At 57.6% G+C, this 54,630-nt stretch carries 67 protein-coding genes (1 of these 67 only partly in view); 46 read left to right on the top strand and 21 right to left on the bottom strand.

What is annotated here, in order from left to right:
* From THPRO_RS10505 to THPRO_RS10495, 3 genes are all read left to right on the top strand, one after another.
* On the top strand, positions 1–186 hold the 3' end of the coding sequence (locus tag THPRO_RS10505) for a PilZ domain-containing protein (protein WP_161489968.1). 384 nt of this gene lie to the left of the window's left edge; the window shows 186 of its 570 coding nt (coding positions 385–570); the start codon falls outside the window, past its left edge; its stop codon occupies positions 184–186.
* A 312-nt stretch (positions 187–498) separates the two neighbouring features.
* Positions 499–777, top strand: coding sequence for a type II toxin-antitoxin system TacA family antitoxin (locus THPRO_RS10500; RefSeq protein ID WP_038093616.1), 279 nt, complete (start codon positions 499–501; stop codon positions 775–777).
* Positions 774–1,277 (top strand): GNAT family N-acetyltransferase, encoded by a 504-nt coding sequence (locus tag THPRO_RS10495; RefSeq protein ID WP_038093619.1) that lies wholly within the window; start codon positions 774–776, stop codon positions 1,275–1,277. The genes THPRO_RS10500 and THPRO_RS10495 overlap by 4 nt, the downstream gene beginning before the upstream one ends.
* 418 nt (positions 1,278–1,695) lie before the next feature.
* Here THPRO_RS10495 and THPRO_RS17285 read toward each other — a convergent pair whose 3' ends face one another.
* Complete coding sequence (locus THPRO_RS17285) at positions 1,696–2,187, bottom strand: hypothetical protein (protein ID WP_236717297.1); 492 nt, start codon at positions 2,185–2,187, stop codon at positions 1,696–1,698.
* On the opposite strand from THPRO_RS17285, the gene THPRO_RS17510 reads away from it, so the two are divergent.
* Entirely contained in the window at positions 2,086–2,340 is a 255-nt protein-coding gene (locus THPRO_RS17510) for an endonuclease domain-containing protein (protein ID WP_407922450.1), read from the top strand. The two genes, THPRO_RS17285 and THPRO_RS17510, sit on opposite strands and share 102 nt — an antisense overlap.
* Before the next feature lie 191 nt (positions 2,341–2,531).
* Here THPRO_RS17510 and THPRO_RS10485 read toward each other — a convergent pair whose 3' ends face one another.
* The gene (locus THPRO_RS10485; RefSeq protein ID WP_201786975.1) at positions 2,532–2,927 is read right to left on the bottom strand and encodes a hypothetical protein; all 396 of its coding nucleotides are present in this window, start codon (positions 2,925–2,927) and stop codon (positions 2,532–2,534) included.
* A gap of 205 nt (positions 2,928–3,132) precedes the next feature.
* On the opposite strand from THPRO_RS10485, the gene THPRO_RS16745 reads away from it, so the two are divergent.
* The 4 genes from THPRO_RS16745 to THPRO_RS10470 all read left to right on the top strand — a co-directional run bounded on the left by THPRO_RS16745 (position 3,133) and on the right by THPRO_RS10470 (position 5,861).
* Positions 3,133–3,348, top strand: coding sequence for a hypothetical protein (locus tag THPRO_RS16745; protein WP_038093624.1), 216 nt, complete (start codon positions 3,133–3,135; stop codon positions 3,346–3,348).
* A gap of 8 nt (positions 3,349–3,356) precedes the next feature.
* Complete coding sequence (locus THPRO_RS10480; protein WP_145930823.1) at positions 3,357–3,641, top strand: hypothetical protein; 285 nt, start codon at positions 3,357–3,359, stop codon at positions 3,639–3,641.
* A 206-nt stretch (positions 3,642–3,847) separates the two neighbouring features.
* On the top strand, positions 3,848–4,612 hold the full coding sequence (locus tag THPRO_RS10475) for a DUF1281 family ferredoxin-like fold protein (RefSeq protein ID WP_052064702.1): 765 nt from the start codon (positions 3,848–3,850) through the stop codon (positions 4,610–4,612).
* Between the two features lie 235 nt (positions 4,613–4,847).
* Positions 4,848–5,861: a hypothetical protein gene (locus THPRO_RS10470; RefSeq protein ID WP_065089615.1), complete on the top strand. Its 1,014-nt coding sequence runs from the start codon at positions 4,848–4,850 to the stop codon at positions 5,859–5,861.
* A gap of 406 nt (positions 5,862–6,267) precedes the next feature.
* Here the strand turns inward: THPRO_RS10470 and dinB are convergent, their stop codons facing one another.
* Complete coding sequence (gene dinB, locus THPRO_RS10465) at positions 6,268–7,467, bottom strand: DNA polymerase IV (RefSeq protein WP_038093633.1); 1,200 nt, start codon at positions 7,465–7,467, stop codon at positions 6,268–6,270.
* 494 nt (positions 7,468–7,961) lie between these two features.
* Here dinB and THPRO_RS16740 point away from each other — a divergent pair, with 494 nt between their 5' ends.
* Positions 7,962–8,513, top strand: coding sequence for a hypothetical protein (locus tag THPRO_RS16740; protein WP_145930822.1), 552 nt, complete (start codon positions 7,962–7,964; stop codon positions 8,511–8,513).
* A 102-nt stretch (positions 8,514–8,615) separates the two neighbouring features.
* Entirely contained in the window at positions 8,616–8,798 is a 183-nt protein-coding gene (locus THPRO_RS10460; RefSeq protein ID WP_038093637.1) for a hypothetical protein, read from the top strand.
* A gap of 98 nt (positions 8,799–8,896) precedes the next feature.
* Here the strand turns inward: THPRO_RS10460 and THPRO_RS10455 are convergent, their stop codons facing one another.
* The 7 genes from THPRO_RS10455 to THPRO_RS16735 all read right to left on the bottom strand — a co-directional run bounded on the left by THPRO_RS10455 (position 8,897) and on the right by THPRO_RS16735 (position 16,619).
* Positions 8,897–10,120: a site-specific DNA-methyltransferase gene (locus THPRO_RS10455; RefSeq protein WP_065089614.1), complete on the bottom strand. Its 1,224-nt coding sequence runs from the start codon at positions 10,118–10,120 to the stop codon at positions 8,897–8,899.
* Positions 10,117–11,841, bottom strand: coding sequence for a single-stranded-DNA-specific exonuclease RecJ (recJ, locus tag THPRO_RS10450; protein WP_065089613.1), 1,725 nt, complete (start codon positions 11,839–11,841; stop codon positions 10,117–10,119). Before recJ ends, THPRO_RS10455 begins: the two co-directional genes overlap by 4 nt.
* On the bottom strand, positions 11,841–13,226 hold the full coding sequence (gene iscB, locus THPRO_RS10445) for an RNA-guided endonuclease IscB (protein WP_038093640.1): 1,386 nt from the start codon (positions 13,224–13,226) through the stop codon (positions 11,841–11,843). The genes recJ and iscB overlap by 1 nt, the downstream gene beginning before the upstream one ends.
* 1,048 nt (positions 13,227–14,274) lie before the next feature.
* A complete protein-coding gene (locus THPRO_RS10440; RefSeq protein ID WP_145930821.1) occupies positions 14,275–14,913 on the bottom strand; it encodes a uracil-DNA glycosylase in 639 nt (212 codons plus the stop codon).
* The gene (locus tag THPRO_RS10435) at positions 14,910–15,740 is read right to left on the bottom strand and encodes an ATP-grasp domain-containing protein (protein ID WP_038093643.1); all 831 of its coding nucleotides are present in this window, start codon (positions 15,738–15,740) and stop codon (positions 14,910–14,912) included. The genes THPRO_RS10440 and THPRO_RS10435 overlap by 4 nt, the downstream gene beginning before the upstream one ends.
* 282 nt (positions 15,741–16,022) lie before the next feature.
* The gene (locus THPRO_RS10430) at positions 16,023–16,271 is read right to left on the bottom strand and encodes a hypothetical protein (protein ID WP_038093646.1); all 249 of its coding nucleotides are present in this window, start codon (positions 16,269–16,271) and stop codon (positions 16,023–16,025) included.
* A gap of 39 nt (positions 16,272–16,310) precedes the next feature.
* Positions 16,311–16,619 (bottom strand): hypothetical protein, encoded by a 309-nt coding sequence (locus THPRO_RS16735; RefSeq protein WP_145930820.1) that lies wholly within the window; start codon positions 16,617–16,619, stop codon positions 16,311–16,313.
* Between the two features lie 662 nt (positions 16,620–17,281).
* On the opposite strand from THPRO_RS16735, the gene mobH reads away from it, so the two are divergent.
* The 5 genes from mobH to THPRO_RS10405 all read left to right on the top strand — a co-directional run bounded on the left by mobH (position 17,282) and on the right by THPRO_RS10405 (position 23,038).
* On the top strand, positions 17,282–19,054 hold the full coding sequence (mobH, locus tag THPRO_RS10425) for a MobH family relaxase (RefSeq protein ID WP_038093649.1): 1,773 nt from the start codon (positions 17,282–17,284) through the stop codon (positions 19,052–19,054).
* The gene (gene traD / locus THPRO_RS10420; RefSeq protein WP_052064705.1) at positions 19,051–20,880 is read left to right on the top strand and encodes a conjugative transfer system coupling protein TraD; all 1,830 of its coding nucleotides are present in this window, start codon (positions 19,051–19,053) and stop codon (positions 20,878–20,880) included. The genes mobH and traD overlap by 4 nt, the downstream gene beginning before the upstream one ends.
* Positions 20,880–21,473, top strand: coding sequence for a DUF4400 domain-containing protein (locus tag THPRO_RS10415; protein WP_065089612.1), 594 nt, complete (start codon positions 20,880–20,882; stop codon positions 21,471–21,473). Before traD ends, THPRO_RS10415 begins: the two co-directional genes overlap by 1 nt.
* A 30-nt stretch (positions 21,474–21,503) precedes the next feature.
* Complete coding sequence (locus THPRO_RS10410; RefSeq protein ID WP_038093660.1) at positions 21,504–21,836, top strand: DUF3579 domain-containing protein; 333 nt, start codon at positions 21,504–21,506, stop codon at positions 21,834–21,836.
* 119 nt (positions 21,837–21,955) lie between these two features.
* Positions 21,956–23,038, top strand: coding sequence for an IS5 family transposase (locus tag THPRO_RS10405; protein ID WP_038094256.1), 1,083 nt, complete (start codon positions 21,956–21,958; stop codon positions 23,036–23,038).
* Between the two features lie 310 nt (positions 23,039–23,348).
* On the opposite strand, the gene THPRO_RS10400 is transcribed toward THPRO_RS10405, so the two are convergent.
* From THPRO_RS10400 to THPRO_RS10370, 7 genes are all read right to left on the bottom strand, one after another.
* Positions 23,349–23,645, bottom strand: a complete 297-nt coding sequence (locus THPRO_RS10400; protein WP_065089611.1) for a hypothetical protein — start codon at positions 23,643–23,645, stop codon at positions 23,349–23,351.
* A 109-nt stretch (positions 23,646–23,754) separates the two neighbouring features.
* Positions 23,755–24,495, bottom strand: coding sequence for a hypothetical protein (locus THPRO_RS10395; RefSeq protein ID WP_038094123.1), 741 nt, complete (start codon positions 24,493–24,495; stop codon positions 23,755–23,757).
* Between the two features lie 938 nt (positions 24,496–25,433).
* Positions 25,434–26,291 carry a hypothetical protein gene (locus THPRO_RS10390; protein WP_038094122.1) on the bottom strand — a complete coding sequence of 286 codons (858 nt, stop codon included), beginning with the start codon at positions 26,289–26,291 and terminating at the stop codon, positions 25,434–25,436.
* A 16-nt stretch (positions 26,292–26,307) separates the two neighbouring features.
* Positions 26,308–27,018, bottom strand: a complete 711-nt coding sequence (locus tag THPRO_RS10385; RefSeq protein ID WP_145930819.1) for a hypothetical protein — start codon at positions 27,016–27,018, stop codon at positions 26,308–26,310.
* Positions 26,994–29,270: a DEAD/DEAH box helicase gene (locus THPRO_RS10380; protein ID WP_038094120.1), complete on the bottom strand. Its 2,277-nt coding sequence runs from the start codon at positions 29,268–29,270 to the stop codon at positions 26,994–26,996. The genes THPRO_RS10385 and THPRO_RS10380 overlap by 25 nt, the downstream gene beginning before the upstream one ends.
* A gap of 56 nt (positions 29,271–29,326) precedes the next feature.
* Entirely contained in the window at positions 29,327–30,292 is a 966-nt protein-coding gene (locus THPRO_RS10375) for a hypothetical protein (protein ID WP_065089609.1), read from the bottom strand.
* 356 nt (positions 30,293–30,648) lie between these two features.
* Positions 30,649–31,137: a type I-E CRISPR-associated protein Cas6/Cse3/CasE gene (locus THPRO_RS10370; protein ID WP_161489967.1), complete on the bottom strand. Its 489-nt coding sequence runs from the start codon at positions 31,135–31,137 to the stop codon at positions 30,649–30,651.
* Between the two features lie 179 nt (positions 31,138–31,316).
* Here THPRO_RS10370 and THPRO_RS10365 point away from each other — a divergent pair, with 179 nt between their 5' ends.
* From THPRO_RS10365 to THPRO_RS10350, 4 genes are all read left to right on the top strand, one after another.
* On the top strand, positions 31,317–31,838 hold the full coding sequence (locus THPRO_RS10365; protein ID WP_145930818.1) for a lytic transglycosylase domain-containing protein: 522 nt from the start codon (positions 31,317–31,319) through the stop codon (positions 31,836–31,838).
* A gap of 226 nt (positions 31,839–32,064) precedes the next feature.
* Entirely contained in the window at positions 32,065–33,165 is a 1,101-nt protein-coding gene (gene dnaN, locus THPRO_RS10360; RefSeq protein ID WP_052064739.1) for a DNA polymerase III subunit beta, read from the top strand.
* 12 nt (positions 33,166–33,177) lie between these two features.
* Positions 33,178–33,444 carry a hypothetical protein gene (locus THPRO_RS10355; protein WP_038094118.1) on the top strand — a complete coding sequence of 89 codons (267 nt, stop codon included), beginning with the start codon at positions 33,178–33,180 and terminating at the stop codon, positions 33,442–33,444.
* Positions 33,445–33,723: 279 nt separating this feature from the next.
* Entirely contained in the window at positions 33,724–33,987 is a 264-nt protein-coding gene (locus THPRO_RS10350; RefSeq protein WP_065089608.1) for a hypothetical protein, read from the top strand.
* A 146-nt stretch (positions 33,988–34,133) separates the two neighbouring features.
* Here the strand turns inward: THPRO_RS10350 and THPRO_RS10345 are convergent, their stop codons facing one another.
* Positions 34,134–34,325, bottom strand: a complete 192-nt coding sequence (locus tag THPRO_RS10345) for a hypothetical protein (protein ID WP_038094117.1) — start codon at positions 34,323–34,325, stop codon at positions 34,134–34,136.
* A 156-nt stretch (positions 34,326–34,481) separates the two neighbouring features.
* On the opposite strand from THPRO_RS10345, the gene THPRO_RS17010 reads away from it, so the two are divergent.
* From THPRO_RS17010 to THPRO_RS16730, 3 genes are all read left to right on the top strand, one after another.
* Positions 34,482–34,640: a hypothetical protein gene (locus THPRO_RS17010; RefSeq protein ID WP_161489966.1), complete on the top strand. Its 159-nt coding sequence runs from the start codon at positions 34,482–34,484 to the stop codon at positions 34,638–34,640.
* A 1-nt stretch (position 34,641) separates the two neighbouring features.
* Positions 34,642–34,875, top strand: a complete 234-nt coding sequence (locus tag THPRO_RS10340) for a hypothetical protein (RefSeq protein WP_038094116.1) — start codon at positions 34,642–34,644, stop codon at positions 34,873–34,875.
* Between the two features lie 322 nt (positions 34,876–35,197).
* Positions 35,198–35,383, top strand: coding sequence for a hypothetical protein (locus THPRO_RS16730; protein ID WP_145930817.1), 186 nt, complete (start codon positions 35,198–35,200; stop codon positions 35,381–35,383).
* A 22-nt stretch (positions 35,384–35,405) separates the two neighbouring features.
* Here THPRO_RS16730 and THPRO_RS10335 read toward each other — a convergent pair whose 3' ends face one another.
* Positions 35,406–35,669 carry a hypothetical protein gene (locus THPRO_RS10335; protein WP_038094115.1) on the bottom strand — a complete coding sequence of 88 codons (264 nt, stop codon included), beginning with the start codon at positions 35,667–35,669 and terminating at the stop codon, positions 35,406–35,408.
* 184 nt (positions 35,670–35,853) lie between these two features.
* On the opposite strand from THPRO_RS10335, the gene THPRO_RS10330 reads away from it, so the two are divergent.
* The 7 genes from THPRO_RS10330 to THPRO_RS10300 all read left to right on the top strand — a co-directional run bounded on the left by THPRO_RS10330 (position 35,854) and on the right by THPRO_RS10300 (position 41,902).
* Complete coding sequence (locus tag THPRO_RS10330; protein WP_065089607.1) at positions 35,854–36,957, top strand: ribonucleotide-diphosphate reductase subunit beta; 1,104 nt, start codon at positions 35,854–35,856, stop codon at positions 36,955–36,957.
* A gap of 120 nt (positions 36,958–37,077) precedes the next feature.
* Positions 37,078–37,374, top strand: a complete 297-nt coding sequence (locus tag THPRO_RS10325) for a hypothetical protein (protein ID WP_038093986.1) — start codon at positions 37,078–37,080, stop codon at positions 37,372–37,374.
* A complete protein-coding gene (locus THPRO_RS16725) occupies positions 37,316–37,834 on the top strand; it encodes a hypothetical protein (protein ID WP_145930816.1) in 519 nt (172 codons plus the stop codon). The genes THPRO_RS10325 and THPRO_RS16725 overlap by 59 nt, the downstream gene beginning before the upstream one ends.
* Before the next feature lie 90 nt (positions 37,835–37,924).
* Positions 37,925–38,671 carry a hypothetical protein gene (locus THPRO_RS10315; protein WP_065089606.1) on the top strand — a complete coding sequence of 249 codons (747 nt, stop codon included), beginning with the start codon at positions 37,925–37,927 and terminating at the stop codon, positions 38,669–38,671.
* Positions 38,672–38,826: 155 nt separating this feature from the next.
* Positions 38,827–39,876 (top strand): YqaJ viral recombinase family nuclease, encoded by a 1,050-nt coding sequence (locus tag THPRO_RS10310; RefSeq protein WP_065089605.1) that lies wholly within the window; start codon positions 38,827–38,829, stop codon positions 39,874–39,876.
* Positions 39,877–40,080: 204 nt separating this feature from the next.
* Positions 40,081–41,040: an AAA family ATPase gene (locus THPRO_RS10305; protein WP_038093995.1), complete on the top strand. Its 960-nt coding sequence runs from the start codon at positions 40,081–40,083 to the stop codon at positions 41,038–41,040.
* A 4-nt stretch (positions 41,041–41,044) separates the two neighbouring features.
* Positions 41,045–41,902, top strand: coding sequence for a WGR domain-containing protein (locus THPRO_RS10300; RefSeq protein ID WP_038093998.1), 858 nt, complete (start codon positions 41,045–41,047; stop codon positions 41,900–41,902).
* A 254-nt stretch (positions 41,903–42,156) separates the two neighbouring features.
* Here the strand turns inward: THPRO_RS10300 and THPRO_RS10295 are convergent, their stop codons facing one another.
* Positions 42,157–42,375, bottom strand: a complete 219-nt coding sequence (locus THPRO_RS10295; RefSeq protein ID WP_070078625.1) for a hypothetical protein — start codon at positions 42,373–42,375, stop codon at positions 42,157–42,159.
* A 215-nt stretch (positions 42,376–42,590) separates the two neighbouring features.
* On the opposite strand from THPRO_RS10295, the gene THPRO_RS10290 reads away from it, so the two are divergent.
* The 17 genes from THPRO_RS10290 (at position 42,591) to THPRO_RS10220 (ending at position 54,358) form a co-directional block, all read left to right on the top strand.
* A complete protein-coding gene (locus THPRO_RS10290; protein ID WP_145930815.1) occupies positions 42,591–43,190 on the top strand; it encodes a deoxynucleotide monophosphate kinase family protein in 600 nt (199 codons plus the stop codon).
* Positions 43,190–43,399, top strand: coding sequence for a hypothetical protein (locus THPRO_RS16720; RefSeq protein ID WP_145930814.1), 210 nt, complete (start codon positions 43,190–43,192; stop codon positions 43,397–43,399). The genes THPRO_RS10290 and THPRO_RS16720 overlap by 1 nt, the downstream gene beginning before the upstream one ends.
* Before the next feature lie 62 nt (positions 43,400–43,461).
* Positions 43,462–44,421, top strand: coding sequence for a DUF3150 domain-containing protein (locus tag THPRO_RS10285; protein WP_038094009.1), 960 nt, complete (start codon positions 43,462–43,464; stop codon positions 44,419–44,421).
* A gap of 39 nt (positions 44,422–44,460) precedes the next feature.
* Positions 44,461–44,664, top strand: coding sequence for a hypothetical protein (locus THPRO_RS16715; RefSeq protein ID WP_145930813.1), 204 nt, complete (start codon positions 44,461–44,463; stop codon positions 44,662–44,664).
* A 359-nt stretch (positions 44,665–45,023) separates the two neighbouring features.
* Positions 45,024–46,754, top strand: a complete 1,731-nt coding sequence (locus tag THPRO_RS10280; RefSeq protein ID WP_082954591.1) for a cobaltochelatase CobT-related protein — start codon at positions 45,024–45,026, stop codon at positions 46,752–46,754.
* 129 nt (positions 46,755–46,883) lie between these two features.
* Positions 46,884–47,417, top strand: coding sequence for a DUF6878 family protein (locus THPRO_RS10275; RefSeq protein WP_038094016.1), 534 nt, complete (start codon positions 46,884–46,886; stop codon positions 47,415–47,417).
* On the top strand, positions 47,407–48,150 hold the full coding sequence (locus THPRO_RS16710) for an apurinic/apyrimidinic endonuclease family protein (RefSeq protein ID WP_145930812.1): 744 nt from the start codon (positions 47,407–47,409) through the stop codon (positions 48,148–48,150). The genes THPRO_RS10275 and THPRO_RS16710 overlap by 11 nt, the downstream gene beginning before the upstream one ends.
* 383 nt (positions 48,151–48,533) lie before the next feature.
* Entirely contained in the window at positions 48,534–48,923 is a 390-nt protein-coding gene (locus tag THPRO_RS10260; protein ID WP_038094022.1) for a phosphate-starvation-inducible PsiE family protein, read from the top strand.
* A 68-nt stretch (positions 48,924–48,991) separates the two neighbouring features.
* Positions 48,992–50,725 carry a DUF4942 domain-containing protein gene (locus THPRO_RS10255; RefSeq protein ID WP_038094024.1) on the top strand — a complete coding sequence of 578 codons (1,734 nt, stop codon included), beginning with the start codon at positions 48,992–48,994 and terminating at the stop codon, positions 50,723–50,725.
* A 182-nt stretch (positions 50,726–50,907) separates the two neighbouring features.
* Positions 50,908–51,402, top strand: coding sequence for a hypothetical protein (locus THPRO_RS10250; protein WP_145930811.1), 495 nt, complete (start codon positions 50,908–50,910; stop codon positions 51,400–51,402).
* A gap of 273 nt (positions 51,403–51,675) precedes the next feature.
* Entirely contained in the window at positions 51,676–51,885 is a 210-nt protein-coding gene (locus tag THPRO_RS16705) for a hypothetical protein (RefSeq protein WP_145930810.1), read from the top strand.
* Positions 51,886–52,214: 329 nt separating this feature from the next.
* Entirely contained in the window at positions 52,215–52,625 is a 411-nt protein-coding gene (locus tag THPRO_RS10245; RefSeq protein WP_145930809.1) for a hypothetical protein, read from the top strand.
* Positions 52,618–53,205, top strand: coding sequence for a DUF5983 family protein (locus THPRO_RS10240; protein ID WP_145930808.1), 588 nt, complete (start codon positions 52,618–52,620; stop codon positions 53,203–53,205). The genes THPRO_RS10245 and THPRO_RS10240 overlap by 8 nt, the downstream gene beginning before the upstream one ends.
* Positions 53,206–53,354: 149 nt before the next feature.
* The gene (locus THPRO_RS10235) at positions 53,355–53,759 is read left to right on the top strand and encodes a hypothetical protein (protein WP_065089601.1); all 405 of its coding nucleotides are present in this window, start codon (positions 53,355–53,357) and stop codon (positions 53,757–53,759) included.
* Positions 53,756–53,941, top strand: a complete 186-nt coding sequence (locus THPRO_RS10230; protein WP_038094033.1) for a hypothetical protein — start codon at positions 53,756–53,758, stop codon at positions 53,939–53,941. The genes THPRO_RS10235 and THPRO_RS10230 overlap by 4 nt, the downstream gene beginning before the upstream one ends.
* 10 nt (positions 53,942–53,951) lie before the next feature.
* Positions 53,952–54,158: a hypothetical protein gene (locus THPRO_RS10225; protein ID WP_038094035.1), complete on the top strand. Its 207-nt coding sequence runs from the start codon at positions 53,952–53,954 to the stop codon at positions 54,156–54,158.
* On the top strand, positions 54,155–54,358 hold the full coding sequence (locus tag THPRO_RS10220; protein ID WP_038094038.1) for a hypothetical protein: 204 nt from the start codon (positions 54,155–54,157) through the stop codon (positions 54,356–54,358). Before THPRO_RS10225 ends, THPRO_RS10220 begins: the two co-directional genes overlap by 4 nt.
* Positions 54,359–54,405: 47 nt before the next feature.
* On the opposite strand, the gene THPRO_RS10215 is transcribed toward THPRO_RS10220, so the two are convergent.
* On the bottom strand, positions 54,406–54,630 hold a 225-nt coding region (locus THPRO_RS10215), incomplete at its 5' end, for an ATP-binding domain-containing protein (protein ID WP_161489965.1).

Here is a 54,630-nt window from a genome sequence, read left to right as displayed (position 1 = left end):
AAGTTGTTTGTGGCGGGTCTGCATCCTGGATATGGAGTGAATGTTTCGATGCGGCTTCCGCCGCCGTTCGAGTCTTATCACGAGATGGATGGCGAAGTGGTGAGGCGCTATTCAGATCGGAAGCACGGAGTGGCATGGAGCGAGCGTCAGGACGAGTTGATGGGCAAGCTATCGGAGTTTCTTTAGCGGCGACGGACAGTCTCTGGATGTGCCAATCAAGATAGACCTGTCTCTGCAATCATTCCACGTCCTGAACGGTAGGCTTGTCGCGCACCGGGTAAGCTTCATGCGAGGACGAATCAAGCAATTGGATTGCAGCATCTGAGAACGGAGGAAGCGCTGCGGTTGCGTTTTGTCGGTAGTTATTGAGCACTACCGACACATTGCAACGCGGAAGTCCCTGCTTGGATGGTGGCAAGACAAGAAACGGCTTGTCAGGACAATGTCCGGACGATTATTATAAGAGCATCCAACCCCAGTCCGGAGAGGCGCAGACTGATGAGCACCCCGAATCTTTCCAAGACCGAACGCATTGACGTTCGTGCCAGCGCGCCGGTCAAGCAACTGCTGCAGGAAGCCGCGCGTGCCTGCCACAAGAACGTCAGCGAGTTCCTGCTAGACGCGGGCGTGACGGCGGCCGCGCAGACTCTGGCGGATCGTCGCCAGTTCGTGCCGAGTGATGCGCAGTGGCAGGCCTTCCAGGAAGCGCTGGACCGCCCGGTGCAAAGCAAGCCGCGTCTGAAGAAGTTGCTGCGTGAACCTGGGGTGCTGGGTTGAGCAATGACTACTTACCCGTTCGCAAGCTCGCTGCAACGGATCGGGTCGATGCGTTCGACTGCGGCCAGGCCGCGCTGAACCAGTTCCTGCAGCGCTATGCGCTCGTCAACCAGAATGCCAACAGCGCGCAGACCTATGTCTGCTGCCAGGGTGACGTGGTAGTCGGCTTCTACAGCCTGGCTGTTGGTAGCGTCGATCCGATCGCTGCGCCGTCGAGAGTGATGAAGGGGTTGGCGCGCCACCCTGTGCCGGTCATGATCCTGGCCCGCCTCGCCGTGGATAAGGAGCATCAGCGTAAAGGTCTGGGCCAGGCTTTGCTCAAGGATGCGCTTCTGCGTACTGCACAGGCTGCCGACATCGCCAGCATTCGGTGCCTGTTAGTCCATGCCAAGGACGAAACAGCGCGGCAGTGGTACGAATCGTGGGAATTCGAACCCAGCCCGACTGATCCTTACCATCTGTTCCTGATGCTCAAGGATATGAAGGGCATGTTGAACTGAGGCGGAGGTTCGCCTCAGAGCCCGACTCTTTCCCGCTGCTCATCTCACAGCGCCGGTGGTTCGACCGCCAGATCGGACGGCGTGATGTGCTTCGGTATTGCTACTTCCCGATGTAGGGTCAGGTTGGCCATGCGGCTCGCATGAGCGACTCCCGCAACCTTACGGTATGGCGCGAATTTCGTGCTTCGACACGGCAAAACTTCTATGCTCCGCACCGTGTACGGTTCTCGCATTGTGAATTGCGAATATTCATCCATGTTGAGGTTATTTGAGCGAAAAAGTGGGTTCATAGGCGTTCAAACTGTCTTCTAAGAGAGGTATTTGGAGCAGGAAGATGCGTAGAAGGCCTATGCGGCGTCAGGTTTGGCCGAAGGGATTACGAGCGATAGCGCGTCGTGAGAAGGGGCTGTACCAGTCGCTAGAGATCATTCGTTACTCGGCGCCGTGGATGCTGGAATGGATTCTGGATAACTGGTCGAGCGAAAGCGGGATGAAGCTGTTGAAGCGGATTGCGAAGTCTGGTGTAAACGAAGTGTTGCTGGATTTTGAGGCGGGTCGTTATCAGAAGCTGTTCGGAGATGGGATTGACAAGTGTCGGACCCTGAGCGGCGGCGTTGAGGATCTCTAAGCGTTGTCGGCCAGGCTGAAGAGTTTGAATCAATTGGGCGGCGGCGCGTGGCGAGTTTGCGGAGGTCGCGGAGCGAATGAGCGACAGGTGCGCGGTAGTAAGGTTCGGAAGCTTGGCCGATCTTCGCCGCCTGAACTGATTTTGTGGAAGCGGCTGAAGGACAAGCTGGGCGACCGAGTTGTGCAGCAATATCGAGGCGCTGTGCCGGGCAGACGGTTTGTGCTGGATGTAGCCATACCGGACGAGAAGATAGCGATCGAGATTGATGGCTGGCAGCATCATGGGAAATATCTATCGGATTTCAAGCGGGATAGAGATAAGGATCGAGCATTGACGCTATGCGGATGGCGGATATTGAGGTTTGCTGCGGGAGAGGTGAGAGGGGACGTGGACGGCTGTGTTCGCGTTATTGAGAGGCTGCGCCGCGGTTGTTGATAGAGGCGCCGATTCGATCTATAGTGATTTTGGCTATCCGTCTGGCCAGATAGGCGGACATTGAGATTAAAGAGGCGATAGCGCCTTCATGTTACCCGTTCTGGGTCGTTATCTGGCCGTTCAGCTTGGAAGTGCTGGCTAACTGCGCCAATCATCCGCACACCCGAATTTTCGTTTGGCTGTTCGCGCGATCAATTCTTGCGAGGCGAGGGTGCGCATGCGTTGTCTTGGGTCTGCGCCTCGTCGGCGATCTCGCAGTGAATCACGAAGCCCGTCAGGCAAGGTAGTCCGCGCGGGATGTCGTACTGTTTGCTGATTTGGCGGCCAATCGTCCAGCCCATCCAGCGTTGGGTGGTGGCGTTGATCGCGTCGGCTAGGTTTTTGCCCTCGTAAAGCTCGTTCTGGACATCATCGGCGAAGTGGCGTCCGTGGCGGCTATCGAGAAAGGCCCTAACCGATTCGAGTGGTTGTGCGGTCGCATCTGAAATAGCCGTCAGTGCGATGGGCCACGCTGTAGCGGCATGCTCTTTCAGGGTACCCCAAAAGCCCCAGGATTCGTTTTTTGTGGCAATTGAGATGTCGCTCATCATTCCTCGGTGGCGAGTAGGCGAGAATCTTCCGGGTAGGTTTCGGAACCCGCCTTTGCGGGCTATTCGCGGCTGATAGCTGTTTAGCATCTCACGTTATCGACAAGTGGCAAAGCATTTGTCCATGACGCCATCGGCCGGCGGCGAGGCCGAATTTACTTGAACAAATGCGAGGCACGGAGTGATTCGTGTCGGAGGTCTTTCTATGCTCAAGGAGCATCAAATCAAACACGAGAATGGTCGCTATTGGATTTATGACGGAAAAGAGTATTTCAACGTGATGCGTTGTGGGGCGACCTGCAGCGAATCGATTGCCACATTCGAGCATGATGACGATGGATTTTCATGCGCTAAGGCATACGTCGATTACCTGGCGAATCGAGATGCTTCACGGTCTCGTCGTCAAGCGACTGTTTTTTAGGAGGCAAAATGAACAGTCAATTTGAAATTGAGGAATCAGATATTGTTCGTCTGACTAACGACAACGGGAATGCGTCTGGTTGGGTCAATGTTGGCGCTCACGCCATACATATTCAACTGGAGTCAGGGGATCTGCGCGTTGAGACCTACGCGCGGACAGCGGAGCGTCAGTGTCTGTCGGAATTTACTGTTCCAGCAAAAGCTGTCGGTGAGGCGGGTGGAGTTGACCCCGATGTTTTTGAAGACGACGAGCTTAAAGCCTTGGACGATATTCTGTTATCGGGCCTCATTTGAGGCCAGGTAATGGGTAGTTGAAGATCTGTTGCCGGGCCTCTTTTGAGGCCCGGTAAGTTGACTGGATGATGGATTCGTCTGAGCCGTATTCATGCTATGGCGCTTCGGTGTCATGCCATGAATACGCGCTCCGCTGGCGTCTCAGCGGAACATTACCGGCAGTGTCATCTGCTCGGTCATCAATCCTTTCAGACGAGGAAAACATCATGCCGAATCATGTGATCAATCGTGTCGTGGTTGTGGACGGCGACCCGGAAGCGCTTCGCCAGTTCTTGAGCCAAAACGACGAAGGAGAAAGTTATTTCGATTTCGAGAAGCTTGTTCCGATGCCGGAATCATTGAACATCCAATCCGGCTCGGTTGGGCGTATAGGCCACCAGCTTTACTATAGCGACAACCCGTCAGTGCTCGATTATTGGATAATTGAGAAAATCCGCGCTTATCGGGAAGCGCACCCTGAGTGCGCGAAACTGAGCGATCTCGAGGTCGCCCGAGTGGCGTATAAGGGCAGCGAAGAAGAGCGCCTAGGTCATTTGTACGAGGAAAACCGCAAACGTTATGGTGCCACCACCTGGTACGAGTGGGCGTGTAATAACTGGGGTACGAAGTGGAATGCTTATGACTATGACGAAGTTGATGGTCTTCGTGAGTTCGTTTTCGACACAGCCTGGTCGCCGGCCGAGCCGATTTACCGGAAGCTGGCCGAAATATTGCCGGAACATCGGATACTCATTGGTTGTTTTGATGAGGGTTCGTGTTTTGCGTGCCTGTATGTGCTCCAGGACGGCGAGCTTGAGGTGACGTATATCGATACCGGTGATAACGCCTTTTATGCGGCCTGCTATGGGGTTACCGAAAAATTCACCTGGGATGACGAGGCGGATGAAGAGGTGGAAATTGAACTGCCAGAAACATCATTGGTTGAATACGCTGTTGAGCATGATCTGTTTGATAGCGAGGTTCCCTCGTAAGCGGGTGTTTTAGTCGGGTTCGACAATCACTGAGTTTGCTCAGGACATTCAGTGTTATACCAGGGGCGCTTAGTCGCCCCTGGTTCTTATCAGAAAACCTGAAAATCTTGGCTCGGATTCCCGCGCTATCACGCGGCGTCATTTTCCGTGCGTTCGTGGCGCGCACCGAAAATGACATTTAAGCGGATGCCAGCCGCGTCTCTGGCAACACATCATTCATAGAGGAGTGTTCTTGATGGGAGCCACGATTACCTGCGCCCGCAAGGTGGGCGCCATTTTGGCCGATGATGGTCAAGTCTATTACGCGTTGTTCGAGCAGACCTACGAGAGAAACTGTTACCCGAACACACCAAGCTGGGAGTGCGTTGGGTTCGGCACAGGAAGAACCGCGGTCGAGCAAATTTTCAGAATAGGGTCTGCAGTTTGCGGAGGCATGCTGAGAGGCCGGAGTCGTCAATTAACCCCATTGGGGTACATCGGCAGTTGGATGAGCGAATTGAAGCGTCCGTACATGTTAAAGGACATTTCAATCAATCTGAGGGTTGTCGACGAGGAATTTGTTTCGTACGGAGAAATCAGCGAGAAATGCATGCCGTCGTTAAAAGACCGCCTACGGTCGAAAGGCCATGATCTTGTTGCCGACTATCTGGATACGGGTGAATACCGGATTGACAGGTTGTCGGCAGAGGCGGATGTACTGGCGTTGATTGTGAATGGCGGTATGGCCTGGCGCTATATCAGCCCGCATGATCTGACGGAGGAACCTGCGTTCGGATTTGGCTGGAATCCGCCGAAGACGAAGCAAGCGCCGGCTTACAGTCTGCCGGGTGTTTATCGCATAGAGGGCGCAGAGAATATCGTCGTCCAGGGTGCTGATGGTTTGCTGGATATTGGCGACTGGCAGTATTCGCTGGAAGCGGGATTTGTGTCCGGTTATGGTGTTCTTGAATCATCCTGCCCTGGGCATTGGCGAAATGCGATGACTGATCTGAAGACGCATTTCGAGCACATGCCGTATTTGCCGGGTTCCGCGGTCATTAGGATTGATCGCGAGAAGATCACAAGAGGATTTTCGCATTGTGCCGATGAGCTTATCGGCTATTTGGGTTCGAAGTCAGGTACGTTGGACCGGATACCCATCAGCGAAAGACACAACCTAGGATATGTAAGAGGTGGCGTGGTGATTGAGGTCCAAGATCGACCGGATCGATGTGCTTGCCACGGTCAGGTTCAAGCCTCACTTATATAGCGAGGCTATGATGGCAAAAAGGCTATCGATGACGTTGGTGCACAAAGGCTTGCGAGATATAGGCGTTACCACGAGGGCATTCTCTTCTTGCGTTGTCTGTGATGCTAATCGGTCTTACGATCTTGCTTGTTGGCTGCGTGGTTGGCGATAAAGCCACGGGAGACGGCTATGAGTAGTTTCGGATATGCCTTGTGGATCATCATGATTTTCGGCTTTGTTGCCGTTTTTGGTGTTCCGAGATACAACGCACGGGTGAGTCGGCATAACAAGCGCACCCGTGGAAATGAGTGATTTGCTGCGCATCAAGCCAGGCGAAAACCGCTCCATTTGAATACAGCTACCAAGGCCGGAGAGATGATCTCTCCGGCCTTTTTTTTGGATCTTGAAGAGTGGTGCTGGTGCTGCGCTAGGTCTTGCGTCGGAGGCCGAGCGTTATGGCGTTCTGTCCGAACTTGTTACTGATCCCATCGAGGGTTTGAAAGAGCCGCGTCCGCCGGTCGCGCTGTGGCGTCTGCGCGTGCTCTGATGGGTGAGATGGCGTGTCGAATAAGTCGCCTTGCGATGGCGCATCCTGCTGCCAATCGCTGAGGCCGAGTCCAAGCAGTCGTACGGGATGCTCGGCCAGTCCGCTTTCCCGGTAAAGCGCCCATGCCTGCCGATAGAGAACGGTGTCGTCGTCGGTGGGCGCCGGCAGCTTTCGTTGTCGGGTGAATGTCTTGAAGTTTTCCAAGCGGATTTTGAGCGTGATGGTCCTGCCCTGCAGCCCTTCTCGGCGCGCCGTGCGGCCGACTTCCTGCGCAGCCCACAGCAGGGTTTCGCGCAGGCGCGCCTGGTCGACGATATCCTGCTCGAAGGTGGTTTCCTTGGAGATTGACTGACGAACCGAATGGAGTTGCACCTCATCGGAACCTCGGCCGTGCGCCTGGTTGAGGATGACCTGCGCAAGGCGAAGTCCAAGGCGTCTTTCAAGCAAAGCGGGATCGGTTTGTCGGACATCCACAATACGTTCAAGTCCCATCTGCCTGAGCGCCGGAGCAGTCCTGGGACCGATGCCGCGCAGCGCAGAGATGGGCATGGGATCGAGAAATGCCTGTACTTCGTGCGGGTGGACCACCATGAGCCCATCGGGCTTGCGGTATTCCGAAGCGAGTTTGGCGATGAAGCGATTGGGGCCGATGCCTGCCGATGCGGTGAGACCCACGGTGTTCTTGATGATGTGCTTGGCCTGCCGTCCGATGGTTTCCGGTGGGCCGATGAGGCGTTCTAGGCCAGACACGTCGAGATAGGCTTCGTCGACGGAGGCCTGCTCCACCGATGGCGAGATGTTCTCGAGCGCGGCCATGATCTGCCTGGATACCGCTGCATAATGCGCCATGCGCGGGCGGACGTAGACGGCATCATCGGGCAAGCGTTGTGCGGCCTGGGAGATAGGCATGGCGGACCGGACGCCGTACCGACGAGCTTCGTAGGAGCAGGTTGCGACGACGCCGCGTTGACCGGGCGCTGCACCGACCACGAGTGGGCGTCCTTGCCACTCGGGGTGGTCGCGCTGTTCTATCGAGGCGAAGAACGCGTCGAGATCGATATGCATGATCCATCGTTGCATAGCCTGATCCGCTGGTAAGCGTGTCGTTAAGCATATCGTCTCACAGCACACCAGTTCGAGCTTTCGATTCGGATGCTCTTTGGTCAGCATGAATCGCCAGGGAGCCATTCTTGGTTTAGAGCGGGATGAGTCCAGCCTGTAGGTGTTCCTTGGCGGCGGTTTGATTTGCTGGTATTGCTTTAGCCAGAGGTAAGGTATCGGCGCTGAACCGTAATACGCCGATTTTTGCTCGTCGAGGTCAGCGATGAGCGTTAATATTTGCGTCAGCGGCAAGAGCAGCGCGCGACCAGAGCTTGCGCAGTGCAGTAAGGCCCTACGGGGCAGGGATACCTTCGTAGGCGGCGAAGCGAACCCTTGTGCGACGCGAGGGGCAGAACCCTTTAGGGGGTGTGTATGAGATGAGGTCTTAACTAGCCTGGAATGTTATTGCCCATCGACGTGTTAGAATTTCGAGCTTGGATAGTGATTTAATAACCAAAACGAATCAGATGAGAATGGCGACACAACCCGGATTCCTCATAAAAACCATCGACCAAGCAATCTACGATGCTACGCATTCGGTCTGGACTACACAGTTGCAAGAGAATGAAGCAGAAGTTCCATCTAGCGCCTATCGCCGTATCCTTGAGTGGGCAAAGAGGCATGTAAATGGACAGCAAGACAAGAACACTTATTGTTATGTCCTTTCCCAAGAGGATAAACCGTATGTCGCTTGTGCATTGTTAGAAATATCACATGCGCGACCTCAATCGGATGGCCCATGGCTGAAGGTTCTGCAGATCCACGTCCAGCCCAAATGGGAAGTTTCCACCTTGGATGAAGAGACTATGCCGCTAGAAGAGCTGGCGCGTCTTGCAGCATCCGCGTTGGTAGAGGCTTTTGGATTGACATTCGAAGAACTACCATCATGCCAACTAAAGGTATGGTGCTCAACGCCGCTAACCAAAGAGTTCATGCAAGGAATTGTCTTATCCCTACCAGCGACCATGGGCATAAAAGTTGCTACTCACGGCAACTGGTTAGTCCTTGAAAAGAAAGCTGCTTAGTAAGAAAAGCTTTGCTTTACAATTTTGGGGTATGGTAAATTCCTGAGTGTTATTGCTCGCAGTTGCATGTGAACTGCCAGTTAGTTCAGGGAGGAGAGTTTCATGAGTCAGATTCAATCGAACGACTTTCAAGATTTCCTTGATATGAAGGCTGACCTCATTCAAGCGTTTGAATGCGCCATTTACTCTGCTCTTGAGCAGATGGGCAATGATATCAAGGGGGTGTCTTGGTTTAGTGTGGCCGCTGATGAATACACTGCTCAGCGAGAGCCACTCGCTGCCTAGCCTATATATACCGGGTTTCTATAAAAAGGCCCGCTTGAAGCGGGCCTTTTTATTTCCGGCGGCATCTAATCCGGATGTTTCATAACTCCCATTCCAGCCTAATTTTTGCTCACAGACTGGAAAACAGGGTTCTTTTCAGCATCATGGAATCGAAGTGAACCGCCGGCTAGGTATTCCCAAATCACGTCAGAGGCGATCCAGTGACGCCCCAGCAATTCGGCCATGACGGGCACCGTCAGCGACCCGGCCATGAAGTCCGCAACCAGGTCGCCCTCGACCGTCAGGAACTTGATGAAAAACTCGGCCAGTTTAGCGGGAAACGGCGCACCGTGAACCGGCAGGCCAGCCGCCTTTGCAGCCGCCTTATAGGCGCTTTGCGAGGCGCATCCATGCGGTAGCTCGAGAACGTTGCACGGAATACGTCCAGAGGTGACATTGGCCCATGATCGCCCCGCCCGCTGTCGATAGGCTCCGTCTGAATATTCTCGATCGTGACGCGCGCCGCCGCGCTCAAGGAAACGGATGTGCCGCTCGGTATGCGGCTCCAGTACGCGGCGGTTGTCCGCGCGCACACGGGTAGGATCGTTGGTAAACCAGTACACAGGTTCCCATCCGACATTGAGTTGCACCCGCTCGATTGAAGCCCATTGAACCGGCCCTGGCGGCTTGGTGCGATTGACCCAGGGGATCTCGTCCATCTTATGCAGGCCGAGTCGATCATGCAGCGCGATGACCATGCGCTCTCGATAGAGGGAGCGAGACGGCAAGCCTCGCTCGAACACGTCATTACCGACGTTGAGGACAATGGAACCGCCTGGGGCCAGGGTAGAAACAATCGGCTCAAGCGCCGCGCAGATGAAATCGACGTATTCGGCTTCGCTGGGATTGCCATAGGCGCGAGCCTTGGCAAGTGGATAGGGCGGACTCGTCAGTACCAGATGCACTGGCTCGTTCAGACGGCTGGCGGCCGTGGCGGCATCGGCCCACAAAGCCAGCCCCAAATCGGTTGAGAAGGCGAGCATGATAAAGCCGGGTTTGATGCGGCGCAGTTTGAGTTTGCGGTGGCCTTCGGAGCTCAAGGTCCATACGCCGCGCCCGGTATTTTCCACCAGTCCCATGTGTTTGAGCGTTTGCTGGACCCAGCGAATTTTTCGCTTGGTGATGTTGTGTCGTTGTCCTCCGATTATTTCTCGTCTGGATAATTCGGTATCGGGTAGCCCGGCGCGATCGGCGACTTCGAGATAGAGCTGCGGGGTCGTCAGACATTCGCGTTCGGCAAACGCCTCGGTGACCGCATCGAAGAGAGATGTTTGTCCTTTCATGGTGCGACGGGCAAATCATAGGCTTCGACCATCAGCTGCAGACTGACATCGCCGCGGAAGCGGTTGGCCGAGAGCCGATAAACAAAACGGGCGGACTGGCCGCGAGGATCATCGTCAAGCCCGATATCGGCGTGGTTGAAGGCCACGGACGGGAATATCTTGCCGCTGCGCGGGTCCAGCAGGTCGAGCCGGAGATGGTTGCCCTCTTTGCCGATGATGCGGGCGCCGGTTACCGTGAACTCGCCGTCGAACAGGGGTTCTGGGAATCCTTGTCCCCAGGGTCCGGCCGCTTCGATGTCGATCGCCGACGCCAGGGACAGATCATCGGGAGCGAGTTCGCCGTCGGTGAGGATAACGGGTTCGAATGCATGGGGATCTGCGCGTTCGGCGATGGCCGTCTCCCACAGCGGGCGGAATGTATCAAGACGTTCGGCGTCGATGGACAGCCCGGCGGCCATGGCGTGTCCGCCGAATTTAGGCAGAAGCCCCGGGGATCGCGATTCGATATCGGCCAGCACGTCGCGGATGTGGATGCCTGGGATGGACCTGGCAGAGCCCTTGAGCATGCCATCGGCGCCGGGTGCGAAGGCGACGGCGGGGCGATGGAAGCGCTCCTTGAGTTTGCCGGCGACCAAGCCGACGACGCCCTCGTGCCAGTCGTTCTGGAACACGCAAAGTCCAGGCGGGGGTGTTTCGTTATTCAGTGAATCGAGCAGGTTTTCGCACTCGGCCAGAGCTTCGGCGCGCATGGTTTGCTCGATTTCGCGTCGGCGCTGATTGGTGATATCCAGGAGCCCGGCCAAACATCGGGCCTGTTCCGTGTCGGTGGCGAGCAGGCATTCGATGCCCAGGGTCATGTCGTCGAGGCGACCCGCGGCGTTCAGTCTGGGCGCTACGCCGAAGGCAAGGTCGGTTTCCGATAGGTGCGTTATGTCGCGACCGGCCACGTCGACCAGGGCGCGCAGCCCCGTGGCGGTCATGCCGTGCCGAATGCGGCGCAGGCCTGCACGGACCAATGTTCGATTGAGGGAATCGAGTTTGACGACATCGGCGACGGTGCCGAGCGCCACGAGGTCAAGCAGGCTGGATAGAGACGGCTTGTCTCGGCCGGCAAAAGCGCCGCGGCTGTCGAGTTCGGCGCGGGCGGCGGCCATGACGTAGAACGCGACGCCGACGCCGGCGAGCGACCTGCTTGGGAAATCCTGTCCGGGGATGGCCGGGTTTACGATGGCGTCGGCGTTCGGCAATCGTTCCCCGGGCAAGTGATGGTCCGTGATGACCACCTGCAGGCCGAGATAGCGGGCGGTGTCGACGCCTTCGAAGGCGCTGATACCGTTATCGACGGTGATGAGCAGGCGAGCCTCGTCGCGTGCGGCGTCCTGTACCAGTGCGGGCGAGAGGCCGTATCCCTGCGTGATCCGGTTGGGAACGGCGAAGGAGACGCGCTTGGCACCGAGCAGGGCGAGCGCCCGGTAGACGAGCGCGGTGCTGGTGGCTCCGTCCACGTCGTAATCGCCGATGATGCGGATGTGGCGTCCGGTTTCGATGGCATCCGCGATCAGCGTGGCGGCATCATGAATACCGTGCAGGGTGTCGAACGGAGGGATGTCGGAAAGTCCGGAAGCCTCAATGCCTGATACGCCGCGGGCGCAAAACAGGCGTTCGATGAGCGGAAGATTTTCCGATGCCGTGTTCGGTCGGCGTTTGATGATCGTGTTCATCAGTTTCCCGCGCTGGATACCCCCGCCTTCAGGCGGGGGGAGGAAAGCGCGGCCTCCGTGGGTTTGGGTTGAACAAAGTATCCATACCCATCCGCACGCTGGAGCAATGTGCAGAAGCGGTGATGGATGCCTTGCACGACCCCCATTGGGGTCTGGATGTTGAAACTGCCGCTGGCCCGGATGGCGATGCGGCCCAGGTAGGTTCCGGCCTTCTTCCCCTTGGTCACCACGGCCCGGATCAGGTCGCCCGTCTGAAACCCGAAGGCGCTTTTGTTCCGGGTCAGGTAGCCACGGGGAAAGCCGTGCCTCGTCAGCCGGGTGCGCCGGTAGCTGCCGCGCCCGGCGCAGCGGATGCCGAGAACGGGCACCCGCCAATGCCGGACCTGGTCCACCTGTCCAACGCACAAGGCATCGAGGGCATGGGTCTTGGGGAGGCCCAGCCGGGTCCGGTTCCACTTGGTCCGTCCGCCGGTACCGGCTTCCACCGGCAGGCCGGTGTCCACCAGCGCCCGGTACAACGCCCATCGGGTGGCGTTGACCGCCGCGGCGTCTTTCAGCGGGGCCTTGGCCTGCGCCAGGATCCTCGCCAGCCGTTCCGGCTGATCGGCAAGAAACGCCCGCACGTCGCGGTTGCCCTTGGCCTGATTGCAGGCCCGGCACGCCAGGGCAAGGTTGCTCACCCGGTCGGACCCGCCCCGGCTCTTCGGCACGATGTGCTCGATCTCAAGCGGCACGTTTTCGGCTCCGCAGTAGGCGCACTTACGGCCCCATTTCTCCAGCAGGTACTCCCGCACCTCGCAGCCGGCGAGCGCCCCCTGCTGGTATTCCACACCCGAGATCTCCGGGTTCTGCAGGCGCTGGGTGTCGAAGCGCACCGTCTCGATGCCGATGGCGGACGCAGGTGCCCAGCGGCACAGGCGCCGCACCCAGGCCATGGTCGTATCCACCCGGTGCTGCAGCGACGGGGCGAGCCAGCCTGGCGGCCGCCGGCGGTTGTCGAAACGCGGGGCGCGGTAGCGCAGGTTGGCTCCGCGACGGCGCCGGCGGAAATTGCGCCGCTGATCCAACTGTTCGCGGATTCGATGCCCGCGATGGACCAGCTCGAACAGGTTGAGCGCGATCCGCTCCCGGTACACTTCACCTGTTCCGGTGTCCACCGTGTTCTTCTCCCGCACCAGCGCCATGCCGGTGGCCCGGCTGCCGGGGTCCAAGGCCACGCGCAGCGGCTGCACCGCGGAGTGCTGGACGGTGCGGTCCTTGAGACGGATCACGAAGGGCACCTGACGGTGGACCACGGCCCGGCCCCGCTCCAGCAGGAGCCGCGCCCGCTTCTCCGAGCACGGCATCAAGGGCCGCTTGTGTTTGTCGATCACAAAGACTGCCATGTTTTTCTCCAAAAAACGCCCTTACGGGCCTTGTAACGCGCCCCTTTCGGGGCGTCTCCCTTCGGGAATGTCGGCAACCGGCTTGCCGGATCGACCGGCGGGAACCGTCCGTTTCGTGGCTACCCGTGCCTTGTCTGCAACGGTTCCTTCCAGGGTCCGAGACTCAGGAAGCATCTCGGAGTGGGTCTTCTGACCTGTCGCCAACGTAGCGGGCTGATTACCGCTTTCCCTGGTCAACCCCGGGCTTATAGGTCTCCCTACAAGCCCCTCCCTTCAGGGAGGGGTGGTTGACGGGGCGATGTTCGCATGGTGCCTCGAACACGCAAGCGAGCGATTTTGATGTTGGTTAAAGGCTCTCAGCTATCTAGACAGGATGAGGTTGCTTAGCGGCTGATTGATTTTGAGCCAATAGGCACCTATTGGCCTGCGGAAGTCTGTTCCATGGACTATACGAGAAACGCGGGCTGGGTTGCCCACTTGAGCGAGTGCGCCAGATCAGGCGAACCAGATCCGATGTGTCGTTTAGGCCGTTTTGCGCTTGGGCTGTTGTGGGTTCCCAGTCCAACCTGCTCGCGATACGCGCGCGGATTTCTGGCCTCGGGTCGGCTAGGGCGTTGCAAATAATATCGGGAGACAAGGCGACCTCGGGACGCGAAAGCAGTGCTTCCCTGACGTACCACTCGGGGTCTTCTAGCGCGCGCACGATCTGTAATAGGCTCATCTGGTAATCCATGCGCCAGGCAAAACCGCACCGAACGCAACCTTCGGGGTCGGTCAACCCGCGCTCAATTTGTGTGAGTGTGGGGCGGTAGGTCGTAATTCGTGAGAAGCCGGATCTAACGAGTGTGTACTGATCGGTCAACCCGCGCTCGACCTGGGCGGGGCTGGGGATGAAGGCTTGATTCCAAACATAATCGGCGCGTCGACACGCATCGGTTGCGGAAAGAAACGGCTCAGCCTCAAGACTGGAAGCAAAGCCAGAGGCAAATGCCTGCCTGCTGTGCCTGTTATCGCTGAGCATGGCGACACGTTCTGCTTAAGATCAAAATCACGAAGCCACCAAAGCGGCCAAGCCATCGGCAAATTCGGTCGCGCCACCGTAGGAAGGGTGCCTGACTGCGCCGGCCAGCGGCAGGCCGATGCGCTGGATCGCCTCGGCGGCCACTTGTCCTACCGCCACGATGCGCGCGTTCGGGTAAAGCGAGGCAAAGCGGGACAGAATGTCCGCCCCGGCCGCGACTTCGGCGGAGGTCGGCTTTCGGTTGGATGCTTCGATGTTGGGCTTATGGGGATGCCAGGGAAAGGCGTTCCACAGCACAGTGCTTTCTGCGAGATTGAGCTTGTAAAGCGTCTTCCACACCGTTGTCGCCGAAGGCTCGGACCAAGGGCGTGGGCGGCCGGATAATCTCGACGTGGTGGCGATGCGCGGGATCTGACCCTCGCACAGCAGCCGCTCGCTGGTGAATGGAATACCAGACCAGGCGCATCCTTGATACCCGGGGGCTTCGCCGCAGAGGATGAGCTTGGCGTCGCAGTCCATGTGCTGAAGCAGGCGTTCGCGACGGGCGAGGGGGCCGCCGTGGTCATCAAAATGGTGGTTCACCTCGCTCCAAGGGTTAAATACATGGTCGGCGTGACGCTCTCCTAGCATTGAGATGAAGGCTTTGATCTTCGAGATTTCGCTCATGCGGCACCGTTGATTTTGGGCATATCGCGTGAATGGGAATCGGCGGCTTGATTGCCATCCTGGCGAATGAGTTCCATCCACCGGGCATTAAGCCATGCGGCATACTTGCGCGGGGTAATCGCGTCGCGGTAGTACCCTGTTGCCCAGCCGTCGTTCACCTCGACCAGGGCGAGAGAACCGTTCAGAACGGTTCCATAGGAGCAGCCATTGTCACACAGGGTTTCCAGTCGCTCATTGACCACAACGGCGACATCCAGCGCATACGCTGCCGGCGCGTCGGTCCAGGTGCGGATCATGGTGCGAAGCTGCGCGAGCAACGGCTCACAGAGGTCCCAATCAGGACCTTCTCCATACTGGGCGAACCCGGCCAGATCGCCATCGAGAATGTAAGCCCGATATTCGGACAACCAGGTTTGCTTGGGCGAGGACCAGCACGGCGTCTCGGCAGGTAGATTCAGACCGCAAGTTTCGAACCCCGGGTAATCCGTGATCGCGTCGAAGGCCTTGACCCTGACGGGCTTCACGAAAGATCCTGGAGCCGCGTCGCCCAAGGTGGTTCGCTCTAGCGAGCGCATCAAAAATGAGCGGAGCGCATCGGGATAACTGCCGATAAGGGGGGCGCTGACACCAATCTGCCGCATCCTGGCGCGCGCGAACTCGACCGACCCGACCGGTACGGCCTCCCTGGGAATGTGATCGCCCAGACCGATCTCTGTCTCTAACAGGCTCGCGCGGTGGCAAACATGGTCATCGAGCGCCGAGGCCATCAATATGGCATTGCTCTCGGGAGAGTTTGCGTATTCGCGCTGCAGTAGGAAGTGGCTCATCGCTTGATTCTCGTTTGCGACTCAAGAATTGCCGAATCACGTTTCGCATCAGCATATCTCTTCGCCCAGATATTCCAAGACTCGACTGCGGAATCTCGAGTGCGTCGCGTATGACTACACCGCACTCGCATGATCTGCGCAGCCATTTTTCGGCACGCAGCACAAGTGCGTCATGCAAGGTCGGTTGACGGACCGGCGCAATCTTTTTTTCTTTTTCAGAACCAAGTGTTACGACTGCTATCAGCGAAATCACCGTCTTTTGTGATCCGCCGGGTGTGTCATTCACCGTGACTCATTCCTGTTGCATCGGGGATCTTCTTCTTCCCAAATCGCCCCGATCAACGTTATATTCAAAGCAGCTATCATCTCCGCGGTTAGATGGCAGCCGGTGCCCCTGTCGCTCGCCCTCTTCATGCGATTGAGGGCATCCTGGGCTGCATCACCACCGGCACGCTCATCATCCTCGCGCTTATGCTGCTTCTCAGCGGCTTCCTGGGTGCTGCCGACCGAGTCGAATTCAGTGAAATTCATGGTCGTTCTCCCATGTCAGTCCAAGGCGAGTACGTCGGACTACAAAATCCGCCATGCGCGTGTTTCCAAACTCGGAGCCGTGAGTTTATTTTTCCCAACGCCGATCGGCTCAAGCTGGAGCAACCTGCTATGCGTTAACAGCAACCCGCCGTGATTAACGCTAAGCTTCCACCCTGTCGGATAGGTGCAACTCCTTTTCACCGATATACGGCCATCGGCTGTCGTCGTGGTCGTCACGTCACTCACATAGCGGTGTTGAGCTTGGAATACGCCGCCAAAGAGACCACCCGCGGCAATACCAACCACACCAGCGATTAAAGCTGTACCGATCATCAATTTATTTGCCATCATGTTCACCTATGGTATTTGCGGTTGTTGATCCTCTTGTTGAACCCAAGAGGGGCGTTTTTCAATTTCAGTTCTTTAGCCCACCGATATTTTTGGGGACCTCACGGACAGACCGGAAGCCACCGAGGCTTAGCACGGAATTTGGCAATTCCACCGACAAGAAACTGATGTTTACTTGTGGATAAAAGTCTTCCTCAAGAAGAGATACAGCTTCTTGAACACTGCTCGCTTCGACTTCTCGACTGCAGTATTGGTATTTATGATTCATTTGTTTCACCGTCAATCGATCAGATCACCGTATCTGGCAACCATCCATCTTGGAATAAAACCCGCCCTGGTGCGCTTCCATGGAGAGGCGTGGCGGGTCTGCTAGAAGCTGCATGTCCCTTCCCAGGAGGAGATCCCGCGAGCCTTTGAAGCTTCAGGTACAAGGAATGACATGCTGCCGGTGTTAGGGCACCTCCGGCTGGCCCAGCAGATTGACCCCTGCTGCGGGTCCGTAATGAGCGATGAGCAAACGATATCCGATTACCGGAGAACGCAAGTCCGGGTCCGCTGAAACCAGCATGCGCCACCTGAAGGGCAAGGAAATCATCGAATAACGGTGCTCAGGGAGAACATTCGGAAATTTATCGGCGTCGAATGGCGTTCATGCTGTTGGCATGTCGAATATCACTCCCGAAACGGACATCACGGAGCCGCCGCGCTGGCCGCCGGTGGAGCAGGGCATTCCCGCGGTGTCGGAGCACGAATTGCTGGCGACGCAGCGTGAGATGCTGATCGCGCTGGAGCAGGGGGTGGGCGAATCGCCGGACGTATGGGTTCGTCACTACCAGCCGGTCATTCGTCGCTATGCCCGCTGGATACATCTGTTGCCGGCCTCGCGCGAACATCATCATTACGGCGCAGGCGGATTGCTGCGGCACGGCCTCGAGGCGGCCCTGGCGGCGGCCGGGCTTTACGACCGCCGGGTGGTTGGGCTGGAAGTGCCTTCCGCTGACCGCAAGCGTTACCAGCAGGGCATGCGATGGGCGGCGGTTATCGGGGCGATGCTGCACGATTGCGCGAAGCCCTTGACGGACGTTGATGTGGTGGGCGACCGCTCGGGCGATCTTTGGAATCCGGTCAAGGGCAGCCTGATTGCGTGGCTCGAGGCCGGGAAGGAACAGCGGTACCGCTTGCGCTGGCGGTCTGGGCGAGAGGATCGTCACAAGCTGGGCGCCACTGTCATGTTGCCCAGGCTGACGGGCGCGGATGAACTGGCCTGGCTGTGCGAAACCTGCGGGCAGGACGTGCTGCTGCAGCTGGTGGATGCCGTGACAAACGGCGTATCAGCCGGATTATTGTCGGAAACGATCCTTGAAGCCGATCGCGTCTCGGTGGCGCAGGACCTTGCCCGCCGAGGGCAGATGAACGAAGACCACCGGATACCGGGCGTCGCGGCCGAGTCGCACATCCTGGATGCCGCGCGGAGTCTGCTGCGTACCGGAGAATGGAAACCCGGCGGCAAGGTGTGCCTGCGTACCCATGACGATCATGTGCTTCTGGCCTGGCCCAAGGCCTTTCGCGATATCGGCAACTGGCTGTCGAATCACCGGATACCGGGCGTCATGCGTCAGCCGGACGCCATTCTCAATGTGCTTCTGGACACGGGTGCGGCCAAGGCAGGACCTGACGAGGCGCCTACCTGGCGGTATCGGTTGCCGGAAGGATTGACCATCGCGGGCGTCCGGCTCAAGCCGGGCGCGCTGGAAGTGGAAGGTGAACGCGTTGCCGGCGAATGGCTGGACGACGAGAAGCCCGCAGGCGCGGCGGTCGAGTCTACCGAGCAGACGGCTGACGAAGCCCGCGAACCTACCGCCCCGAATACGCCGGCGCCTCACCCGATAGCACAGGTGCCGGAGGCCAAAAGCTTTCGCGAACGCGTACTGGAATGTCCGGCGGCGGAAGCCGTATTCGGAGACCTTGCCAGCGGCGCGAAGGCTTCAACGCTCCTGGTGTTTGCCGAGAACGCTGTCTATCTGCGCTATCCGGAAGCTTTTACCGGTTACGGAATGACGCCGCTGCAGGTCGCCAAGGATCTGGTCGAAGGAGGCCTTGCCGAATCCGAAGGCAAGAAAATCGCACACGACATCGAGGGCGGCAAGGGCGTGCGTCTGTCCGGCTTCGGTCCCGTGTACGCGCGTAGTGCAGCCCGTGACTGGCTGGAAGAATGGATAGGCCATCAAACGGAGGATGTTCGGGACATCAAGGAGCAACGCTACGTTCCGGTTGCCTTGTTCGAGTCCTGGGGGCGTTTGTTCGAAGGCGAGGGCGCCATCGTCGACTGGCTGGAATCCGAAGGCTTGATCGTGACGGGCGTGCTGGATAACGGCAAGCAGAAGGACAAGCGCTACGCGCGTCTTCAATCATCCGCGAAAGTGAAAAAAACATGAACAACGACACGCTGAGTTACGAACCGCCGTTCCGGGCACCCTATGAATACAAGGCGGCCGTCGGCTGGGTGGCCTCCGGGTTGGGCACGTTGGGCATGACGGTGGCAACCGGCCTACCTGCCACGCTGGGGCTGAGCATTGCCTGCGGGTCGTTCGGCATGGCCGGATACCGATACTGGAAGGGACGCCCTTTCGAAATCGCGAGAAACCGCCTCAAGCAGGTCGACTCGCTATGGTTCATGCCAAGATCGCGGGCCAACCAATGGTACGCCTGGGCGAGGGCGCAGCACTCGACGTGGCTGGGCGAAGGGTTCGAGATCACGCCGACGACGGCCGAAAAGATCCGCTTCGTGGCCGCCAGGGGCCTGGGCGAAACGCTGAATCTCAAACAACGCGATGGGCGCGAAAGCGCCGGGTGGGTACAGCAGATCGAAGCGCCGAAGCCGATCCTGCTGAACGACCGCATGATGGACGGGCATGTGCTCATCGTGGGCTCGACGGGCAAGGGCAAGACCCGGCTGTTCGACCATTTTCTGACGCAGGCGATCCTGCGCGGAGAACCCGTCATCGCGCTCGACCCGAAGGGCGACCATGACCTCGAAGACCTCATGCGCGATACCTATGCGAGATTGGGAGTACCCGAGAAGTTCGCGGCATTCCGGGCATCCCGCCCGGAAACTTCGGTGCGTCTTGACCCGCTGGCGAACTGGAGCCGCACGACGGAGGTGGCCTCGCGCGTTGCCGCGCTGGTCGAGGCGGACGGCACATTCAAGGCCTTCGTCTGGCGAGTGCTGAACAACCTGGTGCAGGGCGAGCTGCTGGCGGGCCGCAAACCCAACCTGATGTCCCTGCGCCGACTGGTGGAAATGGGTTCTGCGGGCCTGGTGCTCGAGGTGCTCAAGTCCTGGTGCGCCCAATACGCTCAGCCCGAGGAATACATGGGCTACGTGAACAATGCGAAGACCAAGACCGGCATGGAGGTGCAGGGATACATCGAATTTTACGAGCGCGTGTTGAGCAAACGCCAGGGCAAGGGCAGCGGGCATTCCCCGGAAATCGACGGCTTGATCCAGGACTTCAATCACGACAAGGAGCATTTCAGCAAGATGGTGGTGTCGCTGACGCCGATCCTCACCATGCTGACCACGCCGCCGCTGGATGATTTGCTGTCGCCCGTAGTGACGCCGGGCGATACCCGCGAGATCACCACAATCGACAAGATCGTGAAGCAGGGACGCGGACTCTATGTGTCGTTGTCCTCGATGTCGGACCCCATTATCGGCGCAGCGATCGGCTCGATTCTGTTGGCCGACACGACGGCGCTTGCCGGTGAGCGTTACGACAGCGGGGACATCGGTCCGACGGTCAACCTTCTGGCGGACGAAGTGGCCGAGATCAGCAACGAGCAGCTGACGCAGCTGCTCAACAAGGGACGCGGCGCGAAATTCAGGACGCTGATCGCGACGCAGACTTTGGCGGACCTGGTGGTTCGTCTGGGCGGGGAACCGGAAGCCCTGCAGCAGATCGGCAACCTCAACAACGTCATCATTCTGGGCTTGCAGGACCCGAAGACGGCCGAGATGCTGGCCAAGGCGCTGCCGCGATATCAGGCGCGTTCGGTCAAGCGCAGCTTCTCGCAGTCGATACAGCCGACGCCCGGGGATGCCTGGGGCGGCGGCTACAGCGAAGGGCTGGAGCAGCAGGAGGTGGAGCTTGTGACGCCGGACCTGTTGATGCGCCTGCCGCCGCTGCACTACATCGCGCGTTTTGCGGATGGGCGGATCGTCAAGGCCCGTTTTCCCATCGTGGGTGAGGACAGGCGCTGATGGCCGGCGGCGGGAACAAGGGCGGCGGCTTCGACCGCAAACGCAAGCTGGTGGGCATCTGGGTGGTGTCCTGGATCGCCATCGTGCTGTTCTCACCGCTGCCGTGGCTGGAAGCATTGCAGCACGCGCAGGAAAGCGCCACCGGCAGCGAGCTGGGTCTCGGCACGGTGGCATTTTTCGATCATATGGCGTTGCACGCCACCCGTGCGATCTATGCGTCCACGGGGCTGGCGAACGTCTACCAGCAGGCGACCGGGTTTTTCCGTGAGCGTCTTGAGTCCGGCTACATGGGTCTTTATCTCTTCATGTGGCGGCTGTTTTTTTTCATGGGCGTGGCGATCTTGTTTTCGCCGGTGCTGGCCGGAGCGCTGTTCGACGGCATGATCGCGCGTCGGATATTGCAGTGGCGGTACGAATACACCTCGACGGCCCGGCATACGATGGCGCGCAGCACGGTGCTGTGGGCAATCGACCTTGCCCTGCTGTTGGTGGCGCTGCCGATCCCGTTGCCGCCCGCGGTCGTCATAAGCGGTTATCTGCTGGTGGCGGTCAGTCTCAGGTGGTGGGCGGCGTCGATGCAGAAGCGGATTTGAATCGGTAATTTGAATGCTTGGGAGCAGGCGATGAAGAAAATCGAATTGACAGGAAAGAAGATTATTTCAGGGTATCGCGACGGGCAGAAATTCCGTCCATCGGCCTGGTCGGAAATGCTGAGCGACATGGCCGCCGAATACGACGAACTGCACCATCTGATTTATGCGGACTACCTGCAACCCGCCTATCTCGAAGGCTACGGCCACTGCGTCGAGGTGGATTTCGACGCGATGCGCGCCGACCGCGATTACGTTTACAAGCAAGTGATTGAGTTTATCGTCAGCAATCACCTGGAGGTCTATACCTTGGACGGCGAGCGCGTGTATTACGAGATGGAAGGAACGGCAAACGCTGCAGCTTGATGCTAACCGCGTGTTTTAATCTGCAGCAATCCTGAATCTCCCCACTGTTAACAGGCTGTTGAAAAAGTCCTGTAAACCCGGAAGATTGGTTTTGTATTGTTGAGTGAGGGTTGTGGCCGATGCGCGGTGCCGACATACATCAGGATGGGCTGTTCAGCACGGTCAGCCCGGAGCAACGGGTGCCGAAGGACCATCCTCTGCGCCCGATCCGGCGGATGGTCGATCAAGCGCTCAAAGAACTCGACGCTGACTTCGATGCGCTGTATGCCCATATGGGCCGTGACTCGATCCCGCCGGAGAAGCTGCTGCGCGCGCAACTGTTGATGGCGTTCTACACCATCCGCAGCGAACGCCTGTTGGTCGAACAGATCGACTACAACCTGCTGTTTCGCTGGTTTGTGGGCTTTTCCATGGACGATCCGGTCTGGCACCACTCCACGTTTACCAAGAACCGTGACCGCCTGCTTGCAGGCGATGTGGCCCGCACCTTCTTCGCCCGGGTGCTGGATCAGGCCCGTGCGGCCGATCTGCTGTCTAGCGAACACTTCAGCGTCGATGGCACGTTGATCGAAGCGCTGGCCTCGCACAAGAGCTACCGGCCCCGGGACGAGGACGCGCCGCCGAGCGGTGGCGGGCGCAATCCCACGGTGGACTTTCGCGGGCAGAAGCGGTGTCGGGAAACGCACGTCTCCAGGACCGACCCGGATGCCTTGCTGTATCGCAAGAGCGAAGGCACGACCGCCAAGCTCAGCTACCTCGGACACCTGCTGATGGAAAACCGCCACGGCCTGATCGTCGAGTCGCAGACGAGCCAGGCCACCGGCACGGCCGAGCGCGAGGCCGGTGTCGAGCTTGTCGACGCGCTCGGCGGGAGCCACCGGATCACGCTGGGCGCGGACAAGAACTATGACACGCAAGGCTTTGTGGCGGCGATGCGTGGACGAAACGTCACGCCGCATGTGGCTCAGAACACGGCCGGGCGCCGCTCGGCCATCGACGGGCGCACCATCGGCCATCCCGGTTACCGAACCAGCCTGACGATCCGCAAGCGGATCGAAGAATGCTTCGGTTGGCTCAAGACCATTGCGGGTCTGCGCAAAAGTCGGTTTGTCGGACGCGAGAAACTGGATTTCCAGTTTGTGCTCAGCGCGGCGGCCTACAACCTGGTGCGGATGCGCAATCTGGGACTGGCAGCATGTTGAAGGCACACATCAAGGGATCGGTGCGCCCAGAGATCGGGATTTGGGCTGTTTTCGGGAAAAATCAGGCCCCAGATCCGAAGGGGCACGTCGCCAATGGACCCTGATCAACATGATAACCGCTAAATCGGGGGAATTTTCAACAGCCTGTTAAAAAAGGTGACAGACGCGGCAATAAATCCCAATGGAACATTTATGTAAGGCAACCACGAACAAATCCGCTTGGTTTTGCGGGTTTCATTTTCTAGCCGGGTTAAGTCCCATTGCTGAATCTCTTCTAGCGTGATTTTATGGTATAGGCCTAGCATAAAGGTCAATCTCCTAGATCGTATTTCGACGGCTTCGTAGTCGTATCGACGATAGTTTCGCCACGAATAACCACCCGCAATCCAGCCAGCTTGCCGAAAACGGATGAGACTTCCTGAATGAGTTCTGCGACATCCGGCGCTTCTTGCTGAATGCGGTTCCAGGCCGCCTTGCGGCTGGTGCGTTGTTCGGGTAACCGGGGCAGGCGGCCGGGCAATCGCTCCAGGGACGCCCTGGCGGAAGTTTTGTCGCCGGTTAAGGCCTTGGCCGCATCCAGATGTTTTCGCGCGTGTTCGGAAAGCATGGCCGGGCCTTCGGCTAAATGGCCCTATGACGCTCAAGCCAAAGCGCGGCGGTATGCCGCACGTCGGCAGAAAAATCGCGCTCCAGGACCCATTCGAGCCGCATCCTGTTTACCCTCGAACGCGCTTGCGCAACACGGCATTGTCGGCGTCGGCCAGGGCTTCGGCCTCGCTCTTGCGTTCGGGCGAACGCGGCAGCAAGCCGCCTTTTTCGGCCCTATCGGAGCGGACGACGTTTTCGCCGGCAGGGGTGAATTCGGGCACGACGTACAGGGTGCCGCAGCGCTGGCATGAGAACGTCCGCTGCCAAACGGCTTCGCGTTTCGGCCAGACCTTGAGGTTGTAACGGATACCGAGAACGAACGCGGCGATCACGATGGACGCGATGACGGAGGCCGGTATACCGATAGCGGCATAAAGGATGCGCTGCTGCTCGGCATGCGAGACATGCTGAGGATTGATATGAAACAGCGACACGATGGCATGGGCTGAGGCCCATAAGCCGAACACCTCGAACACCCAGCCGACGATCAGTGTGAAGAAAACGGCCTGCATCAAGCTGCGCAGCACGCGAAACCGCCAGGGCGGCCGAGTCGCGGCGGAAAGCACGCTCTGGCTGGTGCCCCACGAGTAACCTGCGTGGACGAACACGGCGGGGAATGAGAAGGCCAGGGTGAAAGGTATGGCGACCCATTTGAAGACCATGGCGACGAGCGACCAGGGCATATGATTGAAAAAGAGCGCGGCGCCGGCGCCGACGCTCTTGGTCTTGGTATTTGAGAGGCCGGACGCCCAGGTAAGCGCGAGGCGCTTGGCCTGATGGCTGTGGCAGTTGGGGCATTCGAAATCCACGGTAAAATCCTCCGATAAAAGATGTTCTGATTATCAGGATAATGGTTTTCGAGAAAACGCAAGCTGCAAAGGCCCTGGTTGTGGAATTACCCCCGCGCATGCGGGGAAGACGTAGTGCGCACTGTCACGGAAAACAGCCGAACGGGTTTACCCCCGCTCACGCGGGGAAGACGGGCGAGATGGCGCGCAAGTGCTGCTGTCCTGCAGTTTACCCCCGCTCGCGTGGGGAAGACCGCCGGTTTTGCCACCGAACGCGACGGTGAAAGGGTTTACCCCCGCTCGCGCGGGGAAGACCGCGAAACGATGGAGATCGCGCAAGCCGGGCGGGGTTTACCCCCGCTCGCGCGGGGAAGACACCGTCAGACAAAGAGTCCGTACAGATGGATCAGGTTTACCCCCGCTCGCGCGGGGAAGACAGGCGCAGGGGTGAAATTCATCTAATCCATTGAAGGTTTACCCCCGCTCGCGCGGGGAAGACGACAAAGGCGAAGGCCGCCGCGCCAAACGGTTTACCCCCGCGCATGCGGGGAAGACGCACCCGCGAATGTGATCGCCGCGCGCGAGATGGGTTTACCCCCGCGCATGCGGGGAAGACCAATGCCTGCCAGACCGCACCGGATATCTGAAAGGTTTACCCCCGCGCATGCGGGGAAGACGGCCATCTGGGCCAGCGCGAGCGCGACGCACTCGAGGTTTACCCCCGCGCATGCGGGGAAGACCCTGGGCAACCTCCGAGTAAGCCAAAAGATCCGGGTTTACCCCCGCGCATGCGGGGAATACCTGACCTATCTCGCATTTTGGGTAGTGATGGCGGGTTTACCCCCGCTCGCGCGGGGAAGACCTCGGCTTCGGCCGGCGAATGTGCTGCACGGGGGGTTTACCCCCGCTCGCGCGGGGAAGACTCTAATTGTTAAAGAACTGAAAAACAAAGCAAATATTCAAGCGGCTTCTTTGCGTTGCTTCTTCTTTTTGCCTTTTCGATCGCCGATTAGATCGAGAATGGCGCCGGACACCAATCTACGCTCGGCGAGCGTCAAATCGAAAAGATCCACGCCTTTTGTACCGGGCCTGGGCATCAGACCAATCTCAATCCGATGACGCGACAATTTACGACGCTCCATCAGGCTCAGATGGCGAGCACCCGTCAAATCATCGCCCAGGCGCCAACCCTGGTAGGCTTCATCCTTGACGAGATCATCGTTGGCGATGGCCGCAAGATGTTCAATCGCGGCAATCACGCGAGGGGCGTTGTAGAACAGGAACCCGCCGGCTCCGGCATCGCAGAACACAATATGTTCAAGAGACCGGGTTACCCGCAGCGCGGCAATCACAGACCGCTTGTTGGGTGCCGAGAAAACCCCGGCGACAAAGGGCGGTCGCCAGCGTCCATGCACAAGGTCGAGCAAAAACGCTCGTTGGCTATGCACCTCATACACCAGGCCAGGGGTATCGACACCGCGCTTGTCATTCACCGTCTCGGCGCTTGCGAAAACGCGCATACCCGATTCATCGACAATCCATGGCGTCTTGATTTTGCCCGTGAGCGTTTTGTCCTTCGCCTTGCCTGGAAAATAATCGGCGTTGCCTTGCATCAGGGACCAACACGGCATGCAGAATGCGCCCGTATTCATGGCTACCCGTCCGTCGAAGACGCCGGAGACATTCGTGTCGCCGCAATTGGAGCATGTCACGTCAGCGCAGAGCTTCACATTATTCGGATAAGTCGCATTTTCGGTGAAGCGATGCGTGAAGTGCCGATAAATAAAATTCGTGGCGTCGCGTAATTCTTGATTCATGACTGTACTCCGTAGGTTATAAGCCGATCGGTACGGGACGGAAACCGGGCTCGGTATTCCCTCTCCAATACGGTGGGTTACACCGCACAGGCTCGCTGACGAGCGCCGTCTTCGACGCGTCCAGTAGCGGCTGAAGTGCAGCCGGAATCGGGCGCGTGAGGCGGCCATCGGGGTCGAGCAACAACCATGCGTCGTCAACGTTCTCGACAATGTCCCATTCGACTGACTCGATCTGTCCGAATCCGATCGCGTGCCCAGGCCCCAGGTAGTCGCGCACCTGCAGCAGTCTCGCTATGGCCTCCGGGTTCCCGCGCATCCTGAAAAGGATTTCCGGGGTGTTTACGAAGCGCTGCGTGAACTGCATCGCGAGCACCTGCTGGCCGAACAGATTCGAGACCTCGTAGGGCCATCTTTCTGGCGTGATGCCGCACAGGTCTTCCGCCATGGACTGCAGATGACGATCCGCTGTCATTTTCCGGAAGACCAGGCGTCGCCACGGTAGCGAGCCATGCAATCCGCGGTTGTAGTAGCCGCCGCCACAAGCCCATACGTGGTCGTCGATGCGATCCAGCACGAGGGCCATGTCCTTCATGGCCGCGTCCTCATCGCCGCCATGCATCAACACGAGGCGATCGAATACCAGTGCATCGAGCACCGACAAGGACAAGCCATTGCGGCCGATGGCGACCGGCGTTTTCAAGGTTACGCGTAGGATGGCGTTCTGCATGACAGTAACTCTCCATTGATGGTAAACAACTGCGCATCTTCAATCGCGTGCCGCCAGCGAGTGGCGACCGAGTTGTTCCACTTTCGCAGTGCGGGATGCGAGGGCTTGTGAAGATCGACGGCCAGCGCGAACGCATCGCCTTCGTCGCTATCGGGAAAAGCATCGCAAATGGCCTGCGCCCAATCGCCCGGCAGTGAGATACGGGGGTCGAGCAGGAACAGGCGCACGCAGTCATCCCCTCCGCGTATGCCGCGCCCGATACCCTGCAACAGCTTGCGCAGAACGGCGTTTGCCTGCTGCTCAACGAGGATTTTCCCCGCGATCTGTTGGGTCTGAATGCCCCGAGTCGTTATCAGGTGCTCGATCTGTCGTGTGCGCACCTTGTCGGAAACGTGAGGAATCGGCATGCGCGCGATCATGAGATCCTCGATCCACTGCCGGGAACGCCCGTCTTTTCCGATAAGGTTGAATCCCTCCCACATCGAGGGCGTGACAATCGCGCGCACATCGGGATCGTGGATTCGCCGGGCTATCTTGGCCGCGGGTTCTGGACGCAGGTGAAATACCACGCCGTCGAGCAACACAGCACCCGACGGGTCGGACGGTGCACCGGCGCGGGAGGACAACAATTCCTCGACATCCTGATACGAAGGCACCAGAACAAGCTTGCGCCGCTCAGGCTGGCAATCCAACGCACGGGATACATAGTCGAGCCAGACAGCGTTGTATTGAAGCTGCGACGGTAAGGGTTTGCCTTCGCCGATATCGCGGGGGTCGAGGAAAGGCCTTCCGACCCTGATATCCGGCAGCACGAACGACACCGTGCCGAATCGACCTGGGTTGATGGCGGTGGTGCCAATTGCCAGAGAATCGGTATCGACGCCATAGGCATAATGCACGCGGGCCAACGGATCATCTTCGGCGAGATGAGCGAGGCTGGCCGACATGAACACGATGCGGTCGAATGTCGGGCGCCGGTCTTCAAACCCCTTGCTAAGGCGGCCAAGTACACTTTTGACCTCTACGGGCTCGACACAAAACGATGGCAGCTTCTTGATGGGTGAGAAGCTCAGATACGTGATGTAGTCGCCAGACAGCTTGCCGCCGACTAGATCATCAGCGTCGGCAAAAGCCTGCCGAACCGTTTTGATCGTGTCGTTTACGCTTTCGCAGTCGGGCAGCGAGAAACGATTCAAAATACCGAGCAATGCGCTGAACTCTTTGGGCATCTGGTGCCGCAGTTCCAGCGGGGTGATGTCCTGATAGACATTTTTCGCGCCGATTTCCATCATTGCATCGGTTAGCGCTTTCGCGACATCGTGTTGTTCCTGACTTTGTTTACCGCTACGTTTTTCGCAGCGCGACAAGGCCAGTTCGGGGCGCATGCGAGTGCTGAGGAACGAACGCACGGCGTCGGGCAACCTGTCGGCTTCGTCAATGACGATCGCGCGCAGGTCCTCGCCTAAAGTGCCATTGAGCGCATGCAGATAGGTGGTGGCATGGTTGGTGATCACCAGCGTCGCCCCGGCCGCCGCCTCGACATGTCTGCGGTAGAAATAATCGTCCTGCATGGCGAAGGCTTCCGTTTCTGACGCGGGGAGATTCGCCTGCGCCTGCTTCTTCTTTTTCTGGTCCGCCGCGTCATCAATTGCAAGCAGGTCGACATCCATTTCTTTGTCGTTCAGGCGCGGCAGGTCGCCTGCAATCTCACCCCACGAGAGGAACGTGGTATCGAGCGGGTCGGTATGCTCGTTCCATCCGTTCACCCAGGCGCGAAACGCCTGCCATTCGTCGCTGGCTTGCAGCTCCGGATATTTGGAGTCGCATTCGGCAACACGCCGCCGGGAGACGAAATTGGCTCGCCCGAGCCGAATGGCGGGTATCACCCGAACGCCAGTGAGTTGCATCGCCCGCTCCAGGTCGCCGTCGTTGACGATCTGGCGCTGCAATGCACGGGTGTAGGTTGAGACACAGACACGCTCGCCCGTGTGCTTATGGTGCATAAGCAAGGCCACGAGGTAGGCCAGGGTTTTGCCGGTACCTGTCGGCGCCTCGATGAACCCGCAACTGGCAAGATGCAGGGTCAACTGTCTGCCATCCTTGGTTTGAAGGGTCTTGTCCGCCGGCAAATCGGCTGACAACACTTGGGCGATTTCCTGGGCCATTTCGGCTTGGGACTGGCGGTAGCTCAGTCCTGCAGACCTGACTGCCTGCAGGGACAGCACCTGTTTGATTTCGTTTTTCATGTCCATCACATCACCTTTGTGTATGCCCGGCTGCGATAAAGCAGCCGGGGTTTGCGCGAGGTTTAAGCTGCTTCCGAGGCGGAAGGGGCGAGGGTGAGGTCGATGCCTGGAAACCCAGCCTTGGCCGACGCATCGAACGCTTCGAGATAGCGAGCCAGGTCGCCATCGATCTCAAACACGCCGCGCTCGACCTTCACCCGTCCTGCGGGCTGCTTCTGAGGCGCCTCGAGAAGACGGTGCTGGATCACGCTGGCCTCAAGATCAACGCCGAACAGGCCGCGCCCGAGCGCGCGATGCCCGCCGATCACAGGCTCAGCCGAAAGGTGTCGAAAAGCGGCGAGCAACGCTCCGACCTTGAACTCATCCGGACGATGCAGCGACAGCTTCCAGTCACAATGAGAGCCCGCCTGGATTTCCTCCCAGCCGCGGCCCAAATGCATCAAGCCGGTGCTGTCTTTTTCTGAGTCAGCGGACTCGTCGAGCAGCTGCGTATACAGAGACATATCGTCAGGGACGAGCAGGGATTCGAGATCGGTTTCCAGCGGCTTGCGAACTTCCTTGGGAGCAACACCCCAGGCATCTTCACCGCTGTCCATTTTGGGGAATGCATTCCCGACCGACAGTTCCGCCGGCACACCCCATATACCCAGCATCGACAGGATGGGATTTTTCTCACGAATTTCCCGCTCCTGCTGCAGACGTGTGCTGGTCTTTTTGGTGTTTTCGGGCGTCTTCTTTTCACCTTTCTTCTTCTTCTTCATTTTGATGTAGCCCTTCGAAAGCACGAGCAAAGGTGCAAGATCGATGGGTTTGCCGTGCTCGGCGCTGACACCGGCAACGACCGAGACCAGCGCATGCCGGATGGCGTTGCGGAGTGTCGAGGCCGGGATATAGCGCGATGAAGCCAGAGAGTACCCCGCTCGCGGTAGGCGGCTTGGCGATTCCTCGCTGCTACCGTAGGGATCTGGCGGAGCCACCGCGATGGGCTGGCGGGCGAACAAATGACCTTCCAATGTAAACGTATGCATAACAGATACTCCAGTTTGCGTGAGACAACCCCCGCGCATTCGCGGGGAAATGGTATTCGGCCGATGACGCAGTTCACCCCCGCGCGCGCGGGGAACACGTGGTGATCGAGCGCGCCGTGCTGCCGAGTCAAGGTTCACCCCCGCGCGCGCGGGGAATACTCAAGACCAACGGGCACCTTGGTAATCTGAGTGGGTTCACCCCCGCGCGCGCGGGGAATACGCTGGCGACCGCGCAGACGCTTTTGATATGTGGAGTTCACCCCCGCGCGCGGGGAATACCCCATGGCGCGTCATTGGACCATCCTCTTTTAGCCGTTCACCCCCGCGCGCGGGGAATACCCTGTCGACACCCATGTTCAATGCCTCAGCATCAGCGTGCCGCACCCCCAGGCCTTGCCGCGGCCGATGCCGTGACCCCAGGCGTGAGCCGCTTTTGCCTCGTCCTCAATGAGGACTTGCGCGGCGACCATCACGGTACTCAGCACGTCAAGCCCGCCACGGCCGACTTTCACCGGCTCGAACTGCGCATGCTGGATGCCGTCGACCCGCATGCCGTGGCGGGCGAATATCCGGCCAAGCCATTCAGGCAATTCATGCTCGGAAATCCGTCTTTCGACGATTTTCCCGGCGGGGTTTTTCGCTCGGTGAGTGGCCGCAAGGCGGACGACCAGTGGGTAGCTATGGCCAGCCCGCAGGGGCGATGCCTCGCCCAGAGGGCGCGTGTACAAGTAGATGCCTCGTCCGGCCACTTGCCTGAAATCGAACAGGAACGGGCGGTGTGCGCAGGGCGCGCCATCAGTGGCTTTCGCCCATGCCGATTTGTGTATCGCATTGACATCGATCATGCAGTCATCCTCTATCTGGGTGCTCATAAACAGTGCGTGTTCCATCGTATCCAGTACGTGAAAAACGCAAGCCGTCATCGGCCGAATACAAGGATGAAGTAGGCGATCAAGCCGTTTTTTCCCAAATAATCCAAAATAAGGGGTCTTTTCGTGATTTCCGATGCGCTGGACGAGCGTTGATGCCCGAATCGGGACATGATCCGGGTGTGAATCTTCGTTTCGTGAGCGCGATGATCGTTGCGGTCGGCCTGATGGCCGCCGTCGGTCTGCCGACGCCCGCGTGGAGCGCTCCGGCGCCCGCGCCGCGTTGGCCGACGCCGCAATGCGTGTTGACGGTGGCCCGAGCCGACAAGATCAACCCCTGGGCATTGCTCGGAATCATGCAAACGGAAGGCGGGCGCCCAGGACAGGCGGTAAAGGACGGCAACGGCACCTACGATCTAGGTCCGATGCAGGTGAACACGCTCTGGATGCCGAAGCTGGCGCGGATAGGCATCACGCGGGCCGAGGTACAGAATGACGGCTGCATCAACCTCGCGGTGGCCGCCGCCATCCTGAAAAACTATTTGTCTCAGGCTCACGGCAATCTCGCCCGCGCGATCGGCTGGTATCACTCGCACACGCGCCGGCTGGCCGCCGGCTACCGGCTGAAAGTGGCCGCCTCGATCCGCGATCTCGCGGGCTTGCACAGCCCAAGATAGCGTGATATATATTCTGCAAACCGTCCCCGCGAACGCATCGCGGCCAATGATTCCGGCAACGCCGGACTGAATTCCCGGGCAACCGGACATCTGTACCGCGGCATTCGCCGCACTCGTTCGCGCCGAATGGCGCACTTCCTATTGGTTTTTGTGTACGCGGGATACCCGTGCGCGCGTTTTGCGCGTCTGGGGCTTTTGCGTGCGCGTCTTAAACAGGAGATACCTCATGTTCAAAGTGGAACGCAAGGCGCTGGCCGAAGCGCTCGGCCGTCTGTCCACACTGGTCAAGCGCGCGAACGTGATGCCGATACTCAGTCATGTGCTGGTAGAGGCGACGCAGGATACGCTCGTCATCACGGCGACCGATATGAAATCCTGGGCGTACGCGACACTGCCTGCCGAAGGCGGTAGCGATCCGTTCACGGCCCCGCTGGACAAACTGGCGGCTATTGCCTCCGGTGGGTTTGGCGAATACGTCGAATTCGCGCGGGGAAAAGGTGCCGAACCCAAGGTCAAGGTGACCTGCGGCCGAGGCCACTTCACGCTCTCAAGTTATAACAGCGTCGATTTTCCGCTGCCGGGAAAACAGGCTGAAGACGATGTCAGCGTCCAGATGGGCGCATCGGCGCTGCACACGGCCATAAAGTCCGCCGCCATGCACGCCGCGGAAAACGACGTGCGCACCTATCTCAACGGCGCCTATCTGCAGATCGACGGCGGAATCGCCACCTGGGTGGCTACCGACGGTCACCGTTGCCTGGTACAGAGCATGATCTACACGGGTGATGCCTCCGGGGTGAGCGGAATTATTCCGCATGCAGCCTTGACGGTATTGAGCCGTGCATTGCCGAAGAGCGACGAGACCGTTGTCGTCAAGCTGAACAAACGTCAGGCGCGTTTCGAAGTGGATGGCTTCGCCCTGACCACCATTCTCGTCGACGGCACCTACCCGGACTATCAGCGGATACTGGCGAAGGAAGTGCCTACGCCCGTCGTGGTCAATCGCGAGCAACTGCGCGAAGCCGTCGACCTGGTTGGCGGTTTTTCCGATGCGAAGTACCGCGCCGTCGCCGCCGAAGTGTCGCAGGGCAAGCTGACCCTGAAAGCGAACTCGACAGGGAACGCCGACGCCGGCCGCATCGACATCGATGCCGACTACGAAGGGGAATCGCTCACGGTCGGATTCCTGCTCGGTTATCTGCTGGATGCCATCTCGGTACTGCCCGGGGAAGAAATCCGCATTCATATCACGTCTGCGGACAGACCTATGTTGTTGACCGGGACCGAGCCGGACGTTTCGGTCACGCTGTCACAGTATCGTCTCTAAGGAGGGTCTCCCATGGAAAACCCGAACGCAGAGAATTCCTCGTCGGATTGCGTCATCGAAAAAGTCCAGCTCTTTCGCTGCGATGAATGCGGCGCGGAATACAATGAAGAAGACGAGGCCATAGAGTGCTGCCAGCCAACGATCACCGAGGGCGAATACTGGCTTTGTCCGGAGTGCGGTGAATACTGCAAGACGGAAAGCGAGGCGATCGGGCACTGCAGCGATCAGTCGTACCGCACGAAATTGGAGAGCCAGGGTCAGATCCGGCTGTTCCCATAACGTCAGTAAAACCCACTTGCCGCCCTTCGGGGCGGCGCATTTCAGGCATGGAGCGATGCCCGATATGCGAGCGCTTGACAGCGTGTGCCGTCAGGCGTAACGATCAGGTTTCACAAAGCCGCTTGCGAGCTTATCGCAAGACAACTTCCGGGAGGCATCCCGGACATTGCACCCATCTGCGGGACATCTCTCCCGCGATGGGGGTCATGATGTCCTCTCCGCTACGCGGATGGGACATGAAATTTTCCAATGGGAGTAGCGGCCCAGAGGAGAACTATCATGACCATGATCAAAGACCGTGAAAATCCCATCGTTGCTGCGTTCTTCAACCTGTATTCGCGTGACCGTCGTTCCCCCCGTGTATACGGGGATGAGAGTCGCGACCGTCGTGTGCGGCCACTTGCGGTTTTGAAAGCGCGTTTCGATGCCCTGTATGCCAAAGACCCGGATCTGGCGGAAGCCAAGGTCTGGGAGGCCGCCGACAGGATCGGATTGTCCAGCGAGGAAGTTCACGGATTCCTTGCGGGGTATCGGTACAACTGATACCTCTCACACAGTCAAAGAGCCCGCACAAAGCGGGCTCTTTGTTTTCGCTTAGCCACTCACTGCTTAACAGCAGGAGAATTCTTTGAGGTTAAAGACAAGACACGGCGTCGCTAAGACGCCGTGCTTCTTGATTCAAGCGACACCTAGATGTCGTTTTCTTCGCAGAATGTCTGCACTTCCGGATCTTCGAAAATCGCCTCCAGCAGTCGGTCGTGCTTTTCGGCGAGTTCCGGGTTCTCCTTGCGGAGCTGCTCGTGCCGGCGGGTGAGCACTCGGCTGCGCACTTCGGGGCGCTTGCGATAGCTGACAAAATCAATGGTGTTTTCGGTGTTCACGGTAACCCTCCTGGGTGTCTGTTTGTTGAGAGATGCCATCATCCTAGCACGCCTTCCTGGGCATGCCAGAATGGTGAAGTTTCCCAAGGATCGACGGCCTTCTCCGTCGAACAACGCCAACTTTAATCAACTTTAATCAATAGGAGGAAATTCAAGATGAAGCACGCCCTGAGACTGATGTCTCTCGGGCTGTGGGGAGCGGTTGTGCTCGGGATGAAGCACCTGGCTGCAGGTGGTAACCCGACGCCCTGGGATATCGGGGCAACCGCGCTCGCGGCGGGCGTGTCGTTTGTCTTGCTTTTCCTTTCGAAATAGAATGGAGCAGACCATGCACGCCCGCCAACAGCCCTTGAGCACGAACATGAATGAAATACACACCAAAGCACGCCATGCGATCGCATGGATTTTGGTGGCCGCAACTTTCTCGGCCGTATTCGTTTCCATGTTCATGAGCGGAGCCGTGAGTTTTTGGCTTCCGACAGGCACAGGCATCATCAGCGGCCTGCTGATGATGGTCCTGTATTTCGTGGAAAAACACTCGCGGCGGTAATCCACCGTCGCGGGTGACTCCGCCGCCATCACTGCGGCTGTCACGCTATCCCATCGACTTTAGGCGCCAGCCAAACCGTATCCGTGCGTCCGCCCGCATACGCTTTGGTTTCAACGTCAGCCGGCGCGCAGCCCGGCCTATCCCTTAAAAACTACAGAAGTAAAAACTACAGAAGTCTCGTCATAAAAGACTGAGGTAATCCGGGTGGTCACACCCGCATTTAACCCGTCTGCGGGGAATCCCCCCGCAGACGGGGGGGTCCGTCCGCTGCCGCTGACGGAAAACCACTCTTTTTGGATGTAGCGGCCCAAAAGGAGACAACATGTACAACGAAAGTTTGAAAGATTTCAAAAAGTTTCTGGAAAATGGAAGCGACGAGCAACTTCTGAAAGCTATAGAAGCGTCAAGAAAGCTTGCTGTGCTATACCCAGAAGAAGAAAGAAGATATAAGCAGATGATAGAGCAAATACAGGAAGAAATAGCAGCCAGGCAAGAAGCCCGGAAATAACGACTTGATTATCAGGGTGGTTTCAAACCACCTTGATATTCCTTTCGTTCATCTTTTCTTTCAGCTTGATAAGTCGATCCACTTCATCAAACTGGAATCTTGCAAGTGCGGCGAATGTCTTGGCGTGAAGTGGATCTTTTATGACGAATTTTGCGCGTCTTGCCAGAATCTCCATTCTCATCTCAAAGGGTATATCGAATTTTTTGAACGCTTGGTCGAGTTCGTCGTCATCTAACTGATGCGGCGCCTGCATCATTTTTTCGTATTGTGAAAGCGCTTGTTCCATTTCATTCCTCCTGAATGATTGCTTTGTATAGGATCATATAAGGTTTTCCGCATTAGCAAGCATCCCCAGATCTCTGTAAGCATAAGGCCAAACCGTATCCGTGCGTCCGCCCGCATACGCTTTGGTTTCAACGTCAGCCGGCGCGCAGCCCGGCCTATCCCTTAAAAACCACAGGAGCCTCGTCATGAAAGACTGGGACGATCCGCTTGCGCCCGCAGTCAGGCGCGAGCCTGATAACGCGGGCGCGCAAAACATTATCGGGTCCGCCGAAGATGAACGCGAGAGCCAACCCGTCAAGGCCGATGACAAGCGTGTTGTAAACGGCTTGACCGACATCAACCAGCTCGCGCCGTTCAAGTACCCCTGGGCGTGGAACTACTTCCTCAACGCCAACAAGAACCACTGGACGCCGCTCGACATCAACATGGCCTCCGACGTGCACGACTACTTCCACAAGCTCACCCTGGAAGAACGCCACGTCTACGAGAACGTGCTCGCCTACCTGACCACCTCCGACATCCTGGCCATGCGCAACATCGGCCTCGCGGTGATGGAAAAGATGTCCGCGCCCGAGCTGCAGATCTACCAGGCCCGCCAGGTCTACGAGGAATCCCTGCACACCTGGACCTACCAGCACTGCATCGAAACCATCGGCCTCGACCAGGGCGAGATCTACAACCGCTACCGCGTGGTCCCCGAGATCCACGCCAAGATCCGCATCGCCAACCGCCGGCTCGACTCCGTCCTGCGTCCCGACATCGACCTCAAGGACCGCGACGAACTGATGAACTTCCTCATGGCGTACATCTTCTTCGCCGCCGTGTTCGAAGGCAGCTGGTTCTACAACGGCTTCACCCCCATCTTCGCCCTGCAACGCCGCGGCCTGATGAAGGGCACCGCCGAACAGCTGCAATACATCATGCGCGACGAAGTCATGCACGCCAGCTTCGGCATCCGCGTGGCCAAGCAGATCATGCTGGAGGAAAACATCCGCCCCGATCCCAAGGCCATCCGCGAGATGTGGGACGAGGCCGAGGCCGCCGAAAGCGGCTACGCCCGCTACCTCCTGCCCGACCCGATCCTTGGCTACACCGCCGAGATGCACAGCGACCAGTTCCGCTTCGTCGCCAACCGCCGCGCCAAGCAGCTCGGCCTCGAAGAGCCTTTCCCGGGCGCGGAGAACGCGATCGAGTGGCTGGACGAGCAGGCGAACCTGCGCAAGGAGAAAAATTTCTTCGAGACGCGCGTCACCGAATATCAGACCGGCGGCGCATTAAGCTGGGACTGATACCTCCACCTTCCTCCCGCCGGCATCAGCCGGCGGTCTTCTGAACCGCTTTTCGAAGCGAAGCAGAAGACCGGAGTCTCCGCCTCCCCTCAATCGCGGAGCAATCGAGAGGAAACCCCAATGAGCATTATTGCCGAACTCGCGGCGGCCCTGGGCGGCGCGCGCGTGCAGGATTCCTGCGCGTGTCGAACGCCTGACGCCACGCATCATTTTTGGTCGATCTTCGGCGGCAAAACCGCCTACCTGATCGAACGCAAAGGACGGTTCGTGACCTGGGAAATCAGAGACGAGCCGATGTCGGTCGTGTACCGGCAGTTCATCGGAAAAGACAGCAACCCCAAAGGAGTGGTGAAACACCATGTCATTCAATCATCCGCTGATGAAAAAACTCAAAGGCCGAATCAGCGTCGCCCTTGATGGTCAGGTGCTGGAACTCGTTGACCCGGAAGACGGATTGACTGGAGAAGCGCATCACAAGCGCCGTCTGCAGTTTCTCGTAAGGTCGGACAGGCTACTGGCTTTTCGCCGGTTGCCGCCCCGATCCGTGGGCGATTTCAATCCGGGCGAAGGCGTCAGCGCAATCTGGTGGGAACCGGGTCTTCAGGCCGCGGAGAAACTGGGGCCTGACTATCGGGAACTGGTGACGGCCTGGTGGCGCTCACGTCTGCCTGACGAAGAAACCTTCAACTCGGCCCTGGTGCGCCAGGCGTATCTGATCGATGTGGCCGCCTGGACGCCGCAAGGCGATGAAGTGATCTACGACGCCGCGTGCGACCAATACATGTTTCGCGTGCCGTGGGTCAGCCGACAGTTGAAGGTCAATACGCTGCGCGCCGCACGCATGATCTATCACCACGATGGCGCGACCGCGCCTTAAGGTTTTTCACCCCATTTCGACCGGGGCATAGGTCGAATAAACGATCAGCGGGACGCCGCTGAACATCAGCCTCACCATGGGAGGTTTATCATGCAACAGGTGGAAAATGCAGTCGGGTTTTTCATGCTTTTCCTGTTCGATTCCGCCATCATTGCGATGATGGTTTATTTGCCCTTGCGCCTCATGTTCAGGGGTACGAAGCTGTTTGCCAGAAAGGCCGCCAAAGCGGTCGAGCCTGTCGCTCGCGCGTCAGGTGAAGCGGCGGCAGCGCCTGTAGCCGCCTTCAAGGCCGCTGCAGCGGAAAAGACCGCGCGTGCCGAACAGGCAGCGCGTGAGAAGGTGGAGGCGGAAGCCCGCAAGCAGGCGGAAGCGGAAGCCTTGAAGCAGGCCGAAGCCGAAATCAAGGCGGCGGCGAAAAACCGGATCGTGGTCGACACCACGCCCGGAAAACGCGGAGCGTTCGCGCCTCCGGCCGGCTTTGCCGGCGATTACACGGCGCACATGCGTGCGCGCTGGCAGTCGGAAGGCCGTCAGTCCATCGAGAAGGTGGTCAACGCGGTGCGCCGCGGCAAGGAAGCGCATTTCTCTGGCGCTTATGCCGAGGAAGCCGCCGCGATCGTCTCGGCCATCATCCATAAGACGCGGGTCAGTCTGAATCCCGACACCCCGCGCGTGCAGCATCCCAAGGTCGTGCATCTGGACGAGCGTCGGCAACCTGCGGCGCCCGAACCTGAGCCGGCGGAATTGCCGCCGGAAATCGACCCGGATTTCTTCGAACCCATGCCTCTGGACGAGGCGATGGATTATGAAGACGTGCGTGAGCACAGCCATCACTGAAAACCCTTTCAGTGCCCGGGTAAAACCGGGCACTTCATTCTCCCAATAAAAACCTCCGGATTTCATTACCGCAAAGCCCATCCGGTTTTGCCGTAACCGCCGATTCATGACGGCACCGTCCGCCTTACTGACTGGACGGCAAGGAGGTAATCAATGTGAAGATAGTGAATCTCGACCAGAAGTCAGAGGCCTGGCTCGACTGGCGAAGAAATGGCATCACGGCCAGCGAAAGCCCCGTGACCACGGGGCATAGTCCGTACAAGACCCCCTGGCGGCTGTGGGCTGAAAAAACGGGCAAGGTTGCCCCAGAATATTTGTCGCGCAATCCCAATGTCAGGCGTGGCGAAGGCAATGAAGACAGAGCGCGTCAATGCTATGAGGAACGACACAACGTTGTTCTGCTGCCCGTCTGCGCCGAATGGTCGGCAAACCCGTTATTCCGCGCTTCGCTCGACGGTCTGACGGATAAACGCATCCCGGTCGAACTCAAGGCGCCGTCATCCAGCGTGATGGCGGAGGTGCTTGAGCAAGGCGAGGCATCCAAGGCCTACCAGCTGTATTGGTGGCAGGTACAGCATCAGATGCTGGTGACCGAAGCTGACAAGGGCGTGCTTTGCTTTTATCTGACACCCGAAGAGAGCGACACCGGCGAAGAGGTTTGGAAAGAGTTCGAGATCGCGCGCGACCCGCAGGCGATCGACGAAATAATCGCAGCCGGCGAGGCCTTCTGGCAGATGGTCAAGGACCGGAAAGAACCGCCCAAGGACCCCGAACGCGATGAGTTCGTGCCCGAGAATCTGGCGGACATTCGCGCCTGGAAAGCATCTGCCGGTGCCTGGCTCGAACATCAGTCCAACCTCAAACGTCTCGAGGAACAGATGAAAGACCTCAAGCAGGCGATGGGTGCCGAGCAGGACAAGCTCGTTCAACTGATGGGTGAATTCGTCAGGGCCAATGCGTTCGGCGTGCAGCTGACACGTTTTCAGGTCCAGGGCTCAATCGACTGGAACAAGGTCCGCGAGGACCTGTTGCCGAACCTCAGTGACGCGGAACTGGACGGCTATCGCAAGAAGCCGCGCCAGCAGGTCCGTATGGCGCCTTCGTCGGAAGTCTCCGAGAAGGCAGTCAAAGCCGATGTCAAGGCCGCCATTGCGGAATCGGCGCAAGCCGAGCAACAGGCAGGCGAAGGTCAGTTCGCCTGGTGATTTGATTCAAGGTATGACCGGCCCGTTCGGGCCGGTGATGCCTTTGAAATCCGACCGAAATAACGCCAAACAATCGTTGATCGAATAGCGCGCCCATGCGCGTTATCCCATCAGCGGAGCCGGCCCGTACAACCGGCCTTCCATCAACCCCCGCGGGGCTCATACCCCGAACAGGGGTGTGCGCCTCCATCAGGAGGATAACTCATGAGTATTTCCCTTTACGACGCCTTCGGCGTGACTTCTCCGGTGGCGGATACCAAGCAGATCCCGCTCGACAAGATCTGCCCGCTGGGCGACCACGAGCAAGTCCAGCCGGACCCGAACTATGTGTTCGAGTATCGGAATCTCAAGCGTGTGCTCAAGAACATCAATAACCGCAAACCGATGTGGATACACGGTCCGTCAGGCTGCGGCAAGACGGAGTTGATGGTGCAGGTCGGCGCGCGTCTCAAGCGCCCCGTCCATGTCATCAGCATCGGCGAGGAAACCAGTTTGCGTGAGCTGCTGGGAACCTTCGAACTCAAGGCGGCTGAAAGCAAGAATGGATTCGAGACGGCGTTTCGTTACGGCGCGCTGACTCAGGCCATGCGTGAACCCGGCGCCATCGTGGTGCTGGACGAGTTCAATATGGCGCCTTCGACGGTGGCCGCGCAGTTCAACCGTTTGCTGGAAACCGGGAAGATCACCATCCCGGAAACCGGCGAAACCGTGATGGCGGCCGATAACGTGACCTTCGTGGTCACCGCCAACACCGCAGGCGGGATCGACGAGTCCGGCATTTATGCCGGCTCCCAGGCTCAGAATGGCGCGACGCGCTCCCGGTTCGCCGGACTGCGGGTGAATTACCTGCCACCTGACCTGGAAGAGCAGATCATCACGCGGTCGTTCCCGCGTATCAACGCGGTGGTGGAACTGCCTGAGACCAACAAGACCTTGTCTTCATTGATGGTCGAAACGGCCTGCGCTATCCGGTCGCTCGTGGCCGAGCAGGAAGTCTCTCTGCCATTCACGGTTCGCAACCTCAAGGAGTGGGCAGGTTCTACGCTGGCTTTCCGAGACATCGGAGAAGCCTTTGCCGACGCCTATTTCGACATGCTCGGCGAAACCGAACGCACAGCTGTCGGAGAAGTGTTCCAGCGGATGTTCGGCTTGAACCTGGGGTGAGGCTATGGAAAGAGTTCTCATTTACGATAAAAACGGCTCAGACAAGTTCTGGGCCGTCTTAGTCAGAAACAGCACGTGTTATGTCTTCTGGGGTGCGAACGGCACCAAGGGGCAAGTGAAAACCTATTCGTTCAGTTCGCCCTATAAAGCGGATGTCTATGCTCGCGCCAAAGTGGATGAAAAAACCCGAAAAGGTTATGGCCCGGCTGTCGCAAATGATCCCAACTTCGACCAGGAACGATTCTTTGACGAAAAATTTCTGGAACACGGGGTGCTTGTCGGCAAGGGTGTTTCGGAAGAACCACCCGCCAACCCGGGTCGCAGCGTCGCATGGTTCGCTCCAAAGCCTATAACTATCGACCATCTCAATGATGCGGTCACGCTGGTCAATACCGTGCTGAATACGGCGGGACTGGCGCCCTGCATTCATCTGACGCCAGAAGGGCAGGTGACTTTTTCAGCCGTAGATGACGACGACCTTCATTTCGGTTATCCGCCGCAAGCGTTCATAGATGGCTTGATCCCAACAGCGCGCAAGGCGCTCATCGAGCGCGACGTGAGCCGTGATGGATGGCTTTCCATCAATGGGGTTGGCAGCGGAACGCTGGAGTACGGCGAATCGCTGCATCAGTTGACCGTGCCGTTGTTTCTTGCCGTTTTGATTCGAAACGCCGGCGGTTTCTCCGCTGTAGATGGCGACAATGGAAAATTGGGTATCTGTCTGGACTGGGATCGGATAAAAATCCCCCAGGGGTACCCAAAGGAAAACCTGGTGCGCGCCGTGCGCGAGCACTGGTTTACGAACGACACAAAGGTTCGCATTCTTGAGGATGCAAACACCTCTGAGTGCGTTTACTGGTAATCACATCGCCCCCATTGATTGGGGGCGCATTTTCCAGCCTTTCCGGCTGTGTTACCGCAAAGCGTAACGAGCTTCGCCGTAACAGCCTCTCCGACGGCTTTGAGTCGGATTATCGAATTCCGCATTGCGGATTTTTTTAACCCCGGCGGGGCATATGGCCCCGGCGCGGGAAATATGCACCTCCGGTAAACACCTGGTGCGTCAGGAAGGATTAAGCATAATGCGCGCCACCTGATTATAAGTGGCGCGCATATTCAATCATCGCTTTCCGCGAACTCTTCCGAATATCGAACAATGAGCCGCCGCTTTTCCAAGTAATCGTCCGTGCCTCGCACTTCAGCCTGCTGCTCAGGTGTCAAGAAGACGGTAAAAAACAGGGTGTGTTCTAGGTTTTCATCGTCCGTTTCAGAAAGCGGTATTCGATTCCGTTTACGCTCACTCACGCGCGATTCGTAGTCAAGTTCATCGGACATAGACATTGCCTCTTTTTCGCAACTGTGTTTGCCGCTAATAGCTGCCTAAAACATACCAAAAGACAACGGAATGCAACTCATCGCAATCAACGCTGACAGTTAACCGCTCTTACCGCAAAGCCTGTCTGGCTTCGCCGTAACAGCCTCTCCAACGGCTCTGAGTTGGAGCATTGATTCAATATCAGCCTGTCGGCTGAACACCTATGGAGATCCATATGATCTTAGGACTCACGGGCGCGGCCGGCTCCGGAAAGGACACGGTCGCCAATTATCTGGTGAGCGCATACGGATTCAAACGCCATGCGTTCGCAGACCTGTTGTACGAAGAGGTTTCGGCGGCGTTCGATGTGCCGTTCAAAGTGCTCGCCAGGCGAGATACCAAGGAACGACCGATGGACGCGCTGAAACTAAGCCGCTGCCATAAGGCGGAATTCACGGCGTACCTCATGGCTAAAGAGGCGCCGAAATTGGACGCTGTCTTTTCGCCGCGCTATATCCTCCAGCGATGGGGAGATTTCCGCCGGGCGAAGCAGCCGGATTATTTCGTTGAGCCGGTTATTTCAGACATCCGTGCCGAGCCACAGATGAATCATGTCGTATCAGACATGAGATTCCCGAATGAACACGCTGCGCTCATGTCGCTGAATGCGTTTTTTTGGCGTATTGAACGGACGGGCATTTCTTCAGTATCCGCGCATATTTCAGAAACTGCTCTGGCCGAAGCGGTTGCAGACAAAACCGTGTTCAACCACGGAACGATTCACGATCTGCAGCGCGTCGTCGACCGGATGCTGCTCGATGCGGAGGTGGCGTAATGAGTGTTATCGAAATAATCATCAATTACCTGGAAGCCAACGGCTTCGACGGCTTGTACTCCACTGGCGAGTGCGCCTGCAAATTGGGAGATATCGCGCCCTGCGGCCAAGTTCATGAAGACTGCGAGGCCGGTTATCTGAAGCCTTGTCCGCCAGAGTGCGGTGATCACGATTTCCACATTGGGCCGAAAGACCCTTCTCTTTCCTGACGCATCCGTCGCTTCGGCTTCGGTCACTAAACACTTGCCCACACGGGCAACAAGGAGGACGTATGAAAGTCCATGTATTCAATGTCGCCATCTCGCTGATCTCGCCGTCACGCTTGGCCGGCGAGAACGACATCAAGCGCATCCTGGGGATTGACCATATCCCGCAGGCCATGAAACCGCTGCTGCGTCAGTCTGTGCTGCCGCAGGAAGCCATCAACCCCCTGGCGAAACAACGCGGCCGCGCGCGTTCGCTGCTGATGCAGCATGCGACCCGCTCGGAGTTCTTCGGTTGGGTCATCAACCCGGGCCGACAGGACGAACTGCTGCGCGAGCTGGAAACCATCAAAACCGAGTTCTACGCCGAGAAGCAGCTTCTGCTAGACCACTACGATCAGGTCTGCGAGCAACATCTGGCTGCATTGCGAGAATCGTGCGACGCAGAAGGCTTCGAACATACCGATGCCTTTATCAGCGTGGTCAGCGCTGCGCAGCCTTCGAAGGACTACCTGGACGAGCAGCTGAGGTTCGAGTATCTGAATCCCAAGACCATCGAACTGGTGCCCACTGAAGAAGGGATTGTCCGCGAGGGCGTACTGGGTAGCGCGTTGCACGAAGTGGCGCAGCGCGCAGCGCAGGCGATGGAATCGCAGACACCGAAAGCCAAGCTTTCCGCGCTCGATGAAATCGCGCGCAAGGTCGAAGGGTTGGGCTACATCGCGCCGCCGCTTCGTCTCATTGCGCAGGAACTCAAGCAAATACTGGCCAGCGTGCCTCGCGGCATCCGCAACGCCGATTACAGCCCGTTGCACGCGCTTGCGCTCAGTCAGATGCTGCTTCGTCTGAGCGAAGAAAGCGACTTCGCGCGCGCGCTGAAGAATGGGCAAAAGCTGTTTGATGTCACGCTGCCGGCGGATTTGTTATCTGGAACCGTGGCTCAGGTCGATCCCGAAGCCGAAATCCCGGCATCAGTCGAAGATGATGATGAGCATGAAACTGTGGGAGAGGCAGAAGTCATCTGGTGATCTCCGGCCCGATGATGGAAATGCGCGCAAGGAGGCTCGATGAAACTCAATCAAGAGCAGGCCAGACATCTGGCCGATACGTTCAGAATAGTGGCCGTTGCCCAATTCGGGTTCTTTGGCTACCATGGCCTAGTCGAATGGAATACGCATGGGTTCACGTTGCTGTGGTCAACTGCTGTATTCATTGTTTCCGAATGGCTCGCCGTACGGTTACTGAAGGAGAATGTCGATGGAACACGTTAGCCTGGTACCCGGGTTGATCGTTGTGACCCTTCTTGTGGTGGCTTTCGGCATCGTCGTGTGGTGGAACGAGCACGATTCTGACCATCGCAAGGACACGCATCACAAATAATTCGCCGGTTTTCGGCACACATGGAGGGCGCTTATGGCGCCCTTCATGATTTTCGGGTGAAATAATCGCCCGCCTTAAAGCACATTCGACTTTAATTTTCCATAAATCAGCCCGCGTTCGTCTCAACCGGGTCCCTCCTGCTCCGCCCCCTGTTGTCCCTATCCCATACGGGCCGTTCCCTGTATCGGTTTGGGATTTCAACCACGAGCGCCGGCGTTATCCGGCGCGCACACCGTAAGGAGAATCGCCCATGAACAAGGCGAAGAATCTTGCTCGCTCGTTACCGGCCGTGTGTCGGGCGCTGACCGGGCAAAAAGGCATCAAGCTTGTTTTCAGGGGTCCGCCACGGACCGACGGGAACACGATCTATTCGAACCCGTTGCCGTTGGACGCCGATGAACGCCAGACCCGCATCATCACGGGAGATATCGACCATGAATGCGGGCATGTGCTTTATACGGATTTCTCGGCAGCCGAAAAGCAGCTGGGGAGCGTCGACCCCAAGCGTCGGCAGTTCGTACACAACCTGCACAATGCCATCGAGGACACCTTCATCGAACGACGCCTGGGCGAGGATTACCTGGGTTGCCGTGAAAACCTGAAACTTTCGGTGGAATACATGGCGCAAGATGAAAAAGCGCCGTCCAGCACGCTCGAACCGGGTCCCGCGTTGACGCACTACGTGGACACCTGGGGCAGGATGAACGTACTGGGGCACGACGTGGAGAAGCTTCACGCACCTCTGGTCAAGCCCGTCGAAGAAGCCCTGGGCGAAAACGGAAGGATGCGTCTTGACGCCCTGTTGTCGCAGCATCTTTATTCGGTCGATTCGACCGAAGCCGGTTTCAAACTGACGCGAAAAATCGAGAAGCTACTCGAGGAAATCGCTGACGAAGCCGATGAAGAACAGCAGCAGCAAGACCAACAACATCAGGGCGATCAAGGCAATCAAGCCGGAAACGACAATGGAAGCGGCGCCTCCAACGACGCTACTGCAAACGATTCCGGCGCACCTGCATCGGGAGGACAGCCGTCTGGCGGCGATTCTGGTCAGAACGCGCCGAACGCTGGTGACGAAAAAGCACAGACGGGCGGCCACGGCGCGGGCTGCGGAGAGGCCATCCGGGCAATGATGAATGACAATCCGGAAGTCAAATCCTTGCTCGATCGGTCGAAAGCGGCCGAGCAGGCCATCAATGAGGCAACGGCGGAAGCCGAAGGCGGCTTCACGGCCGGCGAGTCGCTACATGATGGTTTTGGCGGCAAGAATGCCGATGCCTATCATCAGCTGGAAGAGACCGTGCGGGGCGAAACCCGCGAACTGCAGCGGCGCATTGTCGCCGAATATCAGTCGATGACTCGTCGCCGTCAAATGGTTAGCGAGGAAGGTCGCCTGGATAGTCGGCGTCTTCATAGAGCCCTGATGGGCGATCGGCGCATCTATCGCCACAAGGTCAAACGGCCGTTGCCATACCCCGCGGTTTCCGTGGTGCTGGATTGTTCCGGGTCCATGGCTGGACAGGAAATCCTGTTGGCGAAGCAGGCGTTGATCGTGCTGGCGGAAGTCAATCAGACCATCAACGTCAAAACAGAACTGCTGGCATTTGCAGGCAGTTCCGTTCACATCCTCAAGCACTTCGAGCAGCCCTTGCAAAGCGCCCACGCCATCATTGGCGGCGTCGCCGCCAACGGCGGCACGCCGACGGCGGAAGCCTTGTGGCATGCCGGGTTGAGACTGGCGGCCAGACGCGAGGAGCGCAAGCTTCTGATGATCGCAACCGATGGGATGCCGAACAATCTACCGGCGGCCCAGGCAGTTGCGCAGCGCGTGCTGAATTCCGGCATCGAACTCTATGGTCTTGGTATCGGCGCGGATGCGGTCCAGCAGTTCTGCCCGCGTTATTCCGTGCTGTCCAATCCCACGCAGATCGCAGACGCGGTGCTGTCAGCCTTGCGTTCGCGCCTGATGGCGGCTGCATAACGTCTTTTCCTTACCCCGGCTTCGGCCGGGGATCTTTTCAGAGCTATTTCCCGCTGCGAAAAGATTGATACCGCCCCGGCCGGTATTGCCGGGCTAATTTGCCCATCACGGGTATAGAGGAGAAAAAACATGCGTGAAATAGCAACAGAGGCGTTAATTCGCCAAAATTTCGAATCCGATGAGCAGGAGAAGGCTCTGGAGATTTTGAACATGGTTTCGGAAATGCAGACGGACGTTGATAGCATCAAGGCTCTCAACGGAAAGATCATTTCCTTTAACAAATTGGTGCTGATGAATTCGTTAAAATTCACTGCCCAAGCTCGGTGCGAGGTGACCTACTATGGTGAAGGAGATTCGGGCGGCGTTGAAGATATTTACTTGTCAGACGGATTACCAGACGGCCCCATAACGTTCTTGAATTTTGAGAACAGGTACAGAACAGGAATCAAGGTGTTCGTTGAAAGTATCCCGCTCGAAGATTTTCTTTCGTATTTTACCGAATGCCTCATTAACCATTTCGGTCACGATGGATATGAAATCGACGAGGGCGGTCGGGGTACCATCACTTTCATTTCGCCCTGCGAAGAATTTCCGGAAGGCGTTATTGAGTTGGAGCATTCGGACAATATTATCGAGACCGTGGATTACAGTCATGAACTGTAACGTCAGTCTCGGTGCCTGGCGTGGATTGCGGGTGAAAACAGCGATCAGTGCGGCCAGAAACTCGAGCGAGCCCTTGTTAGGCGCGCTCTCTGTCGAGCATGTCCAGATATGCCCGCAGAATCCTGGCAATCTGTCGCACGAAGACGCGGAAGACCTGATGGCTGAAAATCCCGACGTAAGCTTCAGGCTGCATGCCAATGTTCACGTCGAGGGCTGGCCCGTAGACGCAGATGCGTCCACGTTTGACCGATATCCGGATTACTTTAATCGGGTAGTCGATATGGCCGGCGCATTCCGTTCTCCGGCTTATACCTGGCATGCGGGCCATCGGAAAAACGCCACGCTTGAGGAAATCTTTGAGAACACTCGATCCCTGGAAGAAAGAATGGGTATTCCGGTGGGCATCGAAGGAATGTACCCAAGCCGCGCTGACTATCTCATCTCGACCTGGGATGAATATGAGGCGTTATTTCGGTCTGGAGTGAAGTACGCCATCGATCTGTCACATATCAACATCCTCGTCCATAGGACTGGTGAGAGAAACGATCGGCTTCTAAAAAGACTGTTATCCAGCGACCGGTGCATTGAAATACACCTTTCTGGAAATGCCGGCGACGCAGACACTCATGGGCAGCTCGCCAACGAGCCGTGGTGGTGGGAAATGCTGTTATGCGCCAACCCACAAGCCACTATGTTCACTGAAGGCGGCCAAACAAGACCGTTCTTTTTCTAAATCATTCCTGTTCCCCGGCTTCGGCCGGGGATCTTTCCAGAGCGCATTCGCGCTACGGAAAGATTGATACCGCTCCGGCGCGGTCATCGCCGGATAACTCAATAAAGCAAAATTCGAATAAAACTCATGCAAAACGGTTGAGGAATTACTGATGAAACGCAGGAACCCCATCGCCAAGCAAGTCCGTACGCCACGGTTTCGGCCGCGAGTGGTTCAGGACAAGAAGAAGCAGAGAAATCGCAAGGCCTGCAGAGGCCGGTAAACCAAGCAGGCCCGGATATCCCGGGCCTGTCTCCTTGCAGACGGATGATCGCAGACGGTTTGACACCGCCTGCCATTTTCACGTCTCCGCGGCGTTATCGCGGAACACAGGGAGAAAATACATGCAGAAACTGCATTACTGGGGCACGGCGATCCTCATGTGGGTCGCGTCAGTGCTGCTGCAACTGATGGCGCTGATCGGTCTCGTTCATGTGGCCATCGATCTGGCTATCCCCCCGAGCAATCCGCTCGATATTCGTTCGATGGTCACTGACGTTCTGACCTCGCTTGCCTTGATTGAACTCGCCTGGATGAGTGCGACCTGGGCGATGGAGCATGCCTTGCGCCTGGCGTTTCTGCTGGACGTGTGCCTGATTTTCATCGCGCGAGAAATCATCGACAAGACCTACACGGGCCATGTCACCCCCATGGGCGCCGGCGTCCTCATCGGCGTCTTCCTGGCGCTCCTTGGTGGGCGCTGGTTGACCGGGAAAATTTACAGGCTGGCTTGAGCCGGCAACATCAACCCCAGCGGGGCACAGTCCCAGCGGGGCTGTGTCTCCGCGTTCAGGAGACTTTTATGAACGACAATCAATTTTACCCAACGCCGCCGGATTTGGCGGACCGCGCGTGGGCATTGTTTCGCAATCGAAGGTTCGAGCGCGTGCTGGAGCCGGAAGCAGGAAGCGGAGCTTTGCTCGAAAGGATGCCGAATAAATACGAGTATCGTCGGAACTTCGACTGTCTCGAGATCGACATGCGGCATCATCCAAGATTGCGCGAACTCGGCGCGACCGTGCTGGGTTTGGACTTCCTGTCTTACGACAAGGGCGCCCAGTATTCTCACATCATCATGAACCCGCCATTTGCCGAAGGCGTCAAGCATGTTTTGCATGCCTGGGACATTCTTTGGCATGGAGAGATCGTGGCGATCCTCAACGCAGAAACGGTACGCAATCCGTTTAGCCGGGAGCGACAGCATCTGCTCAATCTCATTGAAGATCACGGTAGCGTGGAGTTCATTGAAGGCGCTTTCACGAATGCCGAACGCAAAACCGATGTCGAGATCGCCCTGGTGCACCTTGAAAAGAAGGCGGACAGCCGGGATTTACTGGGAACATTGCTGGTCGATCTCAGCAAAGACAGCGGAGCGCCGGATAGCATCGAGATCGATTGTCATCAGGATTTGGCGATTCCGAACTCAAACATCGAAAACGCAGTGCTCGCATTCAATGCGGCCTGGGTGGCCACGCAGGAACTGGTGCGCGCGGAAGCCCGCGCCGAGTATTACCAGAATCTGCTCGGTCCCACGTTCGAGCAGATCATCGGTGAGCAGGGCGATGTAAGAGATCATCGTTCAGCCGAGTGGGTCAGGGATGCGCTGCATGATCGATATCAGAAACTGAAGAACTCGGCCTGGGCCAACATTCTTCGGATGACGGAGATCAACTCGCGGCTGACAGCCGGTATCAAGGCTGAATTCGCTCGACGCTTTGAAGAAATCAAAGAGTTGGACTTTACCGTGGCCAATGTTCGCGGTTTTCTCTCTGGTCTTGTCGAAAATCAGGGGGAAATCCAGGTTGAAATGCTGTGCGGTATCTTTGACGAGATTACAAAGTATCACACGGGAAATCGCGTGCATTATCGCGGATGGAAGTCCAACGACAAGCATCGCACTTGCGGTATGCGCATCAAGGGCACGCGTTTTGTACTACCTTATTTCAAGCCGAATTATTCCGGCAAAGCCCTGGATTGGGAGGCCAAAAACAAGCTGGAGGATTTCGACAAGACCTTTGCGCTACTGGACGGCAATCCACAGGCAGAACATTTCGGGCTGGTGGATCTTTTTAATTCACGATACGAGGAACTCGCGGCCGGCAACAGGCTTTCGTGCGATTTCTTCGACATTCGCTATTACCCTGGGACGGGCACCATTCATTTCTTCCCCGGTAACAGGAAGCATATCGATCGCTTGAACCTGATTGTCGGAAGACATCGGCAATGGCTGCCGCCGGAAGATGAACGCGTCGACAAGTCATTCTGGCTGCAGTACGAAAACGCCGAGAAGTTCGACAAGGAAGTTTGCCGTCGGGCTGAAGCGCATCCTGGGAACAGGACGTTCTGGAATGGCTTGATTCGCGAGGTGTCTAGTAAGGCCGATTCTGAAAACCAGGCTAAAGCTAACGCATTGCTTGATGAGATCCTGAAAGATATCCAGAAAGAAAAGGGTATCGATATCGACACGGTCATCGAGCACGAAAAACGGGATTTGCCCGCATTAACTCATCGGCAGAACGATCTGTTCGCTGCCTGAAACATCACCCGAGCGCCTTGCGCGCTCGGGCCTTTCCAAAGACGCCGTCCGGCGATTTCGGAATGGATTTCACGTCCCGCCGCAGACTCTCGCGGCCTTCTCTCTCGCGCTTCGTCGCGGGAAAACTTTCAGCAATCTAATTCGCGCGACCGCAAGGCCGCGCATTCAAGAGGATGACTGTCATGTATCCATTCCCAGAGAACACCAATCAGGCATCTATGATTTGGGACGACATTCAAAACGAACGTCGAGAATCCGAACCCGAACGGCTCATGCTCATGGCCGTGATCACAGAAGCGCTCGACGCAGGTTTGTTTTACACAACAGATGTTTTCAGCTATGTCGAGAAACGGATGGGTGAGACTTTCGCCTACCCGAACGACCCGGAACTGAAACGCGTCGAAAACGGCATTAGAGGCATGGAGGTCTATTACGCCCGGCGTTGCGTCGAACGGTGGCGCGCAGACACCAGAAACGAGGTTGCAGCCGCCACCCTGAACGTCAGGGTGGGCCAGAAATATCGCAACCTGAAAGTTGGAAGCCAGCGTTTCAGCAGCGGCGTCATCACAGCGAGATTCCCCAAAGGTCAGGTAAAGCTGCTGCTCACAAAGCGTGGTTCAAAACATCGTTACGAAGCCACCGTGGGCGCGGCCAGCCTCATGGATCAACGCGCATGAACAGGAGAGACAAAAGCCTGCTGGAACGCCTTCGCGTTGCCAGGAAACGTTTGCTCAAGCTAGAACATAGAAAGGCCACACCGGCCTACGTCAAGGCCCGCACGCGGTTGCGCGCGCTAGAGCGGACCTATAGTCATCGAAGCAAAACAAAGCAAAGTTGAACACGCCTGCGCCCCTTTCGGGGCGCGTTTTCAGGGTTGCCTCCGCCCTGAAAACGTTTACAGGCGAATGCCGGCGCTTACCAACATCCAATATTCATTTTGGAGGCACACAGTGAATCGTGAATTCTGGCAGGAATTTTATGCGCTAATCGAAAACGCAACCGAAGAATCCCTTTTGTCGCACAGGGAATATCTGGTCTCTCTCTATGCAAAACTCAAAAGTTCGGATTTGCGGCCTGAAATCAAGAGGGCTATACGCTTGATCGATGAAGAAATGTTAGCCAGGGTCGAGTCTATGGCTGCTCGCCGCGTTGAACGCTAACAAGGGTTGCCTTTTTCGATAGGCGGTGATCGATGTTGAGCATTTCACGTTCAGCATCAGCACGATCTTTTTGTGAAGCGCTTCGCAAGCTTTCAAGCAGGCACTCGCCGAGCCGTTTTACGGCTTGGTCTCGATGGCCCTTTATCAGTTCTAGATCTGGCATGTGATACATCTCATATTTCATGTTGCTTGAAGCATAGCGCATAAAAGGATAGATGCAGTACACGCCTGCGCCCCTTTCGGGGCGCGTTTTCAGGGTTGCCTCCTCCCTGAAAACGTTTACAGGCGAATGCCGGCGCTTACCGGCATAAAATCTCGTTGGAGGCAAAATGGAAAATCCAAACACAAACTGTCTTGAAGGCATGCAATGTCCGAACTGCGAAAGCTTCGGGCCTTTTAATATCGCGGCTGAAGTTATGTGCGTGGTGCATGACGACGGCAGCGAAACATTCGGTGATCACTGCTGGACGAGTGAGTCCTATTGCCAGTGTCCTCAATGTGGGTATGAAGCGACTGTCGCCAAATTCAGTGGCGAAACTGCGGCACTGTCCTCAGAAAAGAAAATGCGCCGTTTTGTCGAATCCATTGCAGCATTGTCGCTGTGGGATTGGGACGACGACCAGGGGCAACCGAAAAACGAATGCGAAGAGCCCGATGACGGCTATCTCGATTCTCACCAGGCGTTGATGAATTACGTCGAAGCCGCTCGGCTTTTACTCAAGGAGATAGACAATGTGTGATGGGTGCAAGCAATGCAAGAACATTCGGGCGATAACGGACATTCCAGAAGACCTCTCCCTTTGCTTCGAGTCCTTGCATGAGGGACTGGAACCTGGGTCGCCGGAGGCGGCTGCAATCGATGCACTGGAATCCATGGTGCTGGCGCAACAGCGCGCAGGATTCAATATAGGTTCTCCGGCCTATCGCGAGGCACTGGCGACAACGTTGGATGCGTTGGCGAACAACCTGCCAGACGAGACACTGCCGGCCGGCGTGGTGCCCATGGTCGATGCTTCGACCGCGCACCTCTCGCCTTCCGATATCAAGCTCTTGGACGACATGGCCGCGCGTAACCAAGCCGGATTTCCCAGGACTGTTTCGCACGAATATGGCTGGACGCTGTTTCTGCCGGAACTGCTTGACGACGAAGATTTCGTTTACCTGGACCCCGCGCTCGGCGCAAGTGATGAACTGTCCGGTCTGATTCGTTACGCCATGTCCAACGGCGCGTACATTCTCAACCTGGATGCGGATGCAGAACCGATTCCGGATATCCGGTGTTATGGAGAAGATTCCCGTTCGACGAATACGATCAATTAAGCCTTTCTGAAAAGCCAATCCATATCCTCATGGGCGCCTTTGGCGCCCATGTTTTTTTGACGAAAAAAATGCGGCAAAAAAACACTTCAACGGCCGCCGGACCGCATGCCGGCCATGACATGATCGATTAACAGAACAGGAGAGATCCAATGACGAAGTACGTTGTTTCGTATTCACTCGACTACGCTCACGAAGTGCATGTGGGCATCGAGGCCGAAAACGAAGAAAAAGCCCTTGAGAAAGCTGCGAACGCTTTCGACGAAGGCACGATATGGGACGATACGCCTGAAATGCCGTTGCTCTACGACGAATTTGAAGAAATCAAGGGCGGGTATCTTGAATTCAATATCGAATCCGCTGTCGAGGCTTTTCCGAAACCGGACGCATCGGTGATTCAGATGAAGCAGGACAACCAGGCGCGTACCGCCTGCAGGATGCTTGTCGAGGCTTTCGAGCAATCCAAGATCGATGTCGATGACATGCCGTCGTCGCTTTCTGAGGCGCTGATCGATGTGTACGCGATCGCCTGCCAGGCAATAGGAGCGAAGGGATGAAATCGCAGGAACAGATGTTCTGGGAAACGCACAAGCGTATCGCAGAAGCCGACCGGCACGTGATGGAACTGGCCCGGCATCCAACCAACCCGCTAACCAATAGCGACCTCGAAACATTGGTCAATCGCTATCCCGAACGATGGGGGAAGTACCGCGGGCTCATCGGCAAATTGCCTAACTGAGGATCGAGATATGAATATTCTGGAAGAGACCTGCACCAAAAGCCGCCATTCGGCTGTCTTTCTGGTTAACGACCTGGTGGATATGCAAAAAGCTGCCCCGGCAGCTTACAAGATCGACGTGCAGGCACTGATCGACCGGGCCAACGACCTGGTTTATGGTCTGCAGGCGCTGAGCGACAAACTCAATGCCGACCCCGTCATAGGAGGCAAGACATGAGCTATCGCGAAGTTTATTGGCACCATGGCGGCTATCATAGCCACTGGCTGGGCCATGCGATCGGCTCAGCAGTGATCCACGGCGTCATTTACGGCGCGATTTTCAAGCTGATGCACGACATGACGCCCCTAGGGGCTGTGGCCGCTGCCATTGTCGTTATCGTTTTGGCTTGGGCCGTTTGGTCCGCCATCGGCGACTGAATCATCCAGCGCGCTCCGACCAGTTCGGGGCGCGTTTTTTTTGCGCTCTAAATACAAAGCCAGACATAATCGCTCGCCCGGGTCACGGCAACATAAAGAGCGCGATGATAATCTTCGGCGCCGGACTTGCGGGCCATGCCATACAGATCGCGGACATCGACAATCGAACAATAGAATGTGCTGCCCTGCGATTTATGCGCGGTCATGGCATAGCCATGCATGACCGGCGCGCAGGCGCGCGTCACCGTCCAAGCCCGGCCGAATTCTTCTTC

This window comes from Acidihalobacter prosperus (assembly GCF_000754095.2).
Classification (GTDB): domain Bacteria; phylum Pseudomonadota; class Gammaproteobacteria; order DSM-5130; family Acidihalobacteraceae; genus Acidihalobacter; species Acidihalobacter prosperus.
This window is presented reverse-complemented; position numbering and strand designations above follow the sequence as displayed.

Coding starts and splice junctions, on each gene's coding strand:
- THPRO_RS10500 (WP_038093616.1), top strand. CDS start 499: ATGAGCACCCCGAATCTTTCCAAGACCGAACGCATTGACGTTCGTGCC.
- THPRO_RS17285 (WP_236717297.1), bottom strand. CDS start 2,187: ATGATGCTGCCAGCCATCAATCTCGATCGCTATCTTCTCGTCCGGTAT.
- THPRO_RS10485 (WP_201786975.1), bottom strand. CDS start 2,927: ATGAGCGACATCTCAATTGCCACAAAAAACGAATCCTGGGGCTTTTGG.
- THPRO_RS16745 (WP_038093624.1), top strand. CDS start 3,133: ATGCTCAAGGAGCATCAAATCAAACACGAGAATGGTCGCTATTGGATT.
- THPRO_RS10480 (WP_145930823.1), top strand. CDS start 3,357: ATGAACAGTCAATTTGAAATTGAGGAATCAGATATTGTTCGTCTGACT.
- THPRO_RS10475 (WP_052064702.1), top strand. CDS start 3,848: ATGCCGAATCATGTGATCAATCGTGTCGTGGTTGTGGACGGCGACCCG.
- THPRO_RS10470 (WP_065089615.1), top strand. CDS start 4,848: ATGGGAGCCACGATTACCTGCGCCCGCAAGGTGGGCGCCATTTTGGCC.
- dinB (WP_038093633.1), bottom strand. CDS start 7,467: ATGCAACGATGGATCATGCATATCGATCTCGACGCGTTCTTCGCCTCG.
- THPRO_RS16740 (WP_145930822.1), top strand. CDS start 7,962: ATGGCGACACAACCCGGATTCCTCATAAAAACCATCGACCAAGCAATC.
- THPRO_RS10460 (WP_038093637.1), top strand. CDS start 8,616: ATGAGTCAGATTCAATCGAACGACTTTCAAGATTTCCTTGATATGAAG.
- THPRO_RS10455 (WP_065089614.1), bottom strand. CDS start 10,120: ATGAAAGGACAAACATCTCTCTTCGATGCGGTCACCGAGGCGTTTGCC.
- recJ (WP_065089613.1), bottom strand. CDS start 11,841: ATGAACACGATCATCAAACGCCGACCGAACACGGCATCGGAAAATCTT.
- iscB (WP_038093640.1), bottom strand. CDS start 13,226: ATGGCAGTCTTTGTGATCGACAAACACAAGCGGCCCTTGATGCCGTGC.
- THPRO_RS10440 (WP_145930821.1), bottom strand. CDS start 14,913: ATGAGCGAAATCTCGAAGATCAAAGCCTTCATCTCAATGCTAGGAGAG.
- THPRO_RS10435 (WP_038093643.1), bottom strand. CDS start 15,740: ATGAGCCACTTCCTACTGCAGCGCGAATACGCAAACTCTCCCGAGAGC.
- THPRO_RS10430 (WP_038093646.1), bottom strand. CDS start 16,271: ATGAATTTCACTGAATTCGACTCGGTCGGCAGCACCCAGGAAGCCGCT.
- THPRO_RS16735 (WP_145930820.1), bottom strand. CDS start 16,619: ATGGCAAATAAATTGATGATCGGTACAGCTTTAATCGCTGGTGTGGTT.
- mobH (WP_038093649.1), top strand. CDS start 17,282: ATGTCGAATATCACTCCCGAAACGGACATCACGGAGCCGCCGCGCTGG.
- traD (WP_052064705.1), top strand. CDS start 19,051: ATGAACAACGACACGCTGAGTTACGAACCGCCGTTCCGGGCACCCTAT.
- THPRO_RS10415 (WP_065089612.1), top strand. CDS start 20,880: ATGGCCGGCGGCGGGAACAAGGGCGGCGGCTTCGACCGCAAACGCAAG.
- THPRO_RS10410 (WP_038093660.1), top strand. CDS start 21,504: ATGAAGAAAATCGAATTGACAGGAAAGAAGATTATTTCAGGGTATCGC.
- THPRO_RS10405 (WP_038094256.1), top strand. CDS start 21,956: ATGCGCGGTGCCGACATACATCAGGATGGGCTGTTCAGCACGGTCAGC.
- THPRO_RS10400 (WP_065089611.1), bottom strand. CDS start 23,645: ATGCTTTCCGAACACGCGCGAAAACATCTGGATGCGGCCAAGGCCTTA.
- THPRO_RS10390 (WP_038094122.1), bottom strand. CDS start 26,291: ATGAATCAAGAATTACGCGACGCCACGAATTTTATTTATCGGCACTTC.
- THPRO_RS10385 (WP_145930819.1), bottom strand. CDS start 27,018: ATGCAGAACGCCATCCTACGCGTAACCTTGAAAACGCCGGTCGCCATC.
- THPRO_RS10380 (WP_038094120.1), bottom strand. CDS start 29,270: ATGGACATGAAAAACGAAATCAAACAGGTGCTGTCCCTGCAGGCAGTC.
- THPRO_RS10375 (WP_065089609.1), bottom strand. CDS start 30,292: ATGCATACGTTTACATTGGAAGGTCATTTGTTCGCCCGCCAGCCCATC.
- THPRO_RS10370 (WP_161489967.1), bottom strand. CDS start 31,137: ATGATCGATGTCAATGCGATACACAAATCGGCATGGGCGAAAGCCACT.
- THPRO_RS10365 (WP_145930818.1), top strand. CDS start 31,317: ATGCCCGAATCGGGACATGATCCGGGTGTGAATCTTCGTTTCGTGAGC.
- dnaN (WP_052064739.1), top strand. CDS start 32,065: ATGTTCAAAGTGGAACGCAAGGCGCTGGCCGAAGCGCTCGGCCGTCTG.
- THPRO_RS10355 (WP_038094118.1), top strand. CDS start 33,178: ATGGAAAACCCGAACGCAGAGAATTCCTCGTCGGATTGCGTCATCGAA.
- THPRO_RS10350 (WP_065089608.1), top strand. CDS start 33,724: ATGACCATGATCAAAGACCGTGAAAATCCCATCGTTGCTGCGTTCTTC.
- THPRO_RS17010 (WP_161489966.1), top strand. CDS start 34,482: ATGAAGCACGCCCTGAGACTGATGTCTCTCGGGCTGTGGGGAGCGGTT.
- THPRO_RS10340 (WP_038094116.1), top strand. CDS start 34,642: ATGGAGCAGACCATGCACGCCCGCCAACAGCCCTTGAGCACGAACATG.
- THPRO_RS16730 (WP_145930817.1), top strand. CDS start 35,198: ATGTACAACGAAAGTTTGAAAGATTTCAAAAAGTTTCTGGAAAATGGA.
- THPRO_RS10335 (WP_038094115.1), bottom strand. CDS start 35,669: ATGGAACAAGCGCTTTCACAATACGAAAAAATGATGCAGGCGCCGCAT.
- THPRO_RS10330 (WP_065089607.1), top strand. CDS start 35,854: ATGAAAGACTGGGACGATCCGCTTGCGCCCGCAGTCAGGCGCGAGCCT.
- THPRO_RS10325 (WP_038093986.1), top strand. CDS start 37,078: ATGAGCATTATTGCCGAACTCGCGGCGGCCCTGGGCGGCGCGCGCGTG.
- THPRO_RS16725 (WP_145930816.1), top strand. CDS start 37,316: ATGTCATTCAATCATCCGCTGATGAAAAAACTCAAAGGCCGAATCAGC.
- THPRO_RS10315 (WP_065089606.1), top strand. CDS start 37,925: ATGCAACAGGTGGAAAATGCAGTCGGGTTTTTCATGCTTTTCCTGTTC.
- THPRO_RS10305 (WP_038093995.1), top strand. CDS start 40,081: ATGAGTATTTCCCTTTACGACGCCTTCGGCGTGACTTCTCCGGTGGCG.
- THPRO_RS10300 (WP_038093998.1), top strand. CDS start 41,045: ATGGAAAGAGTTCTCATTTACGATAAAAACGGCTCAGACAAGTTCTGG.
- THPRO_RS10295 (WP_070078625.1), bottom strand. CDS start 42,375: ATGTCCGATGAACTTGACTACGAATCGCGCGTGAGTGAGCGTAAACGG.
- THPRO_RS10290 (WP_145930815.1), top strand. CDS start 42,591: ATGATCTTAGGACTCACGGGCGCGGCCGGCTCCGGAAAGGACACGGTC.
- THPRO_RS16720 (WP_145930814.1), top strand. CDS start 43,190: ATGAGTGTTATCGAAATAATCATCAATTACCTGGAAGCCAACGGCTTC.
- THPRO_RS10285 (WP_038094009.1), top strand. CDS start 43,462: ATGAAAGTCCATGTATTCAATGTCGCCATCTCGCTGATCTCGCCGTCA.
- THPRO_RS16715 (WP_145930813.1), top strand. CDS start 44,461: ATGAAACTCAATCAAGAGCAGGCCAGACATCTGGCCGATACGTTCAGA.
- THPRO_RS10280 (WP_082954591.1), top strand. CDS start 45,024: ATGAACAAGGCGAAGAATCTTGCTCGCTCGTTACCGGCCGTGTGTCGG.
- THPRO_RS10275 (WP_038094016.1), top strand. CDS start 46,884: ATGCGTGAAATAGCAACAGAGGCGTTAATTCGCCAAAATTTCGAATCC.
- THPRO_RS16710 (WP_145930812.1), top strand. CDS start 47,407: ATGAACTGTAACGTCAGTCTCGGTGCCTGGCGTGGATTGCGGGTGAAA.
- THPRO_RS10260 (WP_038094022.1), top strand. CDS start 48,534: ATGCAGAAACTGCATTACTGGGGCACGGCGATCCTCATGTGGGTCGCG.
- THPRO_RS10255 (WP_038094024.1), top strand. CDS start 48,992: ATGAACGACAATCAATTTTACCCAACGCCGCCGGATTTGGCGGACCGC.
- THPRO_RS10250 (WP_145930811.1), top strand. CDS start 50,908: ATGTATCCATTCCCAGAGAACACCAATCAGGCATCTATGATTTGGGAC.
- THPRO_RS10245 (WP_145930809.1), top strand. CDS start 52,215: ATGGAAAATCCAAACACAAACTGTCTTGAAGGCATGCAATGTCCGAAC.
- THPRO_RS10240 (WP_145930808.1), top strand. CDS start 52,618: ATGTGTGATGGGTGCAAGCAATGCAAGAACATTCGGGCGATAACGGAC.
- THPRO_RS10235 (WP_065089601.1), top strand. CDS start 53,355: ATGACGAAGTACGTTGTTTCGTATTCACTCGACTACGCTCACGAAGTG.
- THPRO_RS10230 (WP_038094033.1), top strand. CDS start 53,756: ATGAAATCGCAGGAACAGATGTTCTGGGAAACGCACAAGCGTATCGCA.
- THPRO_RS10225 (WP_038094035.1), top strand. CDS start 53,952: ATGAATATTCTGGAAGAGACCTGCACCAAAAGCCGCCATTCGGCTGTC.
- THPRO_RS10220 (WP_038094038.1), top strand. CDS start 54,155: ATGAGCTATCGCGAAGTTTATTGGCACCATGGCGGCTATCATAGCCAC.